The sequence below is a fragment of the Geodermatophilus sp. SYSU D00663 genome, assembly GCF_054050655.1.
The window spans coordinates 1-55,752 of record NZ_JBJGZT010000021.1 but is presented as its reverse complement, the minus strand read 5'-3'; the positions used below and the strand labels follow the sequence as shown (position 1 = coordinate 55,752).

52 protein-coding genes and 1 pseudogene (1 of these 53 only partly in view) are annotated in these 55,752 nt (G+C 74.7%); 36 read left to right on the top strand and 17 right to left on the bottom strand.

Annotated features, from left to right (window positions below; genetic code table 11):
• On the bottom strand, positions 1-785 hold the beginning of the coding sequence (locus ACI79Z_RS16440; RefSeq protein WP_456903258.1) for a 3-hydroxyacyl-CoA dehydrogenase NAD-binding domain-containing protein. It extends 1,303 nt beyond the left edge of the window; the window shows 785 of its 2,088 coding nt (coding positions 1-785); its start codon is at positions 783-785; its stop codon lies beyond the left edge, outside the window.
• A complete protein-coding gene (locus ACI79Z_RS16435) occupies positions 782-1,987 on the bottom strand; it encodes a thiolase family protein (RefSeq protein ID WP_456903257.1) in 1,206 nt (401 codons plus the stop codon). Before ACI79Z_RS16435 ends, ACI79Z_RS16440 begins: the two co-directional genes overlap by 4 nt.
• A gap of 242 nt (positions 1,988-2,229) precedes the next feature.
• Here ACI79Z_RS16435 and ACI79Z_RS16430 point away from each other — a divergent pair, with 242 nt between their 5' ends.
• The 3 genes from ACI79Z_RS16430 to ACI79Z_RS16420 all read left to right on the top strand — a co-directional run bounded on the left by ACI79Z_RS16430 (position 2,230) and on the right by ACI79Z_RS16420 (position 5,525).
• Complete coding sequence (locus ACI79Z_RS16430) at positions 2,230-3,345, top strand: sugar ABC transporter substrate-binding protein (protein ID WP_387990892.1); 1,116 nt, start codon at positions 2,230-2,232, stop codon at positions 3,343-3,345.
• Between the two features lie 83 nt (positions 3,346-3,428).
• Positions 3,429-4,235: an ATP-binding cassette domain-containing protein gene (locus ACI79Z_RS16425; RefSeq protein ID WP_387990895.1), complete on the top strand. Its 807-nt coding sequence runs from the start codon at positions 3,429-3,431 to the stop codon at positions 4,233-4,235.
• A gap of 3 nt (positions 4,236-4,238) precedes the next feature.
• Entirely contained in the window at positions 4,239-5,525 is a 1,287-nt protein-coding gene (locus tag ACI79Z_RS16420) for a sugar ABC transporter permease (RefSeq protein WP_387990898.1), read from the top strand.
• Between the two features lie 110 nt (positions 5,526-5,635).
• Here ACI79Z_RS16420 and ACI79Z_RS16415 read toward each other — a convergent pair whose 3' ends face one another.
• Both ACI79Z_RS16415 and ACI79Z_RS16410 read right to left on the bottom strand, forming a co-directional pair.
• Complete coding sequence (locus ACI79Z_RS16415) at positions 5,636-6,823, bottom strand: ribonuclease D (protein WP_387990901.1); 1,188 nt, start codon at positions 6,821-6,823, stop codon at positions 5,636-5,638.
• A 225-nt stretch (positions 6,824-7,048) separates the two neighbouring features.
• A complete protein-coding gene (locus tag ACI79Z_RS16410) occupies positions 7,049-7,681 on the bottom strand; it encodes a DUF3000 domain-containing protein (protein WP_387990904.1) in 633 nt (210 codons plus the stop codon).
• A 76-nt stretch (positions 7,682-7,757) separates the two neighbouring features.
• Here ACI79Z_RS16410 and hemE point away from each other — a divergent pair, with 76 nt between their 5' ends.
• Genes hemE through hemQ form a run of 4 tightly spaced genes read left to right on the top strand, consistent with a single transcriptional unit; the run spans position 7,758 to position 11,400 of the window.
• A complete protein-coding gene (gene hemE, locus ACI79Z_RS16405; protein WP_387990907.1) occupies positions 7,758-8,813 on the top strand; it encodes a uroporphyrinogen decarboxylase in 1,056 nt (351 codons plus the stop codon).
• On the top strand, positions 8,813-10,204 hold the full coding sequence (hemG, locus tag ACI79Z_RS16400; protein WP_456903273.1) for a protoporphyrinogen oxidase: 1,392 nt from the start codon (positions 8,813-8,815) through the stop codon (positions 10,202-10,204). Before hemE ends, hemG begins: the two co-directional genes overlap by 1 nt.
• Before the next feature lie 22 nt (positions 10,205-10,226).
• The gene (locus ACI79Z_RS16395; protein ID WP_456903256.1) at positions 10,227-10,661 is read left to right on the top strand and encodes a hypothetical protein; all 435 of its coding nucleotides are present in this window, start codon (positions 10,227-10,229) and stop codon (positions 10,659-10,661) included.
• A 22-nt stretch (positions 10,662-10,683) separates the two neighbouring features.
• Entirely contained in the window at positions 10,684-11,400 is a 717-nt protein-coding gene (gene hemQ / locus ACI79Z_RS16390) for a hydrogen peroxide-dependent heme synthase (RefSeq protein WP_387990915.1), read from the top strand.
• Positions 11,401-11,509: 109 nt separating this feature from the next.
• Here hemQ and msrB read toward each other — a convergent pair whose 3' ends face one another.
• Genes msrB through ACI79Z_RS16375 form a run of 3 tightly spaced genes read right to left on the bottom strand, consistent with a single transcriptional unit; the run spans position 11,510 to position 14,763 of the window.
• Positions 11,510-11,929 carry a peptide-methionine (R)-S-oxide reductase MsrB gene (gene msrB, locus ACI79Z_RS16385; RefSeq protein ID WP_387990917.1) on the bottom strand — a complete coding sequence of 140 codons (420 nt, stop codon included), beginning with the start codon at positions 11,927-11,929 and terminating at the stop codon, positions 11,510-11,512.
• 52 nt (positions 11,930-11,981) lie between these two features.
• On the bottom strand, positions 11,982-12,638 hold the full coding sequence (locus ACI79Z_RS16380; protein ID WP_387990920.1) for a response regulator: 657 nt from the start codon (positions 12,636-12,638) through the stop codon (positions 11,982-11,984).
• Complete coding sequence (locus ACI79Z_RS16375) at positions 12,625-14,763, bottom strand: sensor histidine kinase (RefSeq protein WP_456903255.1); 2,139 nt, start codon at positions 14,761-14,763, stop codon at positions 12,625-12,627. The genes ACI79Z_RS16380 and ACI79Z_RS16375 overlap by 14 nt, the downstream gene beginning before the upstream one ends.
• Before the next feature lie 173 nt (positions 14,764-14,936).
• On the opposite strand from ACI79Z_RS16375, the gene ACI79Z_RS16370 reads away from it, so the two are divergent.
• Together ACI79Z_RS16370 and ACI79Z_RS16365 are read left to right on the top strand one after the other, a co-directional pair.
• Positions 14,937-15,575: a hypothetical protein gene (locus tag ACI79Z_RS16370; protein WP_456903254.1), complete on the top strand. Its 639-nt coding sequence runs from the start codon at positions 14,937-14,939 to the stop codon at positions 15,573-15,575.
• A gap of 74 nt (positions 15,576-15,649) precedes the next feature.
• Positions 15,650-16,129: a hypothetical protein gene (locus ACI79Z_RS16365; RefSeq protein WP_387990929.1), complete on the top strand. Its 480-nt coding sequence runs from the start codon at positions 15,650-15,652 to the stop codon at positions 16,127-16,129.
• Between the two features lie 69 nt (positions 16,130-16,198).
• On the opposite strand, the gene ACI79Z_RS16360 is transcribed toward ACI79Z_RS16365, so the two are convergent.
• A complete protein-coding gene (locus ACI79Z_RS16360) occupies positions 16,199-16,402 on the bottom strand; it encodes a cold-shock protein (protein ID WP_387990932.1) in 204 nt (67 codons plus the stop codon).
• Between the two features lie 243 nt (positions 16,403-16,645).
• Between ACI79Z_RS16360 and ACI79Z_RS16355 the strand changes: the two genes are divergently transcribed.
• Positions 16,646-16,855 (top strand): hypothetical protein, encoded by a 210-nt coding sequence (locus ACI79Z_RS16355; protein WP_387990935.1) that lies wholly within the window; start codon positions 16,646-16,648, stop codon positions 16,853-16,855.
• Positions 16,856-16,913: 58 nt separating this feature from the next.
• Here ACI79Z_RS16355 and ACI79Z_RS16350 read toward each other — a convergent pair whose 3' ends face one another.
• Positions 16,914-18,638 (bottom strand): GmrSD restriction endonuclease domain-containing protein, encoded by a 1,725-nt coding sequence (locus ACI79Z_RS16350; RefSeq protein WP_456903253.1) that lies wholly within the window; start codon positions 18,636-18,638, stop codon positions 16,914-16,916.
• A 99-nt stretch (positions 18,639-18,737) separates the two neighbouring features.
• Complete coding sequence (locus ACI79Z_RS16345; RefSeq protein WP_456903252.1) at positions 18,738-19,850, bottom strand: methyltransferase domain-containing protein; 1,113 nt, start codon at positions 19,848-19,850, stop codon at positions 18,738-18,740.
• A gap of 173 nt (positions 19,851-20,023) precedes the next feature.
• Here ACI79Z_RS16345 and ACI79Z_RS16340 point away from each other — a divergent pair, with 173 nt between their 5' ends.
• The 5 genes from ACI79Z_RS16340 (at position 20,024) to ACI79Z_RS16320 (ending at position 25,044) form a co-directional block, all read left to right on the top strand.
• The gene (locus ACI79Z_RS16340; protein WP_456903251.1) at positions 20,024-20,635 is read left to right on the top strand and encodes a hypothetical protein; all 612 of its coding nucleotides are present in this window, start codon (positions 20,024-20,026) and stop codon (positions 20,633-20,635) included.
• Positions 20,636-20,646: 11 nt separating this feature from the next.
• Positions 20,647-22,299, top strand: coding sequence for an HD domain-containing phosphohydrolase (locus ACI79Z_RS16335; RefSeq protein WP_387990947.1), 1,653 nt, complete (start codon positions 20,647-20,649; stop codon positions 22,297-22,299).
• Entirely contained in the window at positions 22,272-23,105 is an 834-nt protein-coding gene (locus ACI79Z_RS16330; RefSeq protein WP_387990950.1) for an alpha/beta fold hydrolase, read from the top strand. The genes ACI79Z_RS16335 and ACI79Z_RS16330 overlap by 28 nt, the downstream gene beginning before the upstream one ends.
• 132 nt (positions 23,106-23,237) lie before the next feature.
• Entirely contained in the window at positions 23,238-23,741 is a 504-nt protein-coding gene (locus ACI79Z_RS16325; protein ID WP_456903250.1) for a cupin domain-containing protein, read from the top strand.
• 49 nt (positions 23,742-23,790) lie between these two features.
• Positions 23,791-25,044, top strand: a complete 1,254-nt coding sequence (locus ACI79Z_RS16320; protein ID WP_456903249.1) for an NAD(P)/FAD-dependent oxidoreductase — start codon at positions 23,791-23,793, stop codon at positions 25,042-25,044.
• A 31-nt stretch (positions 25,045-25,075) separates the two neighbouring features.
• Here ACI79Z_RS16320 and dapB read toward each other — a convergent pair whose 3' ends face one another.
• A complete protein-coding gene (dapB, locus tag ACI79Z_RS16315) occupies positions 25,076-25,879 on the bottom strand; it encodes a 4-hydroxy-tetrahydrodipicolinate reductase (protein ID WP_387990956.1) in 804 nt (267 codons plus the stop codon).
• A gap of 183 nt (positions 25,880-26,062) precedes the next feature.
• Here dapB and ACI79Z_RS16310 point away from each other — a divergent pair, with 183 nt between their 5' ends.
• From ACI79Z_RS16310 to ACI79Z_RS16295, 4 genes are read left to right on the top strand one after another with little or no spacing between them, the layout of a single operon-like run.
• A complete protein-coding gene (locus tag ACI79Z_RS16310) occupies positions 26,063-26,440 on the top strand; it encodes a PEP-utilizing enzyme (RefSeq protein WP_456903248.1) in 378 nt (125 codons plus the stop codon).
• Positions 26,437-27,639 carry a hypothetical protein gene (locus tag ACI79Z_RS16305; protein ID WP_387990962.1) on the top strand — a complete coding sequence of 401 codons (1,203 nt, stop codon included), beginning with the start codon at positions 26,437-26,439 and terminating at the stop codon, positions 27,637-27,639. Before ACI79Z_RS16310 ends, ACI79Z_RS16305 begins: the two co-directional genes overlap by 4 nt.
• Positions 27,636-29,288 carry a PEP-utilizing enzyme gene (locus ACI79Z_RS16300; protein ID WP_456903247.1) on the top strand — a complete coding sequence of 551 codons (1,653 nt, stop codon included), beginning with the start codon at positions 27,636-27,638 and terminating at the stop codon, positions 29,286-29,288. Before ACI79Z_RS16305 ends, ACI79Z_RS16300 begins: the two co-directional genes overlap by 4 nt.
• A 14-nt stretch (positions 29,289-29,302) precedes the next feature.
• A complete protein-coding gene (locus ACI79Z_RS16295) occupies positions 29,303-30,448 on the top strand; it encodes a hypothetical protein (RefSeq protein WP_387990968.1) in 1,146 nt (381 codons plus the stop codon).
• Between the two features lie 104 nt (positions 30,449-30,552).
• Here ACI79Z_RS16295 and ACI79Z_RS16290 read toward each other — a convergent pair whose 3' ends face one another.
• Positions 30,553-31,359 carry a response regulator transcription factor gene (locus tag ACI79Z_RS16290; RefSeq protein ID WP_456903246.1) on the bottom strand — a complete coding sequence of 269 codons (807 nt, stop codon included), beginning with the start codon at positions 31,357-31,359 and terminating at the stop codon, positions 30,553-30,555.
• A 142-nt stretch (positions 31,360-31,501) separates the two neighbouring features.
• Here ACI79Z_RS16290 and ACI79Z_RS16285 point away from each other — a divergent pair, with 142 nt between their 5' ends.
• From ACI79Z_RS16285 to ACI79Z_RS16230, 12 genes are all read left to right on the top strand, one after another.
• The gene (locus ACI79Z_RS16285) at positions 31,502-32,221 is read left to right on the top strand and encodes a PEP-utilizing enzyme (RefSeq protein ID WP_456903245.1); all 720 of its coding nucleotides are present in this window, start codon (positions 31,502-31,504) and stop codon (positions 32,219-32,221) included.
• A gap of 5 nt (positions 32,222-32,226) precedes the next feature.
• The gene (locus ACI79Z_RS16280) at positions 32,227-33,810 is read left to right on the top strand and encodes a hypothetical protein (RefSeq protein ID WP_456903244.1); all 1,584 of its coding nucleotides are present in this window, start codon (positions 32,227-32,229) and stop codon (positions 33,808-33,810) included.
• Between the two features lie 79 nt (positions 33,811-33,889).
• Positions 33,890-35,371, top strand: coding sequence for a class I adenylate-forming enzyme family protein (locus ACI79Z_RS16275; protein ID WP_456903243.1), 1,482 nt, complete (start codon positions 33,890-33,892; stop codon positions 35,369-35,371).
• Positions 35,371-35,979 carry a hypothetical protein gene (locus ACI79Z_RS16270; RefSeq protein ID WP_387990982.1) on the top strand — a complete coding sequence of 203 codons (609 nt, stop codon included), beginning with the start codon at positions 35,371-35,373 and terminating at the stop codon, positions 35,977-35,979. The genes ACI79Z_RS16275 and ACI79Z_RS16270 overlap by 1 nt, the downstream gene beginning before the upstream one ends.
• Complete coding sequence (locus ACI79Z_RS16265) at positions 35,976-37,742, top strand: pyruvate, phosphate dikinase (protein WP_456903241.1); 1,767 nt, start codon at positions 35,976-35,978, stop codon at positions 37,740-37,742. Before ACI79Z_RS16270 ends, ACI79Z_RS16265 begins: the two co-directional genes overlap by 4 nt.
• A complete protein-coding gene (locus ACI79Z_RS16260) occupies positions 37,739-38,326 on the top strand; it encodes an acetyl-CoA carboxylase biotin carboxyl carrier protein (RefSeq protein WP_456903240.1) in 588 nt (195 codons plus the stop codon). Before ACI79Z_RS16265 ends, ACI79Z_RS16260 begins: the two co-directional genes overlap by 4 nt.
• Complete coding sequence (locus tag ACI79Z_RS16255) at positions 38,319-39,725, top strand: acetyl-CoA carboxylase biotin carboxylase subunit (protein WP_456903238.1); 1,407 nt, start codon at positions 38,319-38,321, stop codon at positions 39,723-39,725. Before ACI79Z_RS16260 ends, ACI79Z_RS16255 begins: the two co-directional genes overlap by 8 nt.
• Positions 39,725-41,224, top strand: coding sequence for a hypothetical protein (locus ACI79Z_RS16250; protein WP_456903236.1), 1,500 nt, complete (start codon positions 39,725-39,727; stop codon positions 41,222-41,224). Before ACI79Z_RS16255 ends, ACI79Z_RS16250 begins: the two co-directional genes overlap by 1 nt.
• On the top strand, positions 41,224-41,679 hold the full coding sequence (locus ACI79Z_RS16245; protein WP_456903235.1) for a Zn-ribbon domain-containing OB-fold protein: 456 nt from the start codon (positions 41,224-41,226) through the stop codon (positions 41,677-41,679). Before ACI79Z_RS16250 ends, ACI79Z_RS16245 begins: the two co-directional genes overlap by 1 nt.
• Positions 41,676-42,812: a thiolase family protein gene (locus ACI79Z_RS16240; RefSeq protein ID WP_456903233.1), complete on the top strand. Its 1,137-nt coding sequence runs from the start codon at positions 41,676-41,678 to the stop codon at positions 42,810-42,812. Before ACI79Z_RS16245 ends, ACI79Z_RS16240 begins: the two co-directional genes overlap by 4 nt.
• Positions 42,809-43,582 carry a tyrosine-protein phosphatase gene (locus tag ACI79Z_RS16235; RefSeq protein ID WP_387991001.1) on the top strand — a complete coding sequence of 258 codons (774 nt, stop codon included), beginning with the start codon at positions 42,809-42,811 and terminating at the stop codon, positions 43,580-43,582. Before ACI79Z_RS16240 ends, ACI79Z_RS16235 begins: the two co-directional genes overlap by 4 nt.
• Positions 43,579-43,986, top strand: coding sequence for an SRPBCC family protein (locus ACI79Z_RS16230; protein ID WP_387991004.1), 408 nt, complete (start codon positions 43,579-43,581; stop codon positions 43,984-43,986). Before ACI79Z_RS16235 ends, ACI79Z_RS16230 begins: the two co-directional genes overlap by 4 nt.
• 10 nt (positions 43,987-43,996) lie before the next feature.
• Here ACI79Z_RS16230 and ACI79Z_RS16225 read toward each other — a convergent pair whose 3' ends face one another.
• On the bottom strand, positions 43,997-45,226 hold the full coding sequence (locus ACI79Z_RS16225; RefSeq protein WP_456903232.1) for an acyl-CoA dehydrogenase family protein: 1,230 nt from the start codon (positions 45,224-45,226) through the stop codon (positions 43,997-43,999).
• Positions 45,227-45,394: 168 nt separating this feature from the next.
• Between ACI79Z_RS16225 and ACI79Z_RS16220 the strand changes: the two genes are divergently transcribed.
• The gene (locus ACI79Z_RS16220) at positions 45,395-46,174 is read left to right on the top strand and encodes an enoyl-CoA hydratase-related protein (protein WP_456903231.1); all 780 of its coding nucleotides are present in this window, start codon (positions 45,395-45,397) and stop codon (positions 46,172-46,174) included.
• A 1,021-nt stretch (positions 46,175-47,195) separates the two neighbouring features.
• On the top strand, positions 47,196-49,037 hold the full coding sequence (locus ACI79Z_RS16215; RefSeq protein WP_387991013.1) for a BCCT family transporter: 1,842 nt from the start codon (positions 47,196-47,198) through the stop codon (positions 49,035-49,037).
• 77 nt (positions 49,038-49,114) lie between these two features.
• On the opposite strand, the gene ACI79Z_RS16210 is transcribed toward ACI79Z_RS16215, so the two are convergent.
• On the bottom strand, positions 49,115-49,726 hold the full coding sequence (locus ACI79Z_RS16210; protein ID WP_456903230.1) for a TetR/AcrR family transcriptional regulator: 612 nt from the start codon (positions 49,724-49,726) through the stop codon (positions 49,115-49,117).
• Positions 49,727-49,804: 78 nt separating this feature from the next.
• Here ACI79Z_RS16210 and ACI79Z_RS16205 point away from each other — a divergent pair, with 78 nt between their 5' ends.
• Positions 49,805-50,953, top strand: coding sequence for an MFS transporter (locus ACI79Z_RS16205; protein WP_456903229.1), 1,149 nt, complete (start codon positions 49,805-49,807; stop codon positions 50,951-50,953).
• On the opposite strand, the gene ACI79Z_RS16200 is transcribed toward ACI79Z_RS16205, so the two are convergent.
• Entirely contained in the window at positions 50,930-52,102 is a 1,173-nt protein-coding gene (locus tag ACI79Z_RS16200; RefSeq protein WP_456903228.1) for an NAD(P)/FAD-dependent oxidoreductase, read from the bottom strand. The genes ACI79Z_RS16205 and ACI79Z_RS16200 overlap by 24 nt on opposite strands.
• A complete protein-coding gene (locus tag ACI79Z_RS16195; RefSeq protein ID WP_387991025.1) occupies positions 52,099-52,419 on the bottom strand; it encodes a bifunctional 3-phenylpropionate/cinnamic acid dioxygenase ferredoxin subunit in 321 nt (106 codons plus the stop codon). Before ACI79Z_RS16195 ends, ACI79Z_RS16200 begins: the two co-directional genes overlap by 4 nt.
• Positions 52,420-52,545: 126 nt before the next feature.
• Here ACI79Z_RS16195 and ACI79Z_RS16190 point away from each other — a divergent pair, with 126 nt between their 5' ends.
• Both ACI79Z_RS16190 and ACI79Z_RS16185 read left to right on the top strand, forming a co-directional pair.
• Complete coding sequence (locus ACI79Z_RS16190) at positions 52,546-53,346, top strand: IclR family transcriptional regulator (protein WP_387991028.1); 801 nt, start codon at positions 52,546-52,548, stop codon at positions 53,344-53,346.
• A 294-nt stretch (positions 53,347-53,640) separates the two neighbouring features.
• A complete protein-coding gene (locus tag ACI79Z_RS16185) occupies positions 53,641-54,762 on the top strand; it encodes an aromatic ring-hydroxylating oxygenase subunit alpha (protein ID WP_387991031.1) in 1,122 nt (373 codons plus the stop codon).
• A 706-nt stretch (positions 54,763-55,468) separates the two neighbouring features.
• On the opposite strand, the pseudogene ACI79Z_RS16180 reads toward ACI79Z_RS16185, so the two are convergent.
• A pseudogene (locus ACI79Z_RS16180) lies at positions 55,469-55,752 on the bottom strand (S-(hydroxymethyl)mycothiol dehydrogenase); the annotation flags it as partial.

Here is a 55,752-nt window from a genome sequence, read left to right as displayed (position 1 = left end):
AGCGCGCCGGGGGAGGCGTCGCGGGTCCGCGCCCGGACGACGGCCCGGGCCCGCTCGATCGCGGCGTCCCAGCCCGACCGGTCCACCGCGGGCCGCGCGACGGTCACGTCGCCGTTGAGGACCGCCACGGCCCACTCCAGCGACCGCTCGAGGAAGTCGGCGGGCTCGAACAGCGCGTCGGCGATCCCCAGCTCCGCCGCCCGCGGGCCGGAGGTGACCTTGTTCTGCGCCAGCGCGTTCTCGACGATCACGGTGACCGCCGGGTCGATCCCGATCAGGTCCGGCAGCAGCTGCGTGCCGCCCCAGCCGGGCACCAGCCCGAGGAACACCTCGGGGAAGGCGACGACGGCGGTACTCGCGATCGTCCGGTAGGTGCAGTGCAGCGCCAGCTCGAGGCCGCCGCCGAGCGCCGCGCCGTTGACGAACGCGAACGTCGGGACGCCGGCGTCCTTGAGCCGCCGGAACACCCGGTGGCCGGTCTCGGCGATCTCCCGGGCGGCCGCGGTGTCGGTCACCGCCGGGACGCCGGAGAGGTCGGCGCCCACGGCGAACACGAACGGCTTGCCCGTGACGGCGATGGCCGCGGGCGCGGGGGTGTGCGCCGCGATCCTGTCGAGGGCGGCGTCCAGCGAGGCGAGCCCGCCGGGGCCGAAGGTGGACGGCCGGGTGTGGTCGTGCCCGTTGTCCAGCGTGATCAGCGCGATCTCGCCGGCCAGGCCGGGCACCCGCACGTACCGCACCTTGGCGGCGGTGACGACCTCGTTCTCGAAGACGGCGGTGCTCACTTGGCCGCACCCTCCCAGTCGGTGTTCTCCCAGATGACGGTGGCGCCCATGCCCAGGCCCACGCACATGGCGGTCAGGCCGTAGCGGACGTCGGGGCGCTCGGCGAACTGCCGCGACAGCTGGGTCATCAGGCGGACGCCGGAGGAGGCCAGCGGGTGGCCGACGGCGATCGCGCCGCCCCACGGGTTGACCCGCTCGTCGTCGTCGGCGATGCCGAAGTGGTCGAGGAAGGCCAGCACCTGGACGGCGAAGGCCTCGTTGAGCTCGAACAGCCCGATGTCGTCGATGGTCAGGCCGGTGCGGGCCAGCGCGCGCTCGGTCGAGGGGACCGGGCCGACACCCATGACCTCGGGCTCGACGCCGACGAAGCCGTAGCCGACCAGCCGCATGCCGGCGGTCAGTCCCAGCTCCTGCGCGACCTCCTCGGCTGCCAGGATGCAGCCGGTGGCGCCGTCGTTGAGGCCCGCGGCGTTGCCGGCGGTCACGTGCCCGTGCGCGCGGAACGGCGTCTTGAGCGTGCCCAGGCCCTCGAGGGTGGTGTTCGGCCGCGGCGGCTCGTCGGCGGTGGCCAGGCCCCAGCCGTGCTCGGCCGAGCGGGTCGCGACGGGCACCAGCTCCGGGCCGATCTGCCCGTTGGCGAGGGCCTTGGCGTACTTCTGCTGGCTGGCCAGGGCGAACGCGTCGGCGCGCTCCCTGGTCAGGTGCGGGAAGCGGTCGTGCAGGTTCTCCGCGGTGGAGCCCATGACCAGCGCCGAGCCGTCGACGAGCTGCTCGCTGAAGAACCGCGGGTTGGGGTCGGCGCCCTCGCCCATCGGGTGGCGGCCCATGTGCTCGACCCCGCCGGCGATGGCGACGTCGTACGCGCCGAAGGCGATGCCGCTCGCGGTGGTGGTCACGGCGGTCATGGCCCCGGCGCACATGCGGTCGATCGCGTAGCCGGGGACCGACTTCGGCAGCCCGGCCAGCAGCGCGGCGGTGCGGCCGATGGTCAGGCCCTGGTCGCCGATCTGGGTGGTGGCGGCGATGGCCACCTCGTCGACCCGGTCGGCCGGCAGCGCCGGGTTGCGGCGCAGCAGCTCACGGATCACGCGCACGACCAGGTCGTCGGCGCGCGTCTCCGCGTAGACGCCCTTCGGGCCGGCCTTGCCGAAGGGGGTGCGTACGCCGTCGACGAAGACGACCTCACGCAGCGAGCGGGACATGGGACCTCCGCAGCAGGGGGAGCCGGCCCGGGCACGGGGACGGCGCAGGTGAAGTTACCCGTGGGTAACCGCCGCTCCAAGCGCGACCCGACCCGCGCGGGGCACCGGGGCCCCCGACACCTCACCCGGACGGAGGTCACGGTCCGGCAACGCCACCGACCCGGGGTTGCGACCCGTGTGACCCGGGGCGCATATTGGCCGCCGCACTTCTGCAGATTCCCGACGGAACGGTGGACCCATCCATGGCGCGACGGCGCACCACGATGACGGCCCTGGCGGCCGCCCTGGTCTTCAGCCTCGCTGCGTGCGGCAGCGACAGCGGCGGCGGCGACGGCGGCGGCGGCGACAGCGGCGGCGGCGGCGGTGGCGGCGAGGCCGCCGGCAAGGTCGGCGTGATCCTCCCCGACACCGAGTCCTCGGTGCGGTGGGAGAACTTCGACCGGCCCTACCTCGAGGCGGCCTTCGAGGAGGCCGGTGTCGAGTACGACATCCAGAACGCCGAGGGCGACGCCCAGCGGCAGGCGACCATCGCCGAGCAGATGATCACCGAGGGCGCCACCGTCCTCGCGATCGTCAACCTCGACTCGGCCTCCGGCGCGCAGATCCAGGAGCAGGCCGCCGCCGAGGGCGTCCAGACGATCGACTACGACCGGCTCACCCTCGGTGGGTCGGCCGAGTACTACGTCTCCTTCGACAACACCGAGGTCGGCCGCCTGCAGGGCCAGGGCCTGCAGCAGTGCCTCGAGGCCAACGGCGTCACCCAGGGCAACATCGCGTTCCTCAACGGCTCGCCGGACGACAACAACGCGACGCTGTTCTCATCGGGTGCCCACGAGGTCCTCGACCCGCTGACCCAGTACACGCAGGTCGCCGAGCAGGCCGTGCCGGAGTGGGACAACCAGCAGGCCGCGACGATCTTCGAGCAGATGTACACCCAGGCCGGCGGCAACATCCAGGGTGTGCTGGCCGCCAACGACGGCCTCGCCAACTCGGTCATCCAGATCCTCGGCCGCAACAACGCCGCCGGTCAGGCCAACGTGACCGGTCAGGACGCCACCGTCGAGGGCCTGCAGAACATCCTCAACGGCGACCAGTGCATGACGGTCTACAAGTCGGTCCGCGACGAGGCCAACGCGCTGGCCGAGCTGGCCGTCTCGCTGATCAACGGCGAGGAGGGCGAGACCACCGGCACCGTCGAGGACACCGAGGGCGGCCGCGAGGTCCCGTCGGTCCTGCTGACGCCGCAGGCGATCTTCCGCGACAACGTCAAGGACGTCGTGGACGACGAGTTCGTGACCGCCGAGGAGCTGTGCACCGGCGACTTCGCCGCCGCGTGCCAGGAGCTCGGCATCTCCTAGTGGTCACCAGCCGCCGGGGCGCCCATCATGGACGCCCCGGCGGCTGCTGCCGTAGCCCCACCAGCGCGACCGAGAGGCCCGGTGTGTCCGCTCCCACCGACCGTCCCCAGGACGGCACCCCCACCCTGGAACTCCGCGGCGTCAACAAGAGCTTCGGTGCCATCCAGGTCCTGCACGACGTGCACATGAAGGTCTACCCCGGACAGGTCACCGCGCTCGTCGGCGACAACGGGGCGGGCAAGAGCACGCTCATCAAGTCCATCGCCGGCATCCACGCCATCGACTCCGGCGAGTTCCTCTTCGAGGGACGGCCGGTCACCGTCAGCGGGCCGCGCGAGGCCGCGGCCCTCGGCATCGAGATCGTCTACCAGGACCTCGCCCTGGCCGACAACCTCGACGTCGTCCAGAACATGTTCCTGGGCCGCGAGCGCAAGAACGGCATCCTCCTCGACGAGACGTCGATGGAGGAGGCCGCCCGGGACACCCTCAGCAAGCTCTCCGTCCGGACCCTGAAGTCCGTACGCCAGCTCGTCTCCAGCCTCTCCGGTGGTCAGCGGCAGACGGTCGCCATCGCGAAGGCCGTGCTCTGGGAGTCCAAGCTGGTCGTCCTCGACGAGCCGACCGCGGCCCTGGGCGTCGCGCAGACCAGGCAGGTCCTCGACCTGGTCCGGCGGCTGGCCGACACCGGTCACGCGGTGGTCTTCATCAGCCACAACATGGTCGACGTCTTCGAGGTCTCCGACCGGATCGCGGCCCTGTACCTGGGCCGGATGGCGGCCGACGTGCCGATCTCGCAGGTCGACCGCCCCCAGGTGATCGAGCTCATCACGGCGGGCCGGTCGGGCGACCTGGGCATCGCACCCGCCGAAGCCGCGGCCGTGGAGGTCTGACCCGTGTCCAGCACCATCTCCAAGCCGACCAGTTCGCAGGAGCCGGGTGGGGCCCCGTCGGGCTTCGAGGCCGACCGCGGCGCGGAGTCCCTCGGCGCGTCCGTCCGGGCGTACGTCGACCGCGTCCGCGGCGGTGACCTCGGGGCGCTGCCGGCCATCCTCGGCATCGTCGTCCTCGGGCTGCTGTTCTTCGCGCTGCGGCCCGAGACGTTCCTGACCCCGCGCAACATGGCCAACCTGGCCGACCAGGCCGCGCCGATCATCATCCTGGCGATGGGCCTGGTCTTCATCCTGCTGCTGGGCGAGATCGACCTGTCCGCCGGTGTGGTCAGCGGCGTCTGCGCCGCGGTCATGGCCAAGCTGCTCGCCGACGCCGGCTCGCCGTGGTGGGTCGCGGTCCTGGCGGCGATCGTCACCGGCGTGGTCATCGGCCTGTTCACCGGCAGCCTCGTCGGGATGGTCGGCATCCCGTCGTTCGTCGTCACCCTCGCGCTGTTCCTGGGCTGGCAGGGCTTCACCCTGCGGCTCATCGGCGAGGGCGGCACGGTGCCGGTGCGCGACCCGGTGATCTCGGCGATCAGCGACAAGAACGTGCCGGTCGCGCTCGGCTGGGTCCTCGCCCTCCTGACGATCGCCGTGTACGCGGCGCTGCAGCTCAACCGGTTCCGGGTCCAGAGGGCCAGGAACCTGGCGCACGCCCCGCTCGCGGTGGTGCTCGTCCGGATCGGCGTGATCGCCGCCGTCGTCGTCCTGGTGACGGCGGTGCTGAGCGTCGACCGCGCCCCGGCCGTCGGCGTGGTGCTCGCCGGCATCCCGTACGCCATCCCGCTCGTGGTCCTGCTGCTGCTGTTCCTGACGTTCGTGCTCGGCCGCACGGGCTTCGGCCGGCACGTCTACGCGGTCGGCGGCAACGCCGAGGCGGCCCGGCGGGCCGGCATCAACGTCACGAAGATCCGGGTGGCCGTGTTCGTGATCGGCTCCACGCTGGCCGCGATCAGCGGCATCGTCGCGGCCGCCCGCCTGGGTTCGGTCGCGCCGGGCTCCGGCGGCGGCAACACGCTGCTCTACGCCGTCGGCGCCGCGGTCATCGGTGGTACCAGCCTCTTCGGTGGCCGGGGCCGGGTGCGCGACGCCGTCCTCGGTGGCCTGGTCGTGGCGATCATCGCCAACGGCCTGGGCCTGCTGGGCACCGAGGCGTACCTGAACTTCATCATCACCGGTGGAGTCCTCCTGCTGGCCGCCAGCGTGGACGCGCTGGCCCGCCGGCGGGCCGCGGCCACGGGGCACTAGGAGGACCCCTCCCCGCCCCCACGCTCGCGGCGGGGGCGAGGGGGCCGTTCCAGCACCTCACGACGGGCCCGCCGTCCGGTACCGGACGGCGGGCCCGTCGTCGTTGCGGGCTAGGCCCGGGAGAGCGCGTCGGTGAGCAGGTCGCGGGTGAGCTCGACCTGCCACTCGCGGGCGCCCCCGGCGCGCAGGGCCGCGGCCACCGTCCCGGCGTCGCGCGGCTCGGGCGGGGTCCACATCAGCCGGCGCACCAGGTCGGGGGAGAGGAGGTTCTCCACCGGCACGCTGAGCTCCTCGGACAGGGCCGCGAGGGCCTTGCGCGCGGTCTGCAGCCGGGTGGCCGCGGCGGGGTCGCGGTCGGCCCAGCGGTTGACCGGCGGCGGCCCGTCACCGGGGCGGCTGTGCGGCGGGAGCTCCGCCTCCGGCAGCGCCCGGCCGCGGGCCAGGGCGCCGAACCAGGTCCCCACCAGCCGCCGGTTGGCCCGGCCGCGGAAGACCGGCAGCTCCAGCAGCGCGGCCTCGGTCTGCGGATCCGCCTGGACGGCGGCGACCATCGCGGCGTCCGGCAGCACCCGGCCGGGGGCGACGTCGCGCCGGCGGGCCATGTCGTCGCGCGCCTGCCACAGCGAGCGGAGCATGCCGAGCTGACGGCGGTTGCGCAGACCGTGCACGCCGGAGGTGCGCCGCCACGGGTCCTGCCGCGGCGCCGGCGGGCCGGCGGCGAGGACGGCGGCGAACTCCTGCCGCGCCCACTCGGTCTTGCCCTGCTCCTCGAGCAGGGCGGCGAGCGCGTCGCGGAGGTCGACGAGCACCTCGACGTCGAGGGCGGCGTAGACCAGCCACTCCTCGGGCAGCGGGCGGGTGCTCCAGTCGGCGGCCGAGTGGCCCTTGACCAGCGAGTACCCGAGCAGCGACTCGACGACGGCAGCCAGCCCCACCCGGGGCAGCCCGGCGAGGCGGGCGGCCAGCTCGGTGTCGAACAGGCGGCTCGGCACCATGCCGATCTCCGCCAGGCAGGGGAGGTCCTGGTTGGCGGCGTGCAGCACCCACTCGGCGTCGGCGATCGCGTCCTGCACGACCGACAGGTCCCCGAGCGGGACGGGGTCGACCAGCCCGGTGCCCGCGCCGGCGCGGCGCAGCTGCACCAGGTAGGCGCGCTGGCCGTAGCGGTAGCCGGAGGCGCGCTCGGCGTCGACGGCGACCGGGCCGGTGCCCGCGCGCAGCGCGTCGGCGTAGCGGGCGAGCGCGTCGGGGGTGTCGATGACCGGCGGCAGCCCGTCGCGCGGGGCGAGCAGGGGCACCGGGGCGGGCGCCTCCGGAGCGGACTCCGGGGCGGTCTCCAGGCCGTCGAGGGGAAGGGGCTCGGTGCTCAGTTGCCGTCCACCTACTCGCCGTCCCGTCCGTGCGCGCCACCGGTCCCGCCGGCTCCCGGGGTGTGCAGGCCGAGCGGCGCCGACCCGGGGGAGTGCGTCCCGTCACCACCGATGGTAGAGACTGCGGTGGACCGGCCGGTCAGGGGGCGGGCGTCAGGGGGTGCCGGGGACCGGGCCGGACGGGCCGAGCAGGGCGACGCCCGGCGGCGGCAGCCCGGCCGCGTTGGCCAGCACCTGCAGCCAGGCGTCGAGGTGGCGGCCGAGCGCGGTGTCCTCGGCGGTCCAGGAGGCGCGGAGCTCGACGTCGACGGTGTGCTCGGGACCGGCGAGGTCTCCGAAGCGGGTCGAGGCGGTGCGGGTGACCGTGCCGCCGAGCGCGTGCGAGGCCGCGCCGCACTCCTGCAGGGCGTCGGTCAGCCAGCTCCAGGCGACCTCGGAGAACATCGCGTCGTCGACCATGTGCTCGTCCGTGCTCGCCGACAGGTACCCGACGCAGCGGGTGGTGCCGTCCCAGGCCTCGTGGCCGTCGGGGTCGTACAGCACGATGAACCGGGCGACGGCGACCTCGACCTCGTCGTCGCCCTCCCCCTCGACGACCCGGGCGGCCAGCGCGTGCGCGTACGGCGCCAGGCGCTGGGGCGGCGGGATCGTCTCGAGGACGACCTCGGGGCGCACCCGCACCGCGGCCAGCGACTCCAGGCCAGCGACGAAGGCGGCCGGACGGTCGTCGGAGCCCGCACGCGCACCGGACCCGTCCCGGGACCCGGCCAGGCTGTGTGGCTCCACGCTCGCAGGGTAGGGGCCGCGGGCCCGGTCTGTCTCGGACGCGCCGCCGCTGCGGGGTCTGGGAGGATCGGGCGTCGTGAGCACCGCACCCGCCGTCCCGCCGTCCCCCGCCGACTCGGACCTCGTGCGGGCCGCCCGCGGCCTCCCCGTCGGACGGACGCCGGTGTGGTTCATGCGGCAGGCCGGCCGGTCGCTGCCGGAGTACCGGGCGCTGCGCGCCGGGACCGCGATGCTCGAGGCCTGCCAGGACCCCGACCTGGTCACCGAGATCACCCTGCAGCCGGTCCGCCGGCACGGTGTGGACGCCGCGATCCTCTTCTCCGACATCGTGCTCCCGCTGGTGGTGGCCGGGGTGGACATCGAGATCAAGCCGGGCGTCGGCCCGGTGGTGGCGAGCCCGGTGCGCACCGTCGCCGACGTCGACGCGCTGCCCGACCTGGAGCCCGACCGGCTGGAGTTCCTCGCGACGGCGGTGCGCCGGCTGGTCGCCGAGCTCGGCCCGACGCCGCTGATCGGCTTCGCCGGGGCGCCGTTCACGCTGGCGACCTACCTGATCGAGGGCGGCCCGTCCAAGGAGCACGCCCGCACCAAGGCCTTCATGTACGCCGAGCCGGAGGCGTGGAAGCGGCTCCTCGACCGGCTCGCCGTCTCGGCGGCCACCTTTCTGCGCGTGCAGGTCGACAACGGCGCCTCCGCGGTGCAGCTGTTCGACTCCTGGGCCGGGGTGCTGTCCGCCGCCGACTACGGCACCCGGGTGCTGCCGCACTCGCGCGCGGTCTTCGACGGGCTCGGGGACCGCGACGTGCCGCGGGTCCACTTCGGCGTCGGCACCGGCGAGCTGCTCGCGCTGATCGGCGACGCGGGGGCCGACGTCGTCGGCGTCGACTGGCGGGTGCCGCTGGACGAGGCCGCCCGCCGGGTGGGGCCGCAGCGCTCGCTGCAGGGCAACCTCGACCCGGCCGTGCTGCTGGCCGACCGCGAGACCGTCGACCGCGAGGTCCGCCGCGTCGTCGAGCAGGGCCGCGCCGCCCGCGGGCACGTGTTCAACCTCGGCCACGGCGTGCTGCCCGAGACCGACCCCGGCGTGCTCACCCACGTCGTCGAGCTGGTGCACGAGCTCTCGGCGCGGTGATGTCGTCCCGCCCCGCCGCCCCGGCAGCCCGCGTCGTCGTCGTCGGGGCCGGCATCGCCGGGCTCACCGCGGCGTTCGAGTGGCGCCGGCGGCGGCCCGCCGACGAGGTCGTCGTCGTGGAGGCCGGCGGGCGGATCGGCGGCAAGCTCGACCGGGTCGAGCTCGCCGGCGTCTGGTACGACACCGGGCCCGAGGCGGTGCTGGCCCGCGTGCCGGAGGCGGTCGAGCTGGTCGGGGACCTCGGCCTGGCCGACCGGCTGGTCGCGCCGCGCACCACGCAGGCGTCGATCGTGCTCCCCGACGGCCGCCACCCGCTCCCGCCGGGCACCGTGCAGGGCGTGCCGACGTCGGCCGACGGGCTGGACGGCGTGCTCACCCCCGACGGCGTCGCGCGGGTGCGGGCGGAGGCCGAGCTGCCGCCGCTGCGCCTGGAGGGCGACGTCTCGGTCGGCGGGCTGCTGCGCGAGCGGCTGGGCGACGAGGTGGTCGACCGGCTGGTCGAGCCGCTGCTCGGCGGCGTCTACGCGGGCCGCCCCGACGACCTCTCGCTGGCCGCGACCATGCCGGCGCTGGCCGCGCAGCTCGCCCGCGCCGACTCGGTGCTCGCCGCGGCCGTCGCCGCCCGCGACGCCGGTGCCCGCAGCCGCGGCGACGCCGACGGGCCGGTGTTCGTCACCGTCGCCGACGGGATCGGCGCGCTGCCGGCCGCGCTGGTGGCGGCGTCGGGCGCGCAGGTGCGGCTGCGCACGCCCGCGCACGCGATCCGCCGCGCGGGCGGCCGGCTGGAGGTCGCCGTCGGCACGGTGGCGGCGCCGGAGGTCCTGGAGGCCGACGCCGTCGTCGTGACCGCGCCGGCCGGGAAGTCCGCGCGGCTGCTGGCCGGGGTGGCGCCGGACGCCGTCGAGCCGCTGCGCGGCATCCCGTACGCCTCGATGGCCGTGGTCGCGATGGCGTTCCCCACCCAGCCGGTCGACGCCGGGTCGGGGCTGCTCGTCCCGCCGGTGACCGGGCGGCTGGTCAAGGGCGTGACGGTGTCGTCGTCGAAGTGGCCGCACCTGTCCGGCGACGGCCTGCTGCGCGTCCGCGCGTCGGTGGGCCGCTACGGCGACGAGGTGCAGCTGCAGCACGACGACGACGACCTGACCGCCGCGGTGGTCGCCGACGTCGCCGACCTGCTCGGCCTCGAGCGCCGTGAGCCGGTGGAGGCGCGCCTGGTGCGCTGGGGCGGCGGGCTGCCGCAGTACCTGGTCGGCCACCCGCAGCGGGTGGTGGCGGTGCGCGACGCCGTCGCCGCGGTGCCCGGGCTGGCGGTCGCGGGCGCGGCGTACGACGGCGTCGGCGTCCCGGCCTGCATCCGCGGCGCGCGCCGCGCCGTGGAGGCGCTGACCTGACCGGGGCTGGCAGGGTGTGCCGGTGACCTCCTCCCTCGTCCTGCGGGCCGCGCTGCTCGGGATCGCCGCCGGCGGCCGCAGCTCCCTGGGCCTCGCCGCCCCGGCGCTCACCGCCTCCCGGCGCCGGCCGGTGCGGCTGGCCGCGCTCGCCGCCGTCGCGGGGGAGCTGGTCGCCGACAAGCTGCCGGCCACGCCGTCCCGGACGATCCCGCCGAGCGTCGCCGTCCGGCTCGCGGCGGGTGCCGCCGGCGGCGCGCTGCTGGCCCGCCGGCAGGGCGGCCGGCTGCTGCCGGCGCTCGCGGGCGCGGCCGGCGCCGCGGCGGGGACCCTCGGCGGCGCGCGGTGGCGGGGGCTCGCCGGACGGCGGGTGCCGGACCTGCCGGCGGCGCTGGCCGAGGACGTCGTCGTCGTGACGATCGCCTCGCTGGCCTGCCGGGGGATCGCCGCCGGTCGCTGACCGGCCGCGCGACAATGGGGGCATGAGCGAGCAGACGGAGACCAAGAGCGTCGGCAAGCGGGCCAACGAGCTCAACGCCCTCATCCGCTACACGATGTGGTCGGTGTTCCGCCTCGCCCGGCCGCTGGCCGACGACCGGCGCACCGCCGCCGCCGACGAGGTCACCGGGCTGTTCGAGGAGCTGGCCGGCAAGGGCGTCGTCGTCCGCGGCACCTACGACCTCGCGGGCCTGCGCGCCGATGCCGACCTCATGGTCTGGTGGCACGCCGAGACCCCGGAGGCGCTGCAGGAGGCCTACACCCGGCTGCGCCGCACCGAGCTCGGCCGCGCGCTGGAGCCGGTGTGGTCGCAGATGGCGCTGCACCGCCCGGCGGAGTTCAACCGCAGCCACATCCCGGCGTTCCTCGCCGACGAGGAGCCGCGGCGCTACGTCTGCGTCTACCCGTTCGTGCGGTCCTACGAGTGGTACCTGCTGCCCGACGAGGAGCGGCGGGACATGCTCAAGGAGCACGGCATGCAGGCCCGGCCCTACCCGGACGTGCGGGCCAACACCGTCGCCTCGTTCGGCCTGGGCGACTACGAGTGGATGCTCGCCTTCGAGGCCGACGAGCTGCACCGCATCGTCGACCTCATGCGCGACCTGCGCGCCAGCCGCGCCCGCCGGCACGTGCGCGAGGAGGTGCCGTTCTACACGGGCATGCGCAAGCCGGTGGCCGAGCTGGTCCGCGACCTGGCGTGAGGCCGGGCCCGCGAACGATCAGCTGACCTGATCGTGCTGCGTCCGGGCTCACCGTGGGAGGTGAGCCCGGACGCGTCAGCGTGAGCCAGGACGGCGGGACGGCGTCGGCTCAGCCCTCGGCGGGGACCAGCCGGATGGACACGGAGTTGATGCAGTAGCGGTCGCCGGTCGGCGTCTGCGGGGCGTCGTCGAAGACGTGCCCGAGGTGGCTGTGGCAGGTGCCGCAGAGGACCTCGGTGCGGACCATCCCGTGGCTGCGGTCCTCGCGGAGCACAACGTCGTCGGCGGACGACGGCTCGTAGAACGACGGCCAGCCGCAGTGCGAGTCGAACTTGGTCTGCGAGCGGAACAGCTCGGCGCCGCAGGCCCGGCAGGTGTAGACGCCGACGGTCTTCGTGTCGACGTACTCCCCGGTCCACGGCCGCTCGGTGCCGGCCCGGCGCAGCACCGCGTACTCCTGCGGGGACAGCTGGGCGCGCCACTCCTCGTCGCTCTTGGTCACCTTCGGCTGCGAAGCGGACGTCGTCATGCCCGGGAGAACGACCCGCGCCACTCCCGGATTCCTCGCCCGATTCCCCGCCTCACCGCCCCAGGCCCGCCTCCCGCGCCCGCACGATGGCCTGCGCGCGGTCGGTGACCTGCAGCTTGGTCAGCACGTTGGAGACGACGTTGCGCACCGTCTTCGGCGACAGGTACAGCACCGCGGCGATCTGCGCGTTCGACCGCCCCGCGGCCACCAGCTCCAGCACCTCGCGCTCGCGGGCGGTCAGCTGCGGGAACGCCGTCTCGGGCCCGGCGGGGCCGGCGGTGAAGAACTCGGCGATCCGCCGGGCCAGCGCCGCGCCGAACACCGCGCCGCCCGACGCGACGGTGGTGATCGCGCGGACCACCTCCTCCTGGTCGGCGCCCTTGAGCAGGTAGCCGCGGGCGCCGGCGCGGACGGCGGCGAACACCGTCCCGTCGTCCTCGCTCATGGTCAGCACCACCACGCCCACCGACGGCGCCTCCCCGGTGATCCGCCGGGTGGCCTCGATGCCGTCGAGCACCGGCATCTGCACGTCCATGACGACGACGTCGGGCAGCTGCTCGCGCACCACCTCGACCGCGGCCGCGCCGTCGGCCGCCGTGCCGACCACCTCCAGGCCCGGCACCGAGCCCAGCAGCAGCGCCAGCCCGTCCCGGTAGACCGGGTGGTCGTCGGCGACGACCACCCGCAGCGGCTCGTCAGGCTCGGTCACCGGTCGCTCCTCCCTCGGCGGGCAGCACCGCCCGCACCTCCGTCCCGCCCTCGGGCGGGCAGCTCACCGTGCACCGGCCACCGAGCTCGGCGGCCCGCTCCCGCAGCGACACCAGCCCGACGCCGGCCGCGCGGTCCGGCGCGATCCCGACGCCGTCGTCGGCCACCGCGACGACCAGGTCGCCGTCCGCGCGGGCCAGCGTGACCCGCACGCGGGAGGCGGCGGCGTGCCGCGCCACGTTGGCCAGCGCCTCGGACGCGATCCGGTAGGCGGCCACCTCGACGGCGGCGGGCAGCTCGTCCAGGCCCTCGGCGTCCACGGTCACCGTGACCGGCGGGGCGAGCAGCCGCTCGGCCTGCTGGCGCACCGCCCCGGCCAGGCCCAGGTCGTCGAGCGCGGGCGGGCGCAGGTCGTGCACGAGCCGCCGGACGTCGGCCAGCGCGGCGGAGACGTCGTCGCGGGCCTGGCGCAGCAGCCGGTCGGCGTCCTCGGGCCGGGCGGCGGCGAGGTTGCGGGCGGTGTCGATGCGCAGCACCACGGCACCGAGCGAGGGGCCCAGGCCGTCGTGCAGGTCCCGGCGCAGCCGGCGGCGCTCCTCCTCCCGCGCGGCGACCAGCTGCTCACGGCTGGCCTGCAGCTGGGCGGCCAGCGAGCCGGCGCGGGCGGCCGCGGCGGCCTGCCGGACGACGTCCGCGAGCAGCCGCTCGTCGCGCGTGACCAGCTGCGCGCGGACGCCGTCGCGGGGGAGCAGCAGCCGGCCGACCTGCTCGCCGCGGTAGGCGATCGGCAGCGACTGCACCACGGTGGGGCGGGTGCCGTGCTCGGCCACCAGCCGGCCGCCGTCGGCGGAGTCCACCTCGACGCCGACGTAGGGCGTGCGGAAGGCCTCGGCGATGCCGGCGGCGACCGCCATGAGCTGCTCCTCGGCGCCGTCGGAGCGCTCCAGCCGCTCGGCCAGGCCGGACACGACGCGGTAGGGGTCCTCGCGCTCGCCGAGCACCCAGCGGCGGACCAGCCGCCACAGCGGCGCGCGCAGCGGCACGTAGACGCCGGCGACGAGCAGCAGGGTGAGCAGCGTGGCGTCGCGCCCGCCGAGGGCGTCGCCGAGCAGGGCGCCGGCGGCGGCGAGCACCAGCAGGTCGAGCAGCACCACGCCGACGGCGAGGCCGCCGTGGACGAGGGTGCCGCCCAGCAGCCGGTCGACGTCGACCGCCCGCGGCCGCAGCACGCCGACCGCGACCGCCGACCCGGTCAGCGCCACGGCGACGGCCAGCGCCAGGGTGCTCGGGTCGGCGGGCAGCAGCAGCGTGGCGAGCATGACGAGGACGTCGACGACGGCGGCCCACAGCAGCCAGCGCATCCGGGTGCGGTCCTCCCCGTCCGCCCGCCGGTACCGGGCGACCACCGAGGCGGCCGGGACCGCGATGCCCAGCACCGCGAGCGGGAAGCCGATCCGCAGCAGCGGCAGCGCGACGGCGGCGGGCAGCGGCAGCGAGGTGAGGTCCAGGTCGAGGGCGCCGTGGAGGGGGGCGATCGCCGTCCCCTCGTCGGCGGTGAAGGCGACGTCCGCGGGGACGACGAGCAGCAGTGCCGGCAGCAGCGCGGTCGAGGCGAGGCTGGCCACGCTCAGCGGGCGCCACCGGCCGCCGGGCAGCCGGCCGTCGGGGTAGAGCAGGAGCAGCAGCGGCAGCCCCAGCAGCAGGGCCGAGCCGAGCCGCTCGACGGTCCAGAACGCCAGGCTGCCGCCGGCGCGCGGGGTGCCGTCCTGCAGCGACCACGACACCCACGACTCGGCGAGCCCGTCGACGGCCCAGAACGCGGCCGTGCCCGCCACCACCCACGAGACGGCGTTGCGCGGCGCGCGCAGCAGCAGGAGCACCGCGGGGACGGCGAGCGCGAGGCCGGGCAGGGTGGCCGGCCAGCCCGGCTCGCGGCCCAGCGCCGCCCGCACCGCCGGCGGCGTGGTGGCGTCGAGGACCGCGGCGGTGACCGCCGAGCCGACGACGACGGCGAGGACCCCCGCGGCCGCCGTCGTCCGCGCCCACCGCCGCCCGCCGGCACCGGGCCGGGGGAGGGGCTCCGGTGCCGGATCGGTCCGCCCGTCCACCGGGGCCTGCGCCTGCACGCGCGCATCCTCGCCTGCCGGTGTCCCGACGGGCACGAGGCAGCTGTCCCGTGTCCCCCGGGACACGGGACGTGACCGGATCCGTGGCGGCGGGCCCTGGGTGCCCGGGACGCGTTCCCGCGACGGTTCTCCCCGGACGGCGCACAGGGCGCCGCACGACGACGGAGGACCCGATGTCCCTCACCACCGCCCCCGCTCCCGCCCGCACCGACCTCGCCGCAGCGGCCGGCGCCCGGCCGGCCGCCTCGATCCGCTCGGTCCGCACGGCCGGGATCGCGGTGACCGCCGGCTCCGCCTCCTGGGCGGCCGCCTGCGCCCTGCTCGGGACCACGCCGCCGGCCGGCACCTGGCAGGCCACGGTGGTCAACCTGACCGCGTTCGCCTTCCAGGTCGGTCTCGTGTTCCTCGTGTCGGCGCAGATGCGCACCGGGGCGATCGGCACCGGCCGGCTGGCCCGGACGCTGCTGCACGTCGAGCACGCGCTGCTCGCGGTGGCGATGGTGTCGTCGCTGATGTGGGCCCTCACGCCCTCGCTCTACGACACCGGCCTCTTCTTCGTGATCGACCTGTTCTGGCCGCTGTCGATGCTCGGCATGGCCGCCATCGGCGTCCGCATCGCGATCGCCGGGCGGTGGACGGGCGTGGCCCGCGCCTGGCCGGTGGTCGCCGAGAGCTGGGCGCCGGTCACCGTGCCCACGGCCTTCCTGCTGCCCTCGGTCACCCAGTACGTCGGCGCCGCCCACCTGCTCGTCGGCTACGTGGTCCTGGGGATCGTCCTGGCCACCCGCCCCCACCTGACCGGCGCGCGCTGAACCCGACCGCGGCGCCCCGCCACCCCGTGACCCCGGGTGGCGGGGCGCCGTCGCGTGCGGCGGAGACTTCCCGGGTGACACCTCCTGGCCAGCCGCCGCTCGACCGGCCCCTGCCCGACACCTGGTTCCGCCGCGACCTGCCCGTGCTGCGGGCCATCGCCCGGCTGGTCGACGAGCCGAGGCACGGCGGCGCGCCGTACCTGCTCGGCTCGGTCGTCCCCGGCAGCGGGCTGCCGAAGGCCGACGTCATCGCCGCGGCCAAGGCGCTCGCCGCCGCCGGCTACATCGAGCCGCTGACCAACCACGCCGGCGACATCGTCCGCATCACCGGGATCTCCGCCGAGGCCCGCCGGCTCGCGGGGCTGTGGCCGACCCCGCAGGGGGAGTGGGAGCGGCTGCTGGAGCAGGCGGCCACCCGGGCGGAGAAGGCGCCGACCGACGTCGAGCGGCAGCGCTGGCGGGCCTTCGCCGACGCCGCCCAGGCGGTGGGCCCGGACGCGGGGGCGCTGTTCATGCAGGCGCTCGTCGGCGGCTACGTGCCCCGGGCCCGCTGAACCGGCCCCGGACGCGACAGCGCCCCCGCCCGGCGGACCGGACGGGGGCGCTGACGGAGGCTCAGGCGATCAGAGCGGGGTGACGTTCGCCGCCTGCGGGCCCTTCTGACCCTGCTCGACGTCGAACGAGATGCGCTGCCCCTCGTCGAGCGTGCGGTAACCGCTGGTCTGGATGGCCGAGTAGTGGACGAAGACGTCCGGTCCGCCACCGTCAGGGGTGGCGAAGCCGAACCCCTTCTCCGCGTTGAACCACTTGACAGTTCCTTCGGGCATTGCGCTCGCTCCTAGCTGCGATGGTGCATCGGGGTCCTGCCAGTGCGCAGGGCCTTCCCGACGCGCAGACCATAGCCGTCCCGGCCCCCTCCGGTCGCCCCGGGGCCGCGCGCGTCGGGGCGCGGACCTGCCGGGACCGGTCTTGCGGGAACCCTGCGGTTCCGTGGAGGGAGGGCTGCGGGAGGCCGGTCAGGGTCGTCGGTGCCGGGACGGACCCCGGCCCGCCGACCCGAGGAGCCCGTCATGGAGACCACCGCGCGTCCCGCCGAGCCGCTGGTGCTCGTGGAGCTCGCCGACCTCGACACGGCCGACCTCGACGCCCTGCTGGCCGGGGAGCTGGAGGAGCGCCCGGTCGAGCTCGCCGAGCTGCTCGCCGACGTCCTGCGCTCCACCGGCGCCGCCGCGGCCCTGGCGCACCGCCTGGGCGCGCACGCCGCTCTGCTCGCCGACTGAGCACCCCTCGATCTCGCCGGCCCGACCCGCGCCACGGGGGTGGGGGTCGGGCCGGCGGTCACGACTCGCAGCCGACGCCGTCGTGGTCGCGGTCGAACTTCTCGTCCCAGCCGGGGTCCCCGGGGTGGATGGGAGCCGCCCCGGCGGCGCGGACGGCGTCGCAGTTGGCGTAGCTGACCGAGGTGTCGGGCACCGGCGCGGGAGCAGGAACGGGCACGGGTGCGGGCGCAGGGGCCGGCGCAGGAGTGGGCGCCGGGGCCGGCGTGGTCGGCCGGGGGGTCGTGGGCGCCGGGGTGGTCGGCGCCGCCGTCCGCGGCACGGCGGCGACCACGCCGCCGGGCAGCGGCTCGGCCGGGCAGGTGCTCAGCACGGTGGCGACCGCGTTGCGCTCGGCCTGCGTCATCCAGAGTCCGTAGCTGACCTTCACCGCCACCTGCCGGGCGACATAGGCGCAGCGGTAGGAGCGGTGCGGCGGCAGCCAGGTCGCGGCGTCGCCGTCGCCCTTCTGCGTGTTCAGCGGCCCGTCGACGGCGAGCAGGTTGAGCGGGTCGTTGGCGAACTGCGCGCGGCGGGCGCCGTCCCACTGCTGGGCGCCCTTCTGCCACGCGTCCGACAGCGCGACGACGTGGTCGATCTGGACGTCGTCGCTGGTGGTCTGCCCGCGCTGGAAGGCGATGGTCCGGCCGGAGTAGGGGTCGTCGAGGGTCCCGGTCATGACGACGCAGTCCCGCGTGCCCGGTTTGAACGTCTCCCCGGTCAGGTCGCGGGCGAGCACGTCGTTGCGGGTGTCGCAGCCGTTCCGGTCGGTGTCCACCCAGCCGTTGCCGAACAGGTCACGGTCGTAGCCGGTGCGCGGCGCCCGGCCCTGCACCGGGACGGCGGCGAGGGCGGCCAGCGCGGTGGTCGGGGCGGCGGACCCGACGGCGTCGTCGGTGGCGTCGTCGGAGAGCAGCCCGGTGGCGGAGTCGACCGCGGGGACGGCGGTCTCGGCGGTCTCGGTCTGCGCCAGCGCGTCCTCGGCGACCTCGGTGGCGGCCTCCGCGGCGGCGCCCTCCTCGGCCGCGGAGGTGGTGGGCGCGGCCGGGGAGGTGCGCGCGGGGGCCGAGACGGCGGTCGGCTCGGCGCGCGGCGCCGTCACCCCGCCGACGACGACGGCCGCCAGACCCGCCGCGACCACGGCCCCGCCGACCCGGCGGGAGGCGATGAACGCCCACCGCGCCCGGCCGGTGACGACCGCGCCGAGACCGACGAGCAGCGCCACCAGACCCAGCGCCAGCAGCCCACCGGGGACGCCCGAGGTCGTGGTCCCGGCGACGACGAGCAGCACGGCGACCGCGGCGACGACGCCGAGGACCGTCCGCTGCCGCCGGTCCCCGGTGGGGCTGGGCACCGGCGGGAGGACCGGCGCGGGCGGGAGGAACGGTGCCGGCGCGCGGTCCGCCTCGGCGGAGAAGGCCACCAGGACGTCGAACGGGTCGCTGCCGGCGAAGGGGAACCGGACGTCCACCCGGGTGGCGTCGGCGCCGGGCAGCGCGGCGGCGAAGGCGCGCTCCGCGGGGGAGGGCGAGGTGAGCTGCCGGCCGTCCACCAGGAGCGTGATGCTGCGCCCCGACGGCGCCCGCCGCACCAGGCGCAGCGTGGGCTCGGTCCCCCACGGCTCGGGCGCGACGTCGTAGCCGAGTGCCGCGGCCTTGGACACGACCGCGCGCATCGGCGTCCCCGGCGACCGTCCGGTGTGGTGCCGCAGGACGGCCTCGACGGCAGGGTCGGACGACGACGCCATGTGTGCTCTCCCCGTGGGTGCTCCGGTGCGGCGGCCCGTCATCGTCCGACGAGCGGACCCGTCGGTACAGGAACCGCAGCGGCCCCGGGGCGCGTGGGGTCAGAGGGGCGAGCCGTGACCTGCCCGCGGCTTGCGGGCGACGTACACGGAGTCGAGCGGGTCGTCGGGGACCTCGTGCACCTCGACATCGGTGAAGCCCGCCGCGGCGAGCATCTGCCGGGCGCGCTGCTCGCCCCACACGGCGCCGAGGCCGGCGCCGCCCTGGGCCAGCGAGACCGTCAGGCAGTGCAGGGTGCTGACCCCGTAGAGCCAGGGCGCGAAGGGGTTGCCGAGGTTGTCCTCCAGCGCGCTGGCGGCCCGGATGTCGAGCATCAGGAAGACGCCGCCGGGCTCGAGCGCCCGGTGGACGCGGGCCAGCACGCCGGCCGGGTCGGCCTGGTCGTGGATCGCGTCGAAGGCGAGGACGGCGCCGAACGGCGGGTCGACCGGCACCTCGGTCGCGTCACACACCTCGAACGCGGCGTTGGCCAGGCCCCAGTCGGCCGCCTCGGCGCGGGCGCGGGCGATCGCGTCGGCGGAGAAGTCGTAGCCCACGAAACGCGACCGCGGGTACGCCCGGGCCAGCAGGTTCACCGCGTGCCCGGTGCCGCAGCCGACGTCGGCCACGCCGGTGCCCTGGGCCAGCCGTTGCGGGAGCCCGCCGGCGAGGGGCACGACGTCGTCCAGGAGGTGGCCGTCGAACAGACCGCGGTTGGCCTCGTCCATGACGTCGGTGAACTCCGGCCGGAACGCGCTGTAGGGGACACCGCCGCCGGTCCGGAAGGCCTCGGCGACCTCGCCCACGTGGCGGCCGAGCAGCCCGGTCATCCGGCTCATCGGCGCGAGGTCCAGCGGGCCGCCGCCGGTCAGGCACGCGGCGTGCTCGGCGGGCAGCGAGTAGCTGCCGGTGGCGGGGGAGTACTCGACGACGCCCGCGGTCACCAGTCCGCCCAGGCACTCGCGGACGTAGCGCTCGGCCAGCCCGGCCCGCGCGGCGATCTCGGCACTGGTGCCGTCGCCCGCGGCGAGGGCCTCCAGCAGGCCGGTGCGGTACCCGAGGTCGACAAGCAGGGTGACCAGGCTGTCGGTGTAGGCGGCCATCAGCCGGCCGGCGAAGGCCTCCACCCGGGCCGGGTCGAGAGTGCGCGGCGGCGTGTGCGTGTCGGCGGTCATCGGGACTCCGCTCGGTGCGTCCCCCGTGCGACGTCCGGACGCTAGACCCGCCGGCGGACCGGGAGAAGGGCCCGTGGTCCACCGGGCGCGAACCCATCGACCCGGGTGCCGCCCGGTCGTAGCGTTCGAGGTCCCACGGGGGCCGGACAGACGCCGTCGGCGGGAGGCACGCCATGTTCGCTCAGGTCATCCAGGGCAGGACGACGGACACCGAGGCCGTGTTCTCGGCCGTGGAGGACTGGGTGGCACAGCTGTCGCCCACCGCGGAGGGGTGGCTCGGCAGCACGACCGGCGTCACCGACGACGGCTGGTTCGTCACCGTCGTCCGCTTCGAGTCGGCCGACGCCGCCCGCCGCAACTCCGACCGTCCCGAGCAGGGCCGGTGGTGGGAGGGGGTCCGGCACCTGTTCGAGGGCGAGCCCGCGTTCCTCGACAGCGAGGACGTGACCGTCGACCTGTTCGGGGACCCGGACCGCGCCGGCTTCGTCCAGGTCATGCAGGGCCAGACCACCGACCTCGAGCGCGCCAGGGAGCTCGTGCGGCAGATGCCGCGGGAGCGGCTGGCCGAGTACCGGCCCGACGTCCTGGCCACCATGCGCATCGGCTCCGATGACGGGCGCTGGGTCCAGGTCACCTGGTTCACGTCGGAGGACGAGGCCCGCGAGGGCGAGCGCAGGGAGCCCCCGGCGGAGTGGCGGGAGGTCGTCGAGGAACTGACGCGGCTGGCCAAGGAGCCGCCCACCTACCTCGACCTCCGCGGGCCCCTCCTGCACTCGCGGCGCTGACGGGTGGTGCGGTGCCGAGCGGTGGAGTGCCCGACGGCGACGGGCTCCGGCTGACCGAGCTCGTCGCGTCGATCTCGCTGGCCACCGACCTGGTGACGGGCCAGCCGATGGAGCACGCCCTGCGGACCTGCCGGCTGGCGGTGACCGTCGCCCGCTCCCTCGGACTGGACGCCGGCACGGTCGCCGACGTCCACTTCGTCGCCCTGCTGCGGTTCCTCGGCTGCACCGCCGACGCGCCGGAGATGGCGCGGCTCGCGGGCGGGGACAACCTCGGGTTCATGGCCGCGATGGCTCCGGTGGCCACGGGCTCGGCCAGGGAGGAGGTCCGGACGCTGGTGCGCAGCGCCGGGCGGGGTCTCTCGCCGCCCCGCCGGGCCGGCCTGCTGGCCGAGGCGCTGGCCTCCGCCCGCGCCGAGGTGTCGCACTGCGAGGTCGGCGCCCGCCTGGCGGCCCGCCTCGGCCTGGGACCCGGGGTGGTGGAGGCGCTGGCGCACGCCTACGAGCGGTGGGACGGCCGTGGCCTGCCGAACGGGCTGTCGGGCGCCGAGATCCCGGTCCCGGTCCGGGTGGTCGTGGTCGCGCGTGACGCCGTCCTGTGGCACCGGGCGGCCGGGCCGGACGCGGCGACGGACGTCCTGACCCGCCGCCGCGGCCGGGCCTACGACCCGGCCGCCGTGGACGCCGTCCTCGCCGTCGGGATCCCCGCGCCGGACGAGCCGGCGGTGTGGGAGGAGGTGCTGGCCGGCGAGCCCGAACCGGTGCGCCGCGTCGGGTCCGCCGGGCTGGACCGGGCGATGGCCGCGGTCGGGGACTTCACCGACCTGCGGTCGACGTGGACACGGGGGCGCTCGTCGCGGCTCGCCGCGACGGCGCGGGCCGCCGGGCGGGCCTGCGGGCTGTCCGGTCCGGAGCTCGCCACCCTGACCCGTGCCGCGTCGGTCGCCGACGTCGGCGCCGTCGGTGTCCCGAGCGGGATCTGGCAGCGCCCCGGACCACTGGGCCCGGCCGAGGTCGAGCGGGTGCGCCTGCACCCCTACCTCTCCGAACGCGTCCTGGGCAGGTGCGCGCAGCTGCGGCCGGTCGCCGCCCTCGCCGGCGCCCACCACGAGCGGCTCGACGGGTCCGGCTACCACCGGGGCAGCGCTGCCGCGCAGCTCCCCGGCCCGGCGCGCCTGCTCGCCGCCGCCGACGTCTGGACGGCGTTGCGCGAGGACCGGCCGCACCGCCCGGCGTCCACCTCTGCCGCGGTCCGTGACGTGCTGTGGCGCGAGGCGGCCGAGGGTCGCCTCGACCGGACGGCGGTCGAGGCGGTCCTGACGGTCGAGGGACAGGCCGCCGGCCGCCCGCGAGGCGCCCGCCCGGCGGGTCTGTCCGAACGGGAGGTGGAGGTGCTCCGGCTCATCGCCCACGGGTGCTCCAACCGGGAGGTGGCCCGCCGGCTGGGGATCTCGGCGAAGACCGTGGGCCACCACGTCGAGCACGTCTACGCCAAGATCGGCGTCACCACGCGCCCGGCCGCGGCCCTGTTCGCCATGGAGCACGACCTGCTCGGGGGATGGGGCGATCACCCGATGCCGTCCCGCCGGCCCCGGTCCCACCCTCGGTCCACCGATCCGACCGGTGGGAGGGGATCACCATGGACGTCCGGACGGAGAGCCGGCTGACGACCACGTCCCGGGACGGCACCCGTATCGCGTACTGGCGCACGGGGCAGGGACCGGCGCTGGTCCTGGTACACGGCGCCACCGCCGACCACACCCGCTGGGAGACGGTGCTCCCGCTGCTCGAGCCGCACGTCACCGTGTACGCGATGGACCGGCGGGGCCGAGGCGGGAGCGGGGACGCCGCCGGGTACCGGATCGAGGAGGAGGGCGCCGACGTGGCCGCCGTCGTCGAGGCGGTGGCCGCCGCCACCGGGGGCCCGGTCGACGTGCTCGGCCACTCCTACGGCGGCCTGTGCCTGCTCGAGGCGCTGACACGGACCCGCCGGATCCGCCGCGCGGTCCTCTACGAGGCGGGAGCCGGGGTGCCCACTCCGCCCGGGCTCACCGACGAGCTGGCCGCGTCGCTGGCCGCCGACCGGCGCGAGGAGGTCGTGACCCGCCTGCTCACCGTGGCCGCGGGGGTCTCGGCCGGCCAGCTCGCCCGCATGCGGTTGCTGCCGTCCTGGCCGAACCGGGTGGCCGCGGCGCACACCGTCGTCCGCGAGGTGCGCGCCCACGACGCCTACCGCCTCCGGCCGGAGCGGTTCGCCGCCCTCTCCGTGCCCACGCTGCTGCTGCTCGGCTCGGACAGCCCGCCGCCGGAGGCGGAGTCGACGGCGACGGTGGCGGCGGCGCTGCCGGGAGCACGCATCGTGTCGCTGGCGGGCCAGGGGCACGTCGCGATGCTCACCGCGCCGGACCTGTTCGCGAGCGCGGTCCTGGCCTTCGTGTCCGGTGGGCCGGAGGCCGACGCCCGGCGACGGTGACCGCTCGCGGCGGTCGGGACCGACACGGTCCCATGTGCCCTCGTCGACGGGACCTTCGGCCGCGGCGGCGTCGCGGGGACTCCACGAGCCTGTCCACCACTCGCACCTGCCGTCACAGGGAGGTGATGACCGATGACCGTCCTGACGCTCCCGGACGGCACCGACGGGTACGTGCTGCACCCTGGCGCCGGCGAGGCACTGGACTCCTGGTTCGGCGGGGCCCGTCTCACGATCAAGGCGACCGCCGCGCAGACGCAGGGGAGGTACGCCGCCGTGGAGTTCTGGGGTCCGCGGGGCTTCGGGTCGCCGGTGCACGTGCACGGCCACGACGACGAGTTCTTCGTGGTGCTCGAGGGCGAGGTGCGGTTCCGTCTCGGTGACGAGGTGACCGACGCCGGGCCGCGGTCCGTCGTCTACGGCCCACGCGGGGTCGCCCACGCGTTCACGATGAGCTCCGACGAGGCGCGAGTGCTCCTGTTCTTCGGTCCGGCCGGGGTGGAGGGGTTCTTCCGGGACGCCTCGGCGTTCGCGGCGACGCTGCCTCCAGGCGAGCCGCCGGACCCGCAGACGCTCGGAGAGATCGGCGCGCGGTACGGGCAGCGGTTCGTCGGACCGCCGCTGCCGCCGCGGGGCTGACCCCGCGGCCCCGTGTCCGCCATCCCCTCGACCGTCCGGCTGGTGCGACGTGCACGAGAACCAGTACGACGTCGTCGTCGGAGCCCGGTGTGCGGGCTCCGCCACCGCCCTGCTGCTGGCCCGCCAGGGCCACCGGGTCCTGGTCGTCGACCGGGCCACCTTCCCCAGTGACACGGTCTCCACCCACCTGGTCCACCCCCCGGGGGTGGCGGCGCTGCAGCGCTGGGGCCTCCTCGACCGGGTCGTCGCCTCGGGGTGTCCGGCGATCGACACCTACGCGTTCGACTTCGGGCACTTCACCCTCGCCGGCGCGCCGGGCACCCCGGAGAGCCCGGTCGCGTACGCCCCGCGGCGGACGGTGCTGGACGAGCTGCTGGTCGAGGCGGCGGCCGAGGCGGGCGCCGAGGTCCGGCAGGGCTTCCCGGTCGACGAGCTGCTCGTCGAGGACGGCGCGGTCGTCGGGGTCCGCGGCCACGGCCGGGACGAGCGCCGCCCGGTCGACGAGCGCGCGCGGGTGGTCGTCGGCGCGGACGGTCTGCACTCGCTCGTGGCCCGGGTCGTCCGCCCGGAGCAGTACCGGGAGCACCCGCCGCTGCTGTGCGGCTACTACGCCTACTGGAGCGGCCTGCCGATGCACGGCCGCTGGGAGGCCTACGACCGTCCGGAGCGGGCCTTCGCCGCGTGGGCCACGAACGACGACCTGACGCTGGTCATCGCCGGATGGCCGTACCGGGAGTTCCAGGCCAGGAAGCAGGACCTCGAGGGGGCGTACCTGCAGACCCTCGGCCTGGCTCCGTCGTTCGCCGAGCGGCTCCGTGCAGCCACCCGCGAGACCCGCCTCGTCGGTGCGGTCGTGCCGAACTACCTCCGCAAGCCCCACGGGCCCGGCTGGGTCCTGGTGGGCGACGCCGGCTACAACAAGGACTTCGTCACGGCGCAGGGCATCCAGGACGCCTTCCTGGACGCGGAGCTGTGCGCCACCGCGCTGCACGAGACCCTCACCGGCGGGCGTCCGTTCGACGCCGCCCTGGGCGAGTACCACTCCCGCCGGGACGCACGCGTCCTGCCGATGTACGAGTTCACCCTGCAGTTCGCGTCCCTGGAGCCGGCCCCGCCCGAGCTCCAGCGGTTGCTCGCCGCCGCTGCCGGCAACCGGGAGGCGATGGACCGGTTCGCGCGGGTCAACGCCGGGGTCGAGTCACCTGCCGAGTTCTTCGCGCCGGACAACGTCGCCCGCATCCTGGCCGCGGCCGAGCCGCCACCGGGTCCCCGCACACCGGACAGCCCGGTCGCGGTCGGTTGACCCTGCACCGGCCGGGCCGAGCCCGGTCCGGTCAGGGCTGGTCGAACAGCAGGGAGTCGAGGCCGCGGCGGACGCCCGGCGCCTCGGCCACCCGCCGGACGGCCAGCAGGGTGCCGGCGACGTAGGGGTCCGGGGACTCGCCGGCGTCGTGTCGGATGACCAGTCGCTCCCCGGTGCCGCCGAAGACGACCTCGGTGCTGACCACGAAACTCGGCAGCCGGACGGAGTGGACGCGGCTGCCGGCCACCTCCGCGCCCCGCGCCTCGACCGGGCCGTGCAGCTCCGGCAGCGGGACGGCGGAGGCCGGCGTGCGGACCGCACCGAGGGCCTCGGCGAGCTGGCGGGCGGTGCCGCTGGGCACGTCGGGCTTGCCGGCGCTCGCGTAGTCGACGATCTCCCAGCGGTCGATGAGCCCGGCGGCCAGTGTGGCGGCCCGCTGCAGGACCGCTGCCTGGACGGAGAAGTTGCCCGCGGCGATCACCCCGACGCCCCGGTCACGGGCGAGCCGGTCCAGCCGGGTGTAGTCGTCGTCGGTCAGCCCGCTGGAACCGACGACCGCGTGCACACCGGCCTGCACGGCGGTCCACACGTTCTCCTCGACGGCGGTGGCGCTGGTGTAGTCGACCAGCACGTCGACCTCGGCCGAGTGGAGCGCGTCGGCGACGGATCCGAAGACCCTGCCCTCGCTGCGCGACGCCGTCACCTCCGACAGCGCCCGGCCGGCCGCGGAGCGGGACACCCCCGCGGTGAGGACCAGGTCGTCGGCGGCGTCGACGGCGGCCAGGATCGGCGGCGCGGTCCAGCCGGTCACGCCGGCGAAGCAGACGCGGATCACGGACCGACCCTAGGGTCGGCGCCCCCGTCAGCGCTGCGACGACCCAGCGGGTGCCCTGACGGGGGAGTGTCCCCCTAAGTGCACTGGGTCGGGTGTGACGCCGCTCATACCGTCCGGGCTGGCCGTGGCAGAACGCGGCGTGGCCCATCGATCGCCCCGGCGTCGGGGCGGGACGGAGCACTCATGAGCGGCAATCCACGTGAGGTGGCGACCGGCACCAACCTCTTCGTCGCCGGCACGGTGACGGGCACCGCGCGGTGGTTCAACGACACGTCCGACGTCCTGTCCATCGACGACGACGACCTCGAGGACACCGTCGCCTTCGTCAACAAGGGCGGCATGACCTTCCTGTCGCCGATCCTGCCCGACCTCAAGGGCATCGTGTGCACGGCCGGCAGCCGCGAGTCGCACCTGGCCATCCTGTCGCGGGAGTCCGACGTGCCGTGCGTGCTCGCCGCGCAGCTGACCGGGGCCGTGTCCGACGGGGACACGGTGGTCCTCGACCTCACCGACGGTGAGACGGCCCGGATCTCGGTGACGGGCGCGGCGGTGACGGCATGACCCTCTCGCTGGAGACGCCGGCCGACCTGACGGCCCTGTACACCGACGCCGCGTACGAGCCGTCCCTGGCGGAGTGGAACTGGCTGGTGCAGAAGGCCGGTGCCGCCTACAGGTCCGAGCTCGCGGCCCGCACCGTCTTCGAGTCCGAGCTGTTCGGCATGAACACCTACATCCTCATGTCGATGATGGAGGACTACCTCCAGGTCCCCGACCGGCTCCGGACGATCCTGCGGCACGCCACGCCGTCCGAACTGGTCAGCCGTGACCTGCCGATCGGCACCAAGCGCAGCTTCATCAACCTGGCCGCGATGCCGCTGCACTACCTCACCGGCCGTGAGCTGTTCGTCGACCTGGGGGAGAACGGCCTCGCGGACGGGCTGGAGGACCAGCTGACGGTCCTGCGCTTCTGGCGGGAGGCGACGATCGCCGCCCGCACGGACGGCGTGCTGTTCAACATGGACGCCGAACCGGCCAACAGCTCCCACGTCGTCCCCCGGTCGCTGCTCGACGAGATCCGCGGGCAACTGCTCCCCGCCGACGAGGGCCTGAAGGGGACGATCCGCAAGTTCGGCGCCCGGCTGACCGCCTACGCGTTCCTGGAGAACTGCGACGCGCGCACCGCCGTCTGCGACACCGGCCCGTACGTGCTCGAGGACGGCTCCTTCCTCGCCCTCCGCGAGACGTGCACCGACCGGGACGGCGACTTCCCGTGGGTCGACGGCATCCGGGAGACCCTCCCGTACCACCACTTCGTCATCGCGCACCGGCTGCCCGGCTCGGTCCGGATGGACAACAACGTCTGGGGCACCGCCTGGTTCAGCCCCAGCGACCACCAGTCCGCCCTGATCGAGACGCAGGTCTTCTGCACCGACGACGGCACCCTGCGCCCGCTGGGCGCCGACGAGGTCGAGGCGGCGACCAAGGCCATCCGGAGCGCCCACCGGGCCCTCTACCAGCGCCTGGCCGAGACCGACCCGGAGGAGCGCAACCTCTACGCGACGCAGATGTACGCGTGGAAGCTCAAGCCCTGGGCCCGCCTGGCCGGCTGCTTCGACGAGATCGACTGGACCGTCACCCCGCGCATCGCGGAGTCCTACGCCCGCTTCAGCGACCCCGACCTGGCCCTGCGGCTCATCGGCGGCGTCTTCGTCCCGCAGGACCGGGACGGCTGTTTCCGCCCCCTCGGACAGGAGCGATGACCATGTCCCAGATCGGCAAGGGGATCCCCTCCTACCGCTTCCCCCCGGTCACGGGCCGGGCCCGCTGGTTCCGCTCGCCGTCCGACGTCATCGAGGCGATCGACTCCGACCTCGAGGCGACGATCGCGCTCGTGGAGTCCGGCGGCACGACGTTCCTCTCGCCCATCCTCGGGCGGCTCGGCGGCATCGTCGCCCGCGACGGCACGCTGCGCTCCCACCTCGCCATCGTGTCCCGGGAGTTCGAGGTCCCCTGCCTCGTGGGCACCGAGCTGGTCGAGGTCCCCGACGACGGCGCCGAGCTCACCCTGCAGGTCCAGGACGGCGACCTCGGTCTCGTGTCGCTGTCCTCGGCGGGGGCCCCGGCGGCGACCGCCGCGCCGCCGGCACGGGAGGACGTGTCCGAGCGGTGGTGGGCCTACGTCCGCCGGGTCGGCGACGACATCGGCGTCAAGGACTTCGACGTCGACGTCTCCCCGGCCGACCTCGACGCCCTGATCGCCGAGCCGCTCACCGACGAGCGGCTCGACGACCTGGTCCAGCACATGGGCCGTGCGTTCAAGCCGGAGATGACGCGGCGCTCGTCGTTCACCTCCGAGCTGTTCCCGATGCTGCCGTACATGTCGCTGTCGGTGATCGACGACTTCCACACCTACGCGCAGCGGGTCGCCGTCATCGACGCGGCGATGCCGGCGGAGGAGATCGGCCGGCGGCTGCGGACGGCGCCCGGGCAGGTCAGCCCGCTGTGGATCTGGATGGCCGGCTACCACTACCTGTGCGGCCGGGAGTGCCTGATCCGCATGGGGAGCCTCCGCCCGGACGAGCGGACCGAGGAGGTCCGCACGGTCGTCGACTTCTGGCGCCGGCTCACCCTGGCCCACCGCGGCGACGGCACCCTGGACAACAAGGACGCCGGCTTCACCAACCGCTACCTCCCGGCGGAGGCCGTCACCTCGCTGAGCGCCGCGACGCAGCGGCTGGACGCCGACGCGGCCAAGGCGCTCAAGCGGCTCAACGCGACCGTCGCCGGCTACTCGTTCCTCTACTTCACCGACTCCCGGGTCGGCATCTACGACTCCGGCCCGTACGTGCGGCCCGACGGCCGGCACACCATCGTCCGCGACTACCTGTCCCTGGGACCGAGCACGTTCGACTACCCGTGGGCCCGGGAGCTGCGGCCGCCCTTCACGGGCCTGACGCTGGTGCTCACCTACGACCCGGCGGCGTTCTCCAGCTTCGAGATCAACGACTGGGGGACCACGTTCACCGAACCCGACCAGCTGCTCGGCGCCGTCACCGACGCCGCCGTCGTCGGGCACACCGCCGACGGGCAGCAGCGGGTCCTCGACCCGGGGGAGTGGGCGCAGCTCACCGCCGACCTGAGCCGGTCGCACCTGGCCGTCTACCAGCAGTTCGCCGACATGGACCGCGAGCAGCGGATCTTCTCCGCGACCCGGATGTACACGTCCGGGCTGCGGCCGTTCGCCGACGTCGCCGGCGTGACCGACCGGGTCGACTGGTCCTTCTCGCCGGACACGCTGGCGCTCTACCCCGACCCCTTCGACGACGACGACGAGGCCGCCGCGATCTTCGGGACCGCGCTGGTGGCCAACGACATGCCGGGCGCCTTCTCGCCGACCCGCACGGCCTGACCAGGAGGACATCGATGCGCCAGTCGATGCAGCGGCTCGTCCCCGCGGACGAGCTGCTCTGCCACCAGACACCCGAGACGTTCGCGACGATCAGCCAGGCCGACGTCTCCTGGACCGAGAAGCTGTGGGCGTCGCTGTTCGCCCGGGACGGCTCGTTGCAGGTCGACGTCGGTCTGGGCAAGTACCACAACCGGAACGTCATCGACATGTTCGCGGGCATCTCCCGCGGCACGGAGCAGCTGACCGTCCGGGCCAGCCGGCAGCTGGACAGCGACCCGGAGCGGGTCGGTGTCGGCCCGCTGGACTACGAGGTGCTCGAACCGCTGAGGAAGGTCCGGTGGGTGCTGCGCGAGAACCACGTGCTGCCGATCCGGTTCGACCTCACCGTCACCGGGGTGCTGCCGCCCTTCCTGGAGTCCAAGGACTCGCAGCGCGAGCCGTCCGGCTTCCGGATCTGCTCCGACCTGCTCCGCTACCACCAGCCCTCGACGGTCAGCGGCCGGATCTGGGTCGACGGGGAGCAGATCGACGTCCACGACGAGGAGTGGTTCGGCTTCCGCGACCACTCCTGGGGCGTGCGGATGGACGTCGGCGAGCCCCCGGCGGACGTCTACCGGCCCGACCGGCTCGCCGGGGACTTCATCCTCACCTGGAGCCCGATGTGGCTGCAGCGGCCCGACGGCAGCAGCTACGAGATCCACCACTACCACCAGTGGGTCAACGGGCGGACGACGTACTTCTCCGGGTTCGAGAACCTGCCCGACGGCACCCAGCGGCCGCTGCACGCCCTCCAGGACGAGCTCAAGTTCGACCCGGTGAACCGGCGCCTGCTGGGCGGCAAGATGGTGTTCGACGCCGGCTGGGGCCAGACCCGCACCATCGAGGTGGAGGCGGCCAGCCACACCGGGTTCCACCTCGGCACGGGGCTGTACTTCGGGTTCAAGGGTCACCGCCACGGCCAGTGGCTGGGGCCCACGCACGTCGACGGGGAACGCTTCGCCGACGTGTCCGACCCCGAGACCGCGCGCACCGTCCACCAGCTGCGCGACTGCGTCATCCGCGTCCGTGAGGGCGACGCGGAGGGCTACGGGATCTTCGAGTCCATGGTCATCGGCGAGCACCCCCGCTACGGCCTGACCCGGGAGTCGTCCTTCCTCTAGTGGGAGGACCACCCTCCCCCCGCCTCGCAGGCGCAGGCGGAGGGACCCTGGAGGGTGGCCGTTCGGGTACGGCTCGAGGGCCGCCCGCCTCGTGCGGGCGGCCCTCAGCCGTGCGCGCGGGCGAGGAGCGCCAGCTCCATGCGGGACTGGCAGCCGGTGGCGGCCAGGATCCGGCTGACGTACTTCTTCACGCTGTCCTCGGCCAGCGACAGGGTCTCGGCGATCCCGGCGTTCGACAGCCCGTCGGCGACCAGCTGCACGACCTGCTGCTGCCGCTCGGACAGGCCGGCGAGCGCGGCGTGCCGCCGGGACACCGGCAGGCGCCGGGTGACCGCGGACAGCTGCCCGGAGAGCAGGCGGAGCGTCGCCAGCTCGTGGGGGCCCAGCCGGTCGGGCGCCGAGTCGAACATCCCCACCAACGCCGTGTGGCCGCCGGGCAGCTCGAGGCGCATCGCCGCGGCGGTCTCCATGCGCCAGGTGGTGTGCAGGAAGTGGCGGACGTAGGCGTCGGCCGACGCCGGCAGGCTGCCCATCGCCCGCAGCTCCGCCAGCGAGGAGACGCCGGTGGTGACCAGCTGCCGCATGGCCGCGGGCGTGCCGAACAGGTCGTAGCGCGACCACCGGTCGTGGTACTCCGGCAGCATCCGCACGGTCAGGCCCTCGGTCAGCGGGGTCAGGTCGCCGAAGGTGCTGTGGAACGTCGCGCCGGCGAAGAACGACACGTGCCGCAGCCCGAAGGTGCTGCCCAGCGACTCCACCAGCTCCTCGCGGAGGTCCGGGAGGGACGGCGCGACGGCGCAGTTCTCCAGGACGTCGAAGGCGCGCTCGTAGTCGACCTGGCGCAGCACGGCCCGCGCCGGGGTCCGGCGTCGCGGCGGCGCGGCAATGTCCCCCAACGTGGACTGGGTCACATTCCCGACGCTACCTAGCTTTCGTCCAGGTGAACAGCAGCGCAGCCCACCGCCCGGTGCGGCCCGCCGCGCCACCTCCGGCGACACGGCGGGCTCCCCGTCCGGGGCCGGCCCGCTCATCGACGAGCACAGAGAGGTGACGATGTCCGAACCCGCGGTGTCGCCCCCGAAGTGGGGCACGACCGAGATGCTGCCCCTGCCCGCACGCTTCAACTCCGCCGTCCGCGAGCTGGCCGCGGCGCGCTTCGCGGCCACCGGCGCGGCGTGGAAGGACGTGGTCTTCGACCGCCAGTACGACCTGTTCTCGCTGACCGACGCGCAGGCGATCGAGCAGGAGGCGCTCGACTCGGGCTACCGCTTCGACTTCTCGGCGACGGTCTCCCTGGAGTCGGAGCCGGAGAAGTACAAGCGCCCCGCGCGCGCCGCCGCCGGCTTCGCCGAGGGCTCGGCGGGCGCCGACGGGCGACGCCAGGTCGGGGTGGGGGACAACGTCATCCGCAAGTCCGCGAACGTGACCGGCCCGGTCGCCCTGGTCTCGACCATCGAGCAGGTCATGGAGTACCTGGCCGACGGCGTCCCGGACGGCACGATCGCGGTCATCGACGACTCGGGCGGCACCCTGACCGCGCCGATCATCGAGCACTTCACCGGCGTCATCTGCCTCGGCGGCACCGTCCGCTCGCACCTCGGCATCCTCGCCCGCGAGTACGACGTGCCCACGCTCATGAACTGCCGGATCGACACCTTGGAGGACGGCGACGTCGTCGAGATCGAGGTGACCGCGGCCCCGCCGGCGGCCGACGCCTACGAGACCGGCGACACCGGTCACGCCCGGATCTGGATCGTCGAGAGCGAGGCCTGAGGACCATGACCGCCAGCCCCCTGACCGGCACAGCCCGCAACCCGAAGCTGACCTACCCGTCGCTGCTGTCGACCAACAACTACATCCGTCAGCTCAGCGACACCACGTACTGGCTGTGCATCACGCGCACGGTCCAGGAGTCGAAGCTCTTCCCGATGAACCCGTACATGCTGCTGAGCTACCTCAACAGCTTCTACCGGTGGCCGACCCTGCTGCGCGAGATCGACGCGGCGACCCCGGCCGAGGAACTGGGCGACCGCGCCCGCGAGGTGAGCCTCAAGGTCGACACGGTCAACGCCGCCTGGGGACTGCCGGCGTTCTACCTCATCGGCCGCGAGATGCTGATGAACTGGGGCCTGCTCGGCCCCGCCGACGCGGTCGACGACGTCGTCGACGTGCTCGACTTCTCCCGCCGGTTCAACCTCGCCTACCACCGCAACGACGGGCACCTCACCAACAAGGAGTTCGGCGACCGCAGCCAGCTCCTGCCCGAGCGCACCCTGCAGGTCTTCGAGTCCGACCTGCACGGCGTGACCCCGGGGGACCGGCTGCACACGGCGGCGACCAAGCTGGTCGCGCAGCTGTCGCAGTACGCGTTCCTGGCGCACTGCGAGTGCCGGATCGGGCTGCACAACAGCGGCCCGTACGCCTTCGGGGACAACCGCCAGCTCATCGTGCGCGACTTCTTCGAGCTGACCGAGGGCGACTACCCGTGGCTGGACGGCATCGCCACCCGGCTGCCGGTCGCCAACCTGACGATCCCCATCGTCTTCAAGGACACCAACTTCCACCTCATGGACGACTGGGCCTCGTTCGAGGCCGAGCCGGCCTACGACGCGGCGAACATCGTCGCCGTCGGCATGTACACCTCCGACGCGCTCACCGACGGCTACGTGCCGGTCGGCATGGAGAACGCCGCGCAGCTGGCCGAGACGATGGAGCAGTACCGGGAGATCCTCAACGAGGCGACCGCCGACCTCTGGAAGCGGATCGCCACCTGGACGCGCGAGCAGATGATCGACGCCGGCGCGCTGGTGTACTCCTCGGTGGCCAAGGACTTCGCCCACCTCGCCGGCACCTACCGGCAGGACGACTGGCTCTCCCTCGACGACCGCGTGCAGCGCTTCAAGCCGCTGATGAACGACGAGTACGGCCGCGACGACCTCGCCGAGATGGTGGGCCTGATCGGCTTCCCGCACCAGAAGACGAACGAGTACTCGATGGCCCGGTACTCGGGTGCCAACCAGAACATGCTGACCGGCATCCCGTACTCGGTGCTCGTCGACGACGACTTCGCCCCGACGGCGGGGGACCGGCTGTCCGGCTCCAGCAGCCTCGACGCCAAGACCGGCCTCTGGACGACGTCCGCCGGCCGCCTCGACGTCGACGAGTACAACCGCCGGGCCCGGGACTTCCGGCCGGCCGTGCTGGCCGAGCCGTACCGCTACCTCGACGAGGAGTGGGTCAAGCGGCACTGGCGGACCGAGCGGGCCGACGAGCTGTACCGGCTGGCCCAGCGGGGGTCGCGGAACCTCGAGGGCCGCGGCGCCGGCCTGCGCCGCGCCGACCTGCCCGGCTCCGCCGGCTGACCCACCCCCGACTCCCGGCCGGCCGCGGGCCCGCACCCGCGGCCGGCCGGGGAGACCCCGCTCCCAGGAGGACCACCCCGTGCAGATCGGTGACCTGATCCGGCGGGCCGGACGCCAGTACGGTGCCGCCCCCGCCCTCGTCGACGGCGCCCGCGTCGTGAGCTTCGCGGAGTTCGACGAGCTGACCGACCGCCTGGGCACCGCGCTGCTGGCCCGCGGCCTCGCACCCGGCGACCGCGTCGCGGTGCTGATGCCCAACGGCATCGACGGCGTCGTCACCTACTACGCGCTGGCGAAGGCCGGGCTCGTCCGGGTGCCGCTCAACGCCCGCGAGACCCCGCACGAGCTCGCGTTCAAGATCGAGGACTCGCAGGCCCGGGCGCTCGTGCTCGCCGGCGAGCCGCCCGCCGAGACCGAGTTCGTCGTCCCCGCCGACGAGCTGCCGCGGATGATCGCCGACGCCCCTGCGGGCCCCTGCGACGTCCGGCGCGACCCCGAGGCGCCCTTCCGGCTGGCCTACACCGGCGGGACGACGGGCAGGCCCAAGGCGGTCGTCCTGACCACCCGCAGCGAGCTGGCGGAGGTCGCCAACTTCCTGGTCGACCTGCTGCCGGACCTGCGCCCGGACTCGGTGATGCTGCATGCCGCGCCGATCACCCACGGCAGCGGCGCCTTCTTCCTGCCGCACCTGGTCAAGGGCGCGGCGAACGTGATCGTGCCGAAGTTCTCGCCGGAGGCCTTCCTCCAGGCGGCGGAGGAGCACCGGGCGACGACGACGTTCATGGTCCCGACCATGATCGCGATGCTCCTCGAGCACCCGGCCACCGCCGGGGCGGACCTCGCGCTCGAGCGGCTCTGCTACGGCGGGGCGCCGATCGCCACGACGGTCCTGCAGAAGGGGCTCGAGGTCCTCGGCCCCGTCTTCACCCAGCTCTACGGCCAGGCCGAGGCGCCGCTGGCCATCACCTGCCTGCAGCCCTGGGAGCACACCCCCGACCGGCTGACGTCCGCGGGCAAGCCCTACACCTTCGTCGAGGTGCAGGTCCGCGACGCCGAGGGCCGGGTGCTCGGTCCGCAGGAGGTCGGGGAGGTGCTCACCCGCGGGCCGCACACGATGAGCGGCTACTGGCGGCGGCCGGAGGCCACGGCCGAGACGATCGAGCCCGACGGCTGGCTGCACACCGGCGACATCGGGCGGTGGGACGACGAGGGCTACCTCCACCTGCTCGACCGCCGGCACGACGTGATCATCAGCGGCGGTTTCAACGTGTACCCCCGCGAGGTGGAGGACGCGCTGCTCAGCCACCCCGCCGTCGTCCAGGCCGCGGTGGTCGGGCTCCCCGACGAGAAGTGGGGCGAGCGGGTCGCGGCCGCCGTCGTCACCCGCACCGAGGCCGACCCCGCCGAGATCGAGCGGTTCTGCGCCGGCCGGCTGGCCGGCTTCAAGCGACCACGTGCCGTCCAGGTGTGGTCCGACCTCCCCACCAGTCCGGTCGGCAAGTCGCTGCGACGCGAGGTGCGCGACCGCATGCTCGCCGGCTCTCCCCGAGAGGACGTCTGATGCTCGACCCGTACCAGCTCACCGTGCACACGCTCACGCTCCGGCAGCTCGCCTCCGCCGAGCAGCTCGCCGAGATCACCGGACAGCCCGTCGCCGAGGTGGAGGCAGCGCTGGAGAGGGCCGCGGGGGAGAAGACGGTGATGGCCGCCCGCGGCAACTTCATGATCACCCCGGCCGGCCGGGCGCTGCTCGACGGCGTCTACCCGGAGGCCTTCGCGGAGTTCCGCTCGTCACCGGCCGTCTCGGACGCGATGGACTCCTTCGAGACCGGCGTGAACAAGCAGGTCCTCACCCTAACCACCGACTGGCAGACCAAGGAGGTCGGCGGGGACCGCGTCCCCAACGACCACGGCGACCCCGACTACGACGCGGCGATCGTCGACAAGCTGGGGCGGGTCGTGGACAGGACGGCGAAGGTGCTCCGCCCGGTCGCCGACCTCGACCCGCTCGTCGACCGCTTCCTGGACCGCATCGGCGCCGCCCTCACCCGCGCCGAGGGCGGCGAGACCGACTACGTCAGCGGCGTGCGGGTCGACTCGGTGCACACCGTCTGGTTCCAGATGCACGAGCACCTGCTGCGCCTGACCGGCCGGGAGCGTCCCGAGTGACCGCGCCGACCGTGACCCGGCCGAACGGCACCGGGTACCGCTGGCTCGTCGTCCCCGACGACCCCGCCCGCGAGCCCAGCCGCGACCTCGTGGGCGGCAAGGCCTGGAGCCTGTGGCGCATGCGGTCGCTCGGGCTGCGCGTGCCGCCGGCCTTCGTGGTGACCACCGAGGCGTGCGCGGCCTGGTCCGCCGGCGGCCGCCTGCCCGAGGGGCTCGCCGAGGAGCTCGAGACCGGCATCCGCCTCCTCGAGCGGCAGCTGGACCGGACCTTCGGCGGCAGCGAGCGTCCGCTGCTGGTGTCGGTGCGCTCCGGCGCCGCCGTGAGCATGCCCGGGATGATGGACACGATCCTCGACCTGGGCTGCAACGACGCCGTCGAGGCCGCTCTCGCCGCGGAGACCGGTGACCCGGCGTTCGCCGCCGAGGTGCACCGGCGGTTCACCGCCTTCTACGGCCGGCTCGTCCTGGGCTGCACCGAGGACCTCGACGACCTCGCGGACACCGCGGCGGTGCGGGCGGCGCTGGACGACGACGGGGCCGGCGCCGTCCCGGCCGACCCCTGGGAGCAGCTGCGCTCGGCCGTCGAGGCGGTCTTCGCCTCCAGCCGCTCCCGGCGCGCGGTCGCCTACCGCCGGCACTACGGCATCCCCGACGACCTCGGCACCGCGGTGACCGTGCAGGCGATGGTGTTCGGGAACCTCGACGACCGCTCCGGCACCGGGGTGCTGTTCACCCGCAACCCGGTCGACGGGGTCCGGGAGCCCTACGGCGAGTACCTGCCGCGCGGGCAGGGGGAGGACGTCGTCTCCGGGCGGGTCACCCCCCGGCCACTGAGCTCCCTCGCCGAGTCGCTGCCGGACGTGCACGCCGAGCTGATGACCGCCGCCGACCGCCTGGACCGGGAGGGCCGGGACGCGCAGGACATCGAGTTCACCGTGCAGCAGGGCCGGCTGTTCCTCCTGCAGTCCCGGCCGGCCAAGCGCACGGCCCGGGCCGCCGTCCGCATCGCCGTCGAGCTGGTGGACGAGGGGGTGCTCGAACCGGCCGAGGCGGTCCGGCGGGTCAACGCCGAGCAGGTGCGGACCCTCCTGCGGCCGGAGATCACGCCCGGGGCCGCCGCGTCGGCGCAGCTGCTGACCTCCGGCGCGCCGGCCAGCCCCGGTGTCGCCACCGGCCTGGCCGTCGGGACGCCCGAGGAGGCCCAGCAGCGGCCGGGGTCGGTCCTCGTCCGCCGGTCGACCAGCCCCGACGACGTGCACGGCATGATCGCGGCCGGCGCGGTGGTCACCGAGCAGGGCGGCGCCACCTGTCACGCCGCCGTCGTCAGCCGGGCGCTGGACACCCCGTGCGTCACCGGGTGCGGCCCGGGGACGATCGAGGCGCTGCTCGGCCGCACGGTGACCGTGGACGCGACGAGCGGCCGGGTGTACCTGGGCGAGGTCGAGTCCTCCGCCGTCGACGAGAGCTCGGACGACGACCTCCGCCGGCTCACCGCCTGGGCCGAGGAGCTGGTCGAGGTGCGGGTCACCGACCCGGACGCGGACGTGCCCGGGCCGGTCCTGGACTCCGACGCCGTCCCGGCCGAGGAGCTCGGCGAGCAGCTGCCGCCGATCCCCGCCGGCACCCGGACCGTCCGCGGTGCCCTGTTCACCACCCCGGACGGCGTGCGCGCGGCACTGGACGCCGGCGTCGAGGTGATCGTCGCGCCGCACCGGCTGCCGGTCCTGCTGACGGCCGTCGCGCACCAGGGAGGGACCCGATGACCGCGGTCGACGACCCGGCTGCCGCAGCCGAGGTACCGCTGAGCACGACCCTCCGCGAGCTCCAGGAGGTGATCCGCACCTTCCAGCGGTCCGACTGGACGGGCATGACGCTGGAGGTCCGGGGCCTGCGGATCACCATCGGGAAGGACGGCCCGCCCGGTGCCCTGACCGCGGCGGCGACCCCGGCCCCGGCGGCCGCACCGGCCGCCGCACCCCCGGCCGCTCCTCCCGTTCCTGCGGCCCCGCCACCGGTTCCCGCCCCGCCGCCCGCACCGGTCGCCGCTGCCCCCGCCGCCGCCGGTCCCGCGTCCGGCGGGGGCGCGGTCAACACGACCGGCTGCGTCGCGGTCCGCTCGCCGGCCGTCGGGGCCTTCTGGACCGCGCCCAGTCCCGGTCAGCCGCCGTTCGTCCAGGTCGGCGACACGGTGACCGCCGACCAGCAGCTGGCCATCGTCGAGGTCATGAAGCTCATGAACCCGGTGGTCGCCCCGGCGGCGGGCGAGGTCGTCGAGGTCTGCGCCCGGAACGCCGAGCTCGTCGAGTACGAGCAGGTCCTCTTCTGGATCCGTCCCAGCGATGGCTAGTCCGGCTGTCACGGTCCAGGAGGCCCCGGTCCGGACGACGATCCGCCGCGTCCTGGTCGCCAACCGCGGGGAGATCGCCGTCCGGGTGGTCCGCGCCTGCCGCGCGCTCGGCATCGAGACCGTCGTCGTGGTCTCCACCGCCGACCGCGACGGCCTCGCCGCCCGGCTCGCCGACCGCGCCGTCTGCATCGGACCGCCCCCGGCCACGCAGAGCTACCTGGCGATCCCGTCGGTGCTCAGCGCGGCGCTCGGCACCGGCTGCGACGCCGTCCACCCCGGGTACGGGTTCCTCTCGGAGAACCCCGACTTCGCCGCGGCGTGCGTCGCGGAGGGGCTGACCTTCATCGGCCCGCGGCCGGAGGCGGTCGCCGGTGCCGGCGACAAGGCCCGCGCCCGGGAACTGGCGCGCAGCGCCGGCATCCCGGTCCTCTCCGGGTCACCGGTCCTCTCCTCGACCGAGGAGGCGGTGGCGGCCGCGGCCGACCTCGGCTACCCCGTGCTGGTCAAGGCCGCGGCGGGCGGCGGCGGCCGGGGGATGTCGGTGGTGGAGGACGAGGCGGAGCTGCGGGCCCGCTGGCCCGCGGCGGCCGGCGAGGCGGAGGCGGCGTTCGGCGACGGACGCCTGTACGTCGAGCGCTACATCCGCCACGCCCGGCACATCGAGGTGCAGGTCCTCGGCGACAAGCACGGCTCGGTCATCCACCTCGGCGAGCGGGACTGCACCCTGCAGCGCCGCCACCAGAAGGTGGTCGAGGAGTCCCCGGCGCCCAACCTCCCCGAGCAGGTGCGGCAGGACATCCGCCGCAGCGGAGTCGCCTTCGGCGAGGCCCTCGGCCTGGACAGCGCCGGCACGGTCGAGTTCATCTACGACGCCGACACCTGCCGGTACGCCTTCCTCGAGTTCAACGCCCGCATCCAGGTCGAGCACCCGGTGACCGAGATGGTCACCGGCGTCGACCTGGTGGCCGAGCAGATCCGCTCCGCGGCGGGCGAACCGCTCCGGCTGACCCAGGACGACGTCCGGGTCGACGGCCACGCGATCGAGGTCCGGATCACCACCGAGGACCCGGCGCGCGGCTTCACCCCGCACCCCGGGACGGTCACCACCTGGGTGCCGCCCGTGGGGGAGGGGATCCGCGTCGACAGCCACTGCGAGCCGGGCTACGTCGTCACCCCGTACTACGACTCCCTGCTCGCCAAGGTCGTCGCGCACGGCCCGGACCGCGACACCGCCGCCGACCGCCTCGTCGCGGCACTCGGCCGCCTGCAGGTGGCCGGGGTCCCGACCACGCGCGACTTCGCGCGGTCCGCACTGGACCACCCCGACTTCCGGGCCGGCCGCGTCACCACCGAGTGGATCGCCACCCACGGCCTGCCCCACCACCTGGAGGGACCCTGATGAGCTACCTCGACCGCGCCCCGAGGACCGCGGACGGGCGCCGCCGGACGATCGAGATCGTCGACCAGACGCTGCGCGACGGCCCGCAGAGCTGGTGGGGCATGAAGCTGCGCAAGGACATGGGCCTGCCCATCGCGGGCGAGCTGGACCGGACCGGGTTCCACACCATCGACCTGGTCGGCAGCTCGATCTTCGAGGTGCTCGTGCGGCACTGCAAGGAGGACCCCTGGGACCAGCTGATCTCGCTGTCGCGGGCGATGCCGCGCACCACCGTGCGGGCGGGGACCCGCAGCAACGGCATCGTCACCTTCGGCCTGACCGCGGACAGCGTCATGGACCTGTGGGTCCAGCGGCTGTGCGCCCACGGCATCGGCAGCTTCTGGATCTACGACGGGCTGTTCAACACCGACAAGATCGGCCGGCTGGTGAAGACCGTGCAGGCGGAGGGCGCGGCGGCCCTGCCGTGCATCCTGTTCGCCGACAGCCCGTACCACACCGACGAGTACTACGCGGAGCGCACGCGGGAGCTGGTCGCCCTCGGCGCCGACGGGATCGAGCTCGAGGACGCCGCGGGCCTGCTCACCCCCGAGCGGACCCGCAGCCTGGTCTCGGCGATCAAGGGCGCGGCCGGCGACCTGCCGGTGGAGATCCACTTCCACAGCAACAACGCGCTCGCGCCGCTGAACTACCTCGAGGGCGTGCTCGCCGGGGCCGACCGGGTGCACACCGCCAGCCGCCCGCTGGCCGCCGGCGTCTCGCTGCCCTCGACCGAGAACACCGTGGCCAACCTGCGCTACGCCGGCTTCGACGTCGACCTCGACGAGTCCCGCTTCGCACCGGTCGCCGAGCACCTGCTGCGGGTGGCCGAGTACGAGGCGCTGCCGGTGGGCCGGCCGGCCGAGTACTCGCTGTTCCAGTACCGCCACCAGCTCCCCGGCGGCATGGCCGGCACCTTCAAGGACCAGCTGCGGGCGCGGGGCATGGAGGACCGCTTCGAGGAGGTCCTCGACGAGATGTCGCGGGTGCGCGAGGAGCTCGGGTACCCCGTCATGGCCACGCCGTTCTCCCAGCTCGTGGGGACCCAGGCGGTGCTCAACGTCGTCACCGGGCAGCGGTACTCCGTCGTCCCCGACGAGGTGCTCATCTACGCGCACGGCTTCTACGGCCGCCCGGTCGCCCCGCTCGACCAGGACGTCCTCGACACGATCATGAGCACGCCCAAGGCCAAGAGCTACACCGACTGGCAGCCGCCGCAGCCGAGCCTCCAGGAGCTGCGCCGCCGGTTCGGCGAGTCCGTCTCCGACGACGAGCTGATCCTGCGGCTGCTGGTGCCCGAGGCCGACATCGACGTCATGCGGGCCACCCCGCGGCGCGAGCGCGACTTCGCGCCCACGACGCGGGAGATGCGCTTCGTCCGCGAGCTGGTCGAGACCTCGGTCGGGGCCTACCTGCACGTCGACGGGCCCGGCTTCTCCCTGACCCTGGAGGGGGACCACTGATGTCGGCCGCCACCCCCAGCACGAGCGAGGCCGGTGTCGGCGGCAGCGGTCTCGGCGTCGGCCGGCCGACGAAGCGACGCCCCGGCGCGGCGGTCGGCGGGCTCGAGGTCGCGGACCCGCGACCGGTGTTCGACGACGGCGCCGTCCTCGGCGTGCGCTGCACCGCCTGCCGCTACCCCGCCGCACAGCGGGGGATCCCCTGGTGCCCGATCTGCTACGGCGCCGTGGAGCCCGACCGCTTCGCCGCCACCGGGAAGGTGTGGTCCTCGACCGTCGTCGCCATCCCGGTGGGGGAGCGGCGGCCTCCGTTCGGGCTGGCCCACCTGGATCTCGACGACGGCCCGCGGGTCCTCGTCCACCTGGCCGAACCGGAGGTCCTGCGCGCCGGCACGCGCGCGCGGATCACCGGCACCGATCGCGGCGACCTGGTCGCCGCACGGGAGGAGCAGTCGTGAACCAGCCGATGCTGTGGGGTGTCGGGACCTCGGCCTACGGGCTCTTCCCGGAGCGCCGGGTCGAGTCCCTGGCCTGGGACGCCGTGTCCGAGGCCGTGCGGGAGGCCGGCATCAGCCCGGCGGAGATCGACGCGGTCATCGTGGGATCGGTCTTCGGGCCACCCGGTGTCGCCACCCGGGTGCAGCGCGGGATGGGGATCCCCGGCGTCCCGATGTGGACGATCGAGAACGCCTGCGCCAGCGGCACGAGCGCCTACCACGAGGCCGTGGAGGCGGTCCGGACCGGGCGCTTCGGCTGCGTGCTCGTCCTCGGCGTCGACCAGATGTCCACCCTGTTCTCCGGCGCGATCGTCCCCGAGGCCACCGACCCGGAGGGCGCGTCGTCCCTGCCGCTGCCCGGGCTCTACGCCCTGCAGGCGGCGCGCTACGTCGACGAGTTCGGCGTGACGCCCGAGCAGCTGGCCGCCGTGGCGGTCAAGAACAAGCGCAACGGGCTGGACAACCCCCGCGCGCAACTGCGGAACAACGCGCCGACGGTCGAGGAGGTCCTGGCCTCGCGGATGATCGCCGAGCCGCTGACCTTCCTGCAGTGCTGCCCGACCAGCGACGGCGCCGGCGCGGCCGTCGTCGGGCCGGACCGCGGGAACCGGGACGACCTGCGCATCGAGGCCTCGGCCATGGTCTCGGGGGCGCTGTGGGACCACCGCAGCGACGAGGTCTGGGGCTACGCCTCGGTCGCCCGGGCCGCGGGGAAGGCGTTCGCGCAGGCCGGCCGCACCCCCGGGGAGATCGACGTCCTCGAGGTGCACGACGCCTTCACCATCGGCGAGGTCCTCACGCTGGAGGCCCTCGGGCTCGCGCCGCGGGGCGAGGGCGCCGAGCTCGCGCCGTCCGGGCACACCGCCCGCGACGGCGCCCAGCCGGTGAACCCCAGCGGCGGCCTGCTGTCCCGGGGGCACCCGCTCGGCGGCACGGGGACCGCCCAGCTCGCCGAGATCGCCTGGCAGCTGCGCGGGCGGGCCGGCGCCCGCCAGGTGGCCCGGCACCGCGTCGGCCTCGTCGAGACCATGGGCGGCGGCGCCGCCGGGATGGACGGCAACGCCTGCGTGGTGACCATCCTGTCCACCCAGTGACCGCGACCTACGACGGGCTGCTGGGGTTCCGCGAGGTCGCCGGCCTGCGGACCGACGACGGCGGGCGGATCCGCCCCGGCCTGCTCTACCGGAGCGGGACCCCGCAGTTCCTCGGCCCGGAGGCGGCGCGGCGGCTGGTGGCCGACACCGGCATCCGGTCGACGATCGACCTCCGGCTGCCGCACGAGGTCGAGCAGGAGGGACGCGGCCCGCTGGACGCGCTCGGGATCCGGCAGTCCCTGCACCCCGTGCGCGTCGGCGGGGTCGTGGCGCCCGGCTCCGCGGTGGCCCCCATGCCCGGGGACGACCCGGTCGTCGACACGTACCTCCGGTACCTCGACCACGGCGCCGGTGCGGTCGTGGGCGCGTTCCGGGAGCTGGCCCGGCCGGGTGGTCTGCCCGCGCTGGTGCACTGCACCGTCGGCAAGGACCGCACCGGCGTCGTCGTCGGGCTGCTGCTCACCGCGGTCGGGGTGCGGCGCGACGACGTCGTCGCCGAGTACGCGGCCGGCGCGGACGACGTCGCGCCCGCCATGGAACGCCTGCGCGGCATGGTGTCCTACGGCGACGCGGTGGACGTCTACCCGCCCGCGACCTGGGTGGTCGAAGCGGAGGCGATGCGCCGGTTCCTGGCCGCCGTGGACGAGCGGTACGGCGGGGTCCGCCCGTTCCTCCGGGCCCGTGGCCTCGCCCCCTCGGTCGTCGAGGACCTCACCGGGGTCCTCGTGGAACACCCCGACACCCTCCGTCCCGACCAGGAGCTGCCGTGAACGTCACCGAGACCGTCGTCATCACCGAGGCGCCCGACGCCGTCTGGCGGGTGGCCGGGGACGCGGGGGCCATCGCCGCCTGGGTGCCCGCCATCGAGAGCTCCCGGCTGGAGGGCGACGTCCGGCACGCCACCTTCGCCGGAGGTGGCGGGGACGCCACCGAGCGGATCGTGGAGCACGACGACGCGGGCCGGTCCTACGTCTACGAGTACCTGTCCGGCCCCCTGGCGCTCGAGGAGTACCGCTCGCGGCTCTCGGTCCGGGACCACGCCCGCGGCGCCGAGATCGTGTGGACCGCGGACTTCGCGGCGGGCTCACCGGAGGAGGAGGCCCGGCTCGCAGAGGCGATCTCGGGCATCTACCGCAGCGCCCTCGCCGAGCTGAAGGAGCGGCTGGAGGGCTGACCGGGGGCGCTCAGCCCCGCGGCGGGAGGACCGGCGTGCGGCCGAGCTCGGCCCGCGCGATCGACCGCAGGTGCACCTCGTCCGGGCCGTCGAACAGCCGCATCGCGCGGTGCCAGGCGTACATGGCCGCGAGCGGGGTGACGTCGGACATCCCGGCGCCGCCGTGGACCTGGATGGCACGGTCGATGACGCGCGTCGCGGCCCGGGGGACGGCGACCTTGGCCATCGCCACGAGGTCCCGGGCCACCTTGTTCCCGTGCGTGTCGATGACGTGGCTCGCGCGGTGGCAGAGCAGCCGGGCCTGCTCGATCTCCAGGCGGGACTCGGCGATCTGCTGCTGCACGACCCCCTGGTCCGCGAGGGGGCCCCCGAAGGCGACCCGCTCACGGGCCCGCGCGGTCAGCAGGGCGAGGGCGCGCTCCGCCGCGCCGAGAGCGCGCATGCAGTGGTGGATCCGGCCGGGCCCCAGCCGCGCCTGGGCGGCGGCGAAGCCGCCGCCCTCCTCCCCGACGACGTTGGTGACGGGCACCCGCACCGCCTCGAAGGAGACCTCGGCGTGCCCGTGCCGGTCGTGGTGACCCAGGACCGGGTGGTCGCGGACGACGGTCACGCCCGGCGTGTCCCGGGGGACGAGCACCATGGTCTGCTGCCGGTGCGCCGGCGCCGACGGGTCGGTCTTGCCCATCAGCACGAAGAAGGCGCACCGCGGGTCCATCGCGCCACTGGTCCACCACTTGCGGCCGGTGATCACGTACTCGTCGCCGTCCCGCTCGATCCGGGTGGCGACGTTGGTGGCGTCGCTGCTGGCGACGTCGGGTTCGGTCATGGCGAACGCCGAGCGGATCTCCCCGGCCAGCAGGGGTTCGAGCCAGTCGCGCTTCTGCTGCTCGGTGCCGAGCAGGTGCAGCAGCTCCATGTTGCCGGTGTCGGGGGCCGCGCCGTTGATCGCCTCCGGGGCGAGGTCGAGGCTCCAGCCCGACAGCTCGGCGATCGGCGCGTACTCGAGCTGGGTCAGTCCCGACTCCGCCGGGAGGAACAGGTTCCACAGCCCCTGGGCCCGCGCCCGCCGCTTGAGCTCCTCGACGACCGGTGGGACGGCGTGGTCGTCCGGGCCGGCCGCTCGCCGGTGGGCCAGGTAGGCGGGCTCGGCCGGCAGGACCTCCTCCCGCATGAAGGTGACCATGCGGTCACGCAGCTCGCGGGCCCGCGTGCTGGGCGCGGGCAGCTCGTGGTCGGACACGGGACCTCCTGGGGAACGGGTGGGACCGGCCACGTCGACGCTAGGGACGCGGCCGCCCGGGCCGCGATGCACGGAGGGGGACACGCGCCGGGCGCCGTCCTGCGGCCCTAGGGTGCTGCGCTGGGACCCTCGGACCAGGTCGTCCCCGTATCCGCGGAGGAGCCCGCCATGAGCACGGTCGAGTACGAGCAGCGGGACGGCGTCGCGCGGATCCGGCTGGCCGACCCGGAGCGGGGCAACCCCCTCACGCCGTCGACGGTCGGGGAGTTGGGCCGCGCGGTGCGCCGGGCCCGCGCCGACGACGTGCACGTCGTGGTGCTCTCCGCCGCCGGCCGGACCTTCAGCGTGGGCGGGGACGTGTCGGCCTTCGCCGCCGCAGAGGACGTCGAGCAGATGGTCGACGACCTGGCCGAGTCGCTGCACCGCGTGGTCAGCGACCTGCACCGGATGGACGCGGTGGTGGTCTCGGTGGTGCAGGGCACCGCGGCCGGCGCCGGGGTGCCGCTGGCCGCGGCTGCCGACCTCGTGCTCGCCGCCGAGTCGGCGCGGTTCACCCTCGCCTACACGCGGATCGGCTTCTCCCCGGACGGCGGCAGCACGCTGCTGACGGCGTCGCTCGGACTGCACCGGGCGCTGCACCTGGCGCTGCTCAACCCCGTGCTGTCCGCGGAGGAGGCGCGGGCCGTGGGCCTGGTGGCCCGGGTGCACCCGGACGCGGAGCTCGACGCCGCCGTCGAGGACGTGGTCGCGACGCTGCGGTCGGGCTCGCGGACGGCGCAGGTGGCCGCCAAGCACCTCCTGCGGGAGACCGCCACCCCCGCCGCGGAGGCGGCGCTGCGCCGCGAGACCCTGTCGATCCGGGCCCGGGCGGCGAGCGCGGACGGGCGGGAGGGCGTGGCGGCCTTCCTGGGGAAGCGCCCGCCGCACTTCCCCAGCAGCACGCCCTGACACCGGCGCAGGGTCCTCCGGCGCAGGGTCCTCCGGCGCAGGGTCCTCCGGCGCCGGTAGGACGGATCGTCGGCGGGTGACGTCGGCGCGGTGCGAGGTGCGCCCGCCCTCGACGAGGACCTCGTCGTCGCGGAGCGAGCGGATGACGGGGTGACGGCGTCGTCGAGCGGACCCGTGGCCCCTCGTTGCGGACCCTTGCGATGACCTCTCGTGCGGCGACCTCTCGTGCGGCGCGGTGCGCAACCGGGTGCAGGTCGCGGTCGACGGGGAGGCTGCAGGCCTCCCGGCCACTCACCCTGAGCCGGTCACTCAGGTCGGGGCCCGCCGTGCCGGCGCCTCGCCGACCCGGGGACCACGCGTCCTCGCCGGCCGACTCGCGTGCTCGGCTGGGCTGCACCCGCATCGGCTCGCCCGGCACCTCCGGGGAGCGGAACCCCAGGAGCGCGGTTCGGGGCGGGCGAGACCGCGGGCCGGGAGGAAATCGCTCCACTGCAGCCGGTCCTCGTCCGGTCTGACGGTCCCGCGGCCGGCGCCACGGGGCGGTGGTGGTCGAGGTGCCGGCAGTCAGGTCGACCGCGGGCGGAGCCCGGCGACCGATGCCCTCGCCTGCCCACTGGTCGGCCGTCCTGGCCTCGACTGGCTCTCACGAGGCGCCGGTGTCCGAGCCGAACGCGGCGCCGCGCGCGGCGGCCTGGCGTCCTGGTGACCACTGGTGCCCGCCCGGCTCCCTCCACCCGGGTGTCCTCCACGTCACCTCGATGTGACGTGAGGCCACCGCGGGGCGAGACTGTGTAAAAGGTCACTTTCGGCCCTTGTTCCCCCGTCGACACTCTGGTTCCCTCATGCGAAGTCGGTCTCGGATGACGCAACAGAGTTGGGGGACGTCATGGAGAACCCGCACGAGCCCGCCTCGCCCCCTTCCCGGCCGAAACGGTCAGGACCCCTCGGGGCGGATCCGACGCCCGGCGGGGGCGCTGCGGCCGGGGAGGGCCACCCCACGGTCCACGCCTCGGACGTCACCGTGACCGGGACCCACCCGGCGATCGCGGAGCCGCCACCCTGCGTCGCCGACCGGCACTGGGCCGTGGACCGGGTCCTGTTCGCCATCGCCGCGATCATGGCGCTGGGCTTCGTCGTCTGGGGTTTCGCCACCCCGACGGGCCTCGGCACCGTGAGCGGTTCGGTCCTGGACTGGATCACCGGCAACCTCGGCTGGCTGTTCGTGCTGCTGGCGTCGGCGTTCGTCATCTACGTGATCTGGCTGGCGGCCGGCAAGTACGGGCGGATCCCGCTGGGGCGCGACGACGAGCGGCCGGAATTCCGGACGATCTCGTGGATCGCGATGATGTTCAGCGCGGGCATGGGGATCGGCCTGATGTTCTTCGGGGTCGCCGAGCCGCTGTCGCACTACGTCTCCCCACCGCCGCTCACGACGGAGGCCGGGTCGTCCGAGGCGATCCAGACGGCGATGGCGACCACGCTGTTCCACTGGACGTTGCACCCGTGGGCGATGTACGCCGTCGTCGGGCTGGCGATCGCCTACGGCACCTTCCGGAAGGGCCGCCGGCAGCTGATCAGCTCCGCTTTCATCCCGCTGCTCGGGCGGCGGCGGGCCGAGGGGCCGGCCGGCCGGGTCATCGACGTCCTGGCCATCTTCGCCACGCTGTTCGGGTCGGCGGCCTCCCTCGGCCTCGGTGCCCTGCAGATCGGCAGCGGGGTGGAGATCCTGGGCTGGGCCGGCGACGTGGGCAACGGCGTCCTGGTCGCGATCATCGCGGTGCTGACCGCGGCGTTCGTCGCCTCGGCGGTCTCCGGCATCGAGCGCGGGATCCAGTGGCTGTCCAACACCAACATGGTCCTGGCCCTGGTCCTCGCCGTGTTCGTCTTCGTCCTCGGGCCGACGATCTTCATCCTCAACCTGATCCCCGACGCGGTCGGCAGCTACTTCTCCGACCTCGGCGAGATGGCCGCACGCACCGAGGCCACGGGTGGCGATCCCATGGCCACGTGGCTGCGGGGCTGGACGGTCTTCTACTGGGCCTGGTGGATCAGCTGGACACCGTTCGTCGGGTTGTTCATCGCCCGCATCAGCCGCGGCCGCACGATCCGGCAGTTCGTCACCGGCGTGCTGCTCGTCCCCAGCCTGGTCAGCCTGCTGTGGTTCGCCGTCTTCGGCGGGGCGGGGATCGCCGCCCAGCGCGACGGCGTCGACGTCGCCGGTCAGGGCACGACGGAGGGGCAGCTGTTCTCCGTCCTGGAGCAGTACCCCCTGGCCACCGCCGCGACCGTGCTCGTGATGGTCCTCGTGGCGATCTTCTTCGTGTCCGGTGCGGACGCGGCCTCGATCGTCATGGGTTCGCTCTCGCAGCGCGGCACCCTGGAGCCGAGCCGCTGGGTCGTCGTCTTCTGGGGCGTGGTGATGGGCTCGGTGGCAGCGATCATGCTGCTGCTGGGAGAGGACGGGGCCGCGCTGACGGGGCTGCAGAACCTGACGATCATCGCGGCGCTGCCGTTCGCCCTGGTGATGGCGGCGATGGCGGTGAGTCTGGTCAAGGACCTCCGCCACGACCCCATCGTGCTGCGCGGCAACTACGCCTCCCTGGCGATCGAGCAGGCCGTCGTCGACGGCATCAGCCGCCACGGCGACGACTTCGTCCTGGTCGTGGAGAAGACGCCGAACCCGCCGTCGGACACCGCGGCCGGGGCGGGGCAGCCGCCGCTGGGGAGCCCGGAGGTCACCGGCCAGCCGTTGGTCAGTCCGGGCGGCAACTTCGTGGCACCTGCGGGAGGCAACCCGTCCGTCCCCGCGCAGGGCCAACCCAGGGCGGAGGCGATGGGCCGGCCGTCGGATCCGCGCCCCTAGCGCCCCGGCCGGCAGGGGACCCCCCGGCACCGGAGCTGCTGCGTGTCGCTCCGGTGCCGGGGGTCCCCTGCGTCGGGTCAGCCGGGGGGCTGGACCGGGTGCACCTGACCGGCCAGCCAGCCGGCCGCCATCCGCCGCGCACGGTGCAGCGGGTCGCCGGTGTCCAGCCCCGGTGTGGCCGCCTGGCGTGCGAGGCGGGCCAGTGCTCCGTCGTAGAGGGCCAGCAGGCCGTCGGCGATCCCGGTGGGGTCCCCGACGCCGGCGGCCTCGGCGAGGTCGTGGAGCCGCTCGGTCAACAGCCGGGAGTCGGCGGCCAGCCACTGTCGGCCGGGATGGCCCGGCGCCAGCTCGACGGCCGCGGCGAGGAACGCGCATCCGCGGCGGGTGCCCTCGACCTCGCGGTACCGCACCACCGCGTCGAAGACCGACAGCAGCCGGTCGACCGGGTCGGTCCGCTCGTCGAGGACCTCGTCCCAGATCTCCCGCCACTGGGCGAGGCGCTGTTCGAGGTAGGCCGCCACCAACCCGTCCTTGCCGGAGAAGTGTGCGTACAGGGTCGCCGGTGAGACCCGCGCCCGGGCCAGGACGGCGTCCACCCCGGTCGCGGCGATCCCGGACTCGTAGAAGAGCTCGCCGGCGGCGTCGAGCAGCCGCTGCCGGGCCGGTCGGCTCGCGGGATTCCCGGACACGGTCCTAGCATAACGATCGTTATGCTGAAACGACCGTTACAGCCGATCCCCGGGTCACCCGGCACGCGAGCGCCGTGCGTGCTGGTGGTCAGCGGGCTGGCCGTGATCGCCGTGACCTACGGCCTGACCCGGTACGGCTTCGGCCTCTACCTGCCGCAGTTCCGTGCCGACCTGGGGCTGACCTCCGGCGCCGCCGGCGGCATCGCCGCGGGCAGCTACCTCGCCTACTGCGCCGCCGCCGCCCTGGGTCTGTACCTCGTCGACCGTGGTCGGGCCCGTCGGGCGCTGTGGTCGGCCGGGGTCAGTGCCGCCGGGGGTGCGCTGGTGGTCGCCGCCGCGGAGGCGACGCCGGTCCTGGCGATCGGGGCACTGGTCGCCGGCAGCGGAGCAGGAGTCGCCAGTCCGGCGCTGGTGGCCGCCGTGGCCCGGACGGTGCCGCCGTCCGCGGAGCCCCGGTCGCAGGCGGTGGTGAACAGCGGCACCGGGGCCGGGGTGCTGGCAGGGGGCGTGGTGGTCCTCGCCTGGCCGGCGGAGTGGCGGTGGGCGTGGCTCGGCTTCGCCGGTGGTGCGCTGCTCGTGACCTGGTGGGTCGACCGATCCGCGTGCTGGTCACCCCCGGTCGACCCCGGCCGGCCGGGCTCCGGCCTGCGGCCGCTGCGCCTCGTCCGCCCGCTGACCGCTGGTCTGCTCGCCGGGGCCGGCGGAGCGGGGGTCTGGACCTTCGGCCCGGACGTGACGACCCGGAGCGGACTGTCTCCCCAGGTCACCGGGCTGTTGTGGTGCCTGCTCGGTGCAGCCGCCCTCCTCGGCGGCCTGAGCGGGAGCGCCGTGCGCCGAGCCGGCCCGGCCGCCGCCTGGCGGGTCGCGGCGGCGATCACCGCCACCGGCACGGTGCTGCTCGCCTGGTGGCCGGGCTCCGGTGTGGTCGCCGCCGGGGCGCTGGCGCTGTTCGGCTGCGGCTTCGTGGCCCTGAGCGGCGTGCTGATCGCCTGGGGCGGCCGACTGGCGCCGGAGGCGCCCGCACAGGCCACGGCTCTGCTGTTCATCGCGCTGACCACCGGTCAGGCCGCCGGTGCCGCCCTCCTCGGCGCGCTCGCCGACGCCGCCGGTGCATCGGTCACCTTCGTCGCCGCCGCGGGCCTGCTGGCGACCGCCGCGTTCGCGGCTCCCCGCGATCGTCGCCGGACGCCACCGGCCGCGCGGTCAGGAGGCCGCCGGCACCGATGAGCGCAGTTGCCGGCGCCACCGGGTGAACAGGCGGGGTTGGTTCATCCCGAGGACGGCCACGGGGTGCCCGTCGCGCTCGTAGACCACCAGGAAGCTGCGGTCGGCGCAGCTGCCCTCCACCACCCGGGCGACGTCCCCCTCGCGGCGCCAACCGGCGAACTGGATGCGGGCGCCGTACTGGTCGGACCAGAAGTAGGGCACGGGCGTCGGCGCGGGTCCCTGGGTGCCCAGCAGGGTGGCGGTCGCGGTGGCCGGCTGCTCGAGCGCGTTGGTCCAGTGCTCGGTGCGGACGTGCCGCTCCGCGGCGACCGACCACGTCGCGGCGCAGTCACCGACCGCGACCACGCCGGGGACGTCGGTCGCGCCGCGTGCGTCGGTGAGGACGCCGTTCCCCAGGGCCACGCCGGAGCCGGCCAGCCACTCGGTGTTCGGGACGGCGCCGATGCCCACGACCGCCACGTCGGCGGGCACGCGTGTGCCGTCGGTCAGCTCGACCGCCTCGACCCTGCCGGTGCCGACCAGCGCGGCGACCCCGGTGCCGACCAGCAGGCGCGTGCCGTGGTCGGCGTGCAGCCCGGCGCAGACCGCGCCCATCTCCGTGCCCAGCGGGCCGGCCAGGGGAACGGGCTGGGTCTCGACGACGGTGACGTCGAGACCCAGCGCGCGGGCGGTGGAGGCGACCTCGGCCCCGATGAAGCCGGCGCCGATCACCACCAGACGGCCGCCGGCGGCGAGGTCCTCCCGCAAGGCGATCGCGTCGTCCAGGGAGCGCAGCACGTGCACACCGTCCAGGCGCCGGCTGCCGGGGAGGTGCCGGGCGCGGGCGCCCGTGGCGAGGACGACGCCGTCGGCCCGGACCTCGCTGCCGTCGGCCAGCAGCACCGAGCGGCCGAGGCGGTCCAGGCCGACCGCCGTGGTGCGCAGCCGCCACTCGAGGCCGAGGTCCTCGTCGTCCGGTCCGCCCAGGGCGATGTCGTCCAGGGAGGCCGTGCCGGCCAGGAACTCCTTGGACAGGGGAGGGCGGTCGTAGGGGGCGTGCACCTCGTCGCCGATGACCACGATGCGCCCGTCGTAGGACTGCTCACGCAGTGCCCGGGCGGCGGAGAGGCCGGCGAGGGAGGCCCCGACGACGGCGACGGTCGAGCTCACGCGGCCCCCTCCGCGGCGGTGCCGGGCTGCACGAAGAGCATGCCGTCGGCCACGACGACCCGGTGCGTGCGGACCGCCGTCTTGGCCGGCGGGCCGGACACCTTCCCGGTGCGCAGGTCGAAGCAGGAGGCGTGCAGGGGGCACTCCACGGCGCAGCCGTCCAGCCAGCCGTCGGCCAGCGAGGCGTCCTGGTGGGTGCACGTGTCGTCGATCGCGTAGAACTCGCCGTCGACGTTGAAGACGGCGATGGGCTCCTCGGCCTCTACGCGGATCGCCTCACCAGGCGGCAGCGCGGTGGTGGGGCAGACCGGGATCATGAGCGCTCCAGGCTGTCGGTGTTGCGGATGTCGCAACGCTCTGCCGATGGCGCAACAGCATGGTCGTTGGGGGGAGCTCCGTCAAGAGGCGGGTCGACCCTGCGGTCCGCCACCTACGCTGAGGTCATGAGCGGGCCGCGGGAAGAGAGCGCAGAGCGGGGCGCGGTCGCCGTCGTCCAGTCCGTGGACCGGGCCCTGAGCGTCCTGGAGATCCTCGCGGCTCAAGGGGAGGCCGGCGTCACCGACATCGCCGCCGAGCTGGGCGTGCACAAGTCCACGGCGTTCCGGCTGGTGGCGGCGCTGGAGAGCCGGGGCTTCGTCGAGCAGTTGGCCGACCGCGGCAAGTACCGGCTGGGCTTCGGCGTCGTGCGCCTGGCCGGCGCGGCCGCCGCGCAGCTGGACATCGCCCGGGAGGGGCGGCCGATCTGCCAGACGCTGGCCGCCGACCTGGGGGAGACCGTCAACATCGCCATCCTGGACGGCGACCGGGCGGTGAACGTCAGCCAGGCGCGGGGGCCGGCGGCGCTCAGCACGCACAACTGGGTGGGGCAGGGCACCCCGCTGCACGCGACGTCGAGCGGCAAGGTCCTCCTGGCCCACGCGCCCGACGACGTCCGCAAGGGCGTCCTCTCCCGGGAGTTGCCGCGTTACACCGCCACCACGGTCACCGACCCCGAGGTGCTGCGGCAGGACCTGGACCGGATCGTCGAGCAGGGCTGGGGCTCCACCGTCGAGGAGTACGAGGGCGGGCTCAACGCCGTCGCCGCGCCCGTTCGGGGGGCGGACGGGGACGTGGTCGCTGCCCTCAGCGTCTCGGGGCCGTCCTTCCGGATGGACCCGGAGGACTACCCGAGGCTCGCCCGGCGAGTGGTGTCGGGCGCCGACGAGCTGAGCCGGAGGCTGGGCTTCTTCGGTCAGCGCCGCTGACCGGGCGGAGGTCGGGCCGCCTCGGGTCGGGGTGACCAGGTCGCCGCGTGCCCCTGGCAGCGAGGGCGGGGGCACCGGCGGGCGCGCGACGTCCCGTCCGTGGGTGCCACCGTGGATGCGGGCCCTGCCAGGCGGCGGGACTGTTGCGCATGGCGCGATCCGCTGAATATCGTGCAACACCTCGGTCGTCAGGAGCCGGCTGGCGGGCGACCGTGGCTCGTCGCGGACGCTGTGTCGTGCGACGTCCGGCGTGTCTTCCACATCGCATCGCCCGACGGAACCCCGAGGTGCCGTATGACCACCACCGACCAGCCCGCGAGCCTCATCTCCACGTTGCCGGGGCACTACTACACCGATCCCGCCGTCTTCGCGCTCGAGCAGTCCCGCGTCTTCGAGGACATGTGGTCCTGCGTGGTGCGCTCGAGTGACCTGCCGACGCCCGGCTCCTTCCAGAAGGTCCAGGTGGGTCGGGAGAGCGTGCTCGTCGTCCGCAGTCGGGACGGAGGCCTGCGCGCGTTCCTCAACGTCTGCCGGCACCGCGGTGCGCAGATCTGCACGGAGGACTCGGGTGCGGTCAAGCGTGCGTTCCAGTGCCCGTACCACGCCTGGACCTACGACCTCGAGGGCAAGCTGATCGCGGCCCCCAACCTGACGAAGATGCCCGACATCGACCGCGTGGAGTACGGCCTGGTGCCGGTGGCGCTGCGCGAGTGGCTGGGCTATGCGTGGGTGTGCCTGGCGAAGGAGCCCCCGTCGTTCGAGGACGACGTCGTCCGAGACGTCGCCGAGCGCCTCGGGAGCGCGGAGACGATCGACCAGTACGACCTCGACTCGCTGTCCGTGGGGCGCCGCATCACCTACGACGTCCGGGCGAACTGGAAGCTCATCATCGAGAACTTCATGGAGTGCTACCACTGCGCGACGATCCACCCGGAGCTCACCGAGGTGCTCCCCGAGTTCGCCGACGGCTACGCCGCGCAGTTCTTCGTCGGGCACGGCGCGGAGTTCGGTGAGGAGGTCCAGGGCTTCACCGTCGACGGCAGCGAGGGTTTCGACCGGCTCCCCGGCGTCGCCGAGGACCAGGACCGTCGCTACTACGCCATCACGGTCAAGCCGACGGTCTTCGTCAATCTGGTCCCCGACCACGTCATCCTCCACCGCATGTTCCCGGTCTCGGCGGACCGGACGATCGTGGTGTGCGACTGGCTGTACTCCCACGAGGTGGTGGAGTCGGGCAGGGACGTGACACGGTCGGTGGAGCTGTTCCACCGGGTCAACGAGCAGGACTTCGCCGCCTGCGAGCGGACCCAGCCGGCGATGTCCTCCCGCGCCTATGCCGACGGTGGCGTCCTCGTGCCCTCCGAGCACCACATCGGGCTCTTCCACGAGTGGCTGGTGCAGCGCCTGTCGGGCTGAGCCCCTCGTGGTGCGTCGGGTGCGGTGGTGCCACGACGCGCACGTGCCGGACACCGGGCGGGCGGCGGCGTCCGGTGCTGACCCGTGTCCGTGGGGGAGAGGCGGGCCAGCCGGTCCTGGCGCCACGCTTCCGTCCGCGCCACCTCGGTGAACGTGGAGGAGTGGAAGCCCTGCAGGTCGTGCTCGGGACTCCCGAGGGCGGGGGCGAGACCTCCGACGAGCCGGTCCGGCCGGTGACCGCGGGGCAGGAGGAAGCGCCGGAACACGCTGTGCTGCTCCGACGGGAACCGGGCCGACTGCCCGAGACCCGGCCGGGCCGAGGTGCGCACCAGCTCCGGGCAGGTCACCGCACCGGGGAGGCCGATCCGGATCGGCAGGTCGACGCCCCGCCGCGCGACCTCCCGTGCCCAGGCCGTCGTCGTCGCGGCGGAGAAGCACAGCTGGGTGACGACGTGGGTGGCGTGTGGGGCCTTCCGCCCGAGGGCGCGTCCGACCAGCGCCGTGTCGATGTGACCGTGCCCCTCGGGACAGCCGCCGATCCCCACGTGCCGGGAGGAGTGGCCGGCGGTCTCCAGCGCTTCCGGCAGGCCGAGGGCGTCGGGGCCGTCCGGGATCTCGACGGACACGGCCGGCCTCCGTGGCGATGGGGTTCTCCTCGCCGTGGCCGGCCGTGACGCCCGCGTCCTCGGGGAGCCCGCGAGCCCGCTCACCCGTCCAACACCACCACGGAGCGCAGCACCTCGCCCTTCTGCATCTTCTCGAACGCGGCCTCGACGTCGTCGATGCCGACGGTCTCGGAGACGAAGTCCTCCAGCGGGAAGCGGCCCTGCCGGTAGAGGTCGACCAGCATCGGGAAGTCCCGGGAGGGCAGGCAGTCGCCGTACCAGGAGGACTTCAGCGCCCCGCCGCGGCCGAACAGCTCGATCATCGGCAGGGTGAGCTGCATGTCCGGCGTCGGGACGCCGACCAGCACCACCCGGCCGGCCAGGT

Excerpts from the sequence above, each read along its gene's own strand:
- ACI79Z_RS16435 (WP_456903257.1), bottom strand. The coding sequence starts at position 1,987 with ATGTCCCGCTCGCTGCGTGAGGTCGTCTTCGTCGACGGCGTACGCACC.
- ACI79Z_RS16430 (WP_387990892.1), top strand. The coding sequence starts at position 2,230 with ATGGCGCGACGGCGCACCACGATGACGGCCCTGGCGGCCGCCCTGGTC.
- hemG (WP_456903273.1), top strand. The coding sequence starts at position 8,813 with ATGTCGTCCCGCCCCGCCGCCCCGGCAGCCCGCGTCGTCGTCGTCGGG.
- hemQ (WP_387990915.1), top strand. The coding sequence starts at position 10,684 with ATGAGCGAGCAGACGGAGACCAAGAGCGTCGGCAAGCGGGCCAACGAG.
- msrB (WP_387990917.1), bottom strand. The coding sequence starts at position 11,929 with ATGACGACGTCCGCTTCGCAGCCGAAGGTGACCAAGAGCGACGAGGAG.
- ACI79Z_RS16370 (WP_456903254.1), top strand. The coding sequence starts at position 14,937 with ATGTCCCTCACCACCGCCCCCGCTCCCGCCCGCACCGACCTCGCCGCA.
- ACI79Z_RS16360 (WP_387990932.1), bottom strand. The coding sequence starts at position 16,402 with ATGCCCGAAGGAACTGTCAAGTGGTTCAACGCGGAGAAGGGGTTCGGC.
- ACI79Z_RS16355 (WP_387990935.1), top strand. The coding sequence starts at position 16,646 with ATGGAGACCACCGCGCGTCCCGCCGAGCCGCTGGTGCTCGTGGAGCTC.
- ACI79Z_RS16350 (WP_456903253.1), bottom strand. The coding sequence starts at position 18,638 with ATGGCGTCGTCGTCCGACCCTGCCGTCGAGGCCGTCCTGCGGCACCAC.
- ACI79Z_RS16345 (WP_456903252.1), bottom strand. The coding sequence starts at position 19,850 with ATGACCGCCGACACGCACACGCCGCCGCGCACTCTCGACCCGGCCCGG.
- ACI79Z_RS16340 (WP_456903251.1), top strand. The coding sequence starts at position 20,024 with ATGTTCGCTCAGGTCATCCAGGGCAGGACGACGGACACCGAGGCCGTG.
- ACI79Z_RS16330 (WP_387990950.1), top strand. The coding sequence starts at position 22,272 with ATGGACGTCCGGACGGAGAGCCGGCTGACGACCACGTCCCGGGACGGC.
- ACI79Z_RS16325 (WP_456903250.1), top strand. The coding sequence starts at position 23,238 with ATGACCGTCCTGACGCTCCCGGACGGCACCGACGGGTACGTGCTGCAC.
- ACI79Z_RS16310 (WP_456903248.1), top strand. The coding sequence starts at position 26,063 with ATGAGCGGCAATCCACGTGAGGTGGCGACCGGCACCAACCTCTTCGTC.
- ACI79Z_RS16305 (WP_387990962.1), top strand. The coding sequence starts at position 26,437 with ATGACCCTCTCGCTGGAGACGCCGGCCGACCTGACGGCCCTGTACACC.
- ACI79Z_RS16300 (WP_456903247.1), top strand. The coding sequence starts at position 27,636 with ATGACCATGTCCCAGATCGGCAAGGGGATCCCCTCCTACCGCTTCCCC.
- ACI79Z_RS16295 (WP_387990968.1), top strand. The coding sequence starts at position 29,303 with ATGCGCCAGTCGATGCAGCGGCTCGTCCCCGCGGACGAGCTGCTCTGC.
- ACI79Z_RS16285 (WP_456903245.1), top strand. The coding sequence starts at position 31,502 with ATGTCCGAACCCGCGGTGTCGCCCCCGAAGTGGGGCACGACCGAGATG.
- ACI79Z_RS16280 (WP_456903244.1), top strand. The coding sequence starts at position 32,227 with ATGACCGCCAGCCCCCTGACCGGCACAGCCCGCAACCCGAAGCTGACC.
- ACI79Z_RS16270 (WP_387990982.1), top strand. The coding sequence starts at position 35,371 with ATGCTCGACCCGTACCAGCTCACCGTGCACACGCTCACGCTCCGGCAG.
- ACI79Z_RS16260 (WP_456903240.1), top strand. The coding sequence starts at position 37,739 with ATGACCGCGGTCGACGACCCGGCTGCCGCAGCCGAGGTACCGCTGAGC.
- ACI79Z_RS16255 (WP_456903238.1), top strand. The coding sequence starts at position 38,319 with ATGGCTAGTCCGGCTGTCACGGTCCAGGAGGCCCCGGTCCGGACGACG.
- ACI79Z_RS16250 (WP_456903236.1), top strand. The coding sequence starts at position 39,725 with ATGAGCTACCTCGACCGCGCCCCGAGGACCGCGGACGGGCGCCGCCGG.
- ACI79Z_RS16245 (WP_456903235.1), top strand. The coding sequence starts at position 41,224 with ATGTCGGCCGCCACCCCCAGCACGAGCGAGGCCGGTGTCGGCGGCAGC.
- ACI79Z_RS16220 (WP_456903231.1), top strand. The coding sequence starts at position 45,395 with ATGAGCACGGTCGAGTACGAGCAGCGGGACGGCGTCGCGCGGATCCGG.
- ACI79Z_RS16195 (WP_387991025.1), bottom strand. The coding sequence starts at position 52,419 with ATGATCCCGGTCTGCCCCACCACCGCGCTGCCGCCTGGTGAGGCGATC.
- ACI79Z_RS16190 (WP_387991028.1), top strand. The coding sequence starts at position 52,546 with ATGAGCGGGCCGCGGGAAGAGAGCGCAGAGCGGGGCGCGGTCGCCGTC.
- ACI79Z_RS16185 (WP_387991031.1), top strand. The coding sequence starts at position 53,641 with ATGACCACCACCGACCAGCCCGCGAGCCTCATCTCCACGTTGCCGGGG.